This window comes from Streptomyces sp. NPDC087901 (assembly GCF_044742205.1).
Lineage (GTDB): Bacteria > Actinomycetota > Actinomycetes > Streptomycetales > Streptomycetaceae > Streptomyces.
Window position 1 is genome coordinate 55,933 of the sequence record NZ_JBIUUC010000017.1, and the last position, 52,689, is coordinate 108,621.

Annotated in this window: 61 protein-coding genes (2 of these 61 cut by a window edge); 38 read left to right on the plus strand and 23 right to left on the minus strand. The window is 71.3% G+C overall.

Going from position 1 to position 52,689, the window contains the following annotated elements:
- Together ACIOEW_RS35325 and ACIOEW_RS35330 are read left to right on the plus strand one after the other, a co-directional pair.
- On the plus strand, positions 1 to 306 hold the 3' end of the coding sequence (locus ACIOEW_RS35325; protein ID WP_401969079.1) for a bifunctional metallophosphatase/5'-nucleotidase. 1,554 nt of this gene lie to the left of the window's left edge; 306 of the gene's 1,860 nt are visible here — the last part of the coding sequence; its start codon lies off the left edge, out of view; the stop codon is at positions 304 to 306.
- A gap of 167 nt (positions 307 to 473) precedes the next feature.
- Positions 474 to 1,367: a phosphatidylinositol-specific phospholipase C domain-containing protein gene (locus tag ACIOEW_RS35330; protein ID WP_401969081.1), complete on the plus strand. Its 894-nt coding sequence runs from the start codon at positions 474 to 476 to the stop codon at positions 1,365 to 1,367.
- Positions 1,368 to 1,448: 81 nt separating this feature from the next.
- On the opposite strand, the gene ACIOEW_RS35335 is transcribed toward ACIOEW_RS35330, so the two are convergent.
- Positions 1,449 to 2,246, minus strand: coding sequence for an alpha/beta fold hydrolase (locus ACIOEW_RS35335; protein WP_401969084.1), 798 nt, complete (start codon positions 2,244 to 2,246; stop codon positions 1,449 to 1,451).
- Between the two features lie 88 nt (positions 2,247 to 2,334).
- On the opposite strand from ACIOEW_RS35335, the gene ACIOEW_RS35340 reads away from it, so the two are divergent.
- Positions 2,335 to 2,910: a TetR/AcrR family transcriptional regulator gene (locus ACIOEW_RS35340; RefSeq protein WP_401969086.1), complete on the plus strand. Its 576-nt coding sequence runs from the start codon at positions 2,335 to 2,337 to the stop codon at positions 2,908 to 2,910.
- Between the two features lie 11 nt (positions 2,911 to 2,921).
- Here ACIOEW_RS35340 and ACIOEW_RS35345 read toward each other — a convergent pair whose 3' ends face one another.
- The 6 genes from ACIOEW_RS35345 to ACIOEW_RS35370 form a co-directional block, all read right to left on the minus strand.
- Positions 2,922 to 4,328: a sensor histidine kinase gene (locus ACIOEW_RS35345; RefSeq protein WP_401969087.1), complete on the minus strand. Its 1,407-nt coding sequence runs from the start codon at positions 4,326 to 4,328 to the stop codon at positions 2,922 to 2,924.
- Positions 4,325 to 5,056 (minus strand): response regulator transcription factor, encoded by a 732-nt coding sequence (locus ACIOEW_RS35350; RefSeq protein WP_362552003.1) that lies wholly within the window; start codon positions 5,054 to 5,056, stop codon positions 4,325 to 4,327. Before ACIOEW_RS35350 ends, ACIOEW_RS35345 begins: the two co-directional genes overlap by 4 nt.
- 63 nt (positions 5,057 to 5,119) lie before the next feature.
- Entirely contained in the window at positions 5,120 to 5,314 is a 195-nt protein-coding gene (locus ACIOEW_RS35355; RefSeq protein ID WP_401969088.1) for a hypothetical protein, read from the minus strand.
- 27 nt (positions 5,315 to 5,341) lie between these two features.
- Positions 5,342 to 6,475, minus strand: coding sequence for a S1C family serine protease (locus tag ACIOEW_RS35360; protein WP_401969090.1), 1,134 nt, complete (start codon positions 6,473 to 6,475; stop codon positions 5,342 to 5,344).
- A 139-nt stretch (positions 6,476 to 6,614) separates the two neighbouring features.
- Positions 6,615 to 7,667: a LacI family DNA-binding transcriptional regulator gene (locus tag ACIOEW_RS35365; RefSeq protein ID WP_362552012.1), complete on the minus strand. Its 1,053-nt coding sequence runs from the start codon at positions 7,665 to 7,667 to the stop codon at positions 6,615 to 6,617.
- A 24-nt stretch (positions 7,668 to 7,691) separates the two neighbouring features.
- Complete coding sequence (locus ACIOEW_RS35370) at positions 7,692 to 8,495, minus strand: response regulator transcription factor (RefSeq protein ID WP_350998251.1); 804 nt, start codon at positions 8,493 to 8,495, stop codon at positions 7,692 to 7,694.
- A 302-nt stretch (positions 8,496 to 8,797) separates the two neighbouring features.
- Here ACIOEW_RS35370 and ACIOEW_RS35375 point away from each other — a divergent pair, with 302 nt between their 5' ends.
- From ACIOEW_RS35375 to ACIOEW_RS35410, 8 genes are all read left to right on the plus strand, one after another.
- The gene (locus ACIOEW_RS35375) at positions 8,798 to 9,673 is read left to right on the plus strand and encodes an alpha/beta hydrolase family protein (RefSeq protein WP_401969092.1); all 876 of its coding nucleotides are present in this window, start codon (positions 8,798 to 8,800) and stop codon (positions 9,671 to 9,673) included.
- Positions 9,674 to 9,726: 53 nt separating this feature from the next.
- A complete protein-coding gene (locus tag ACIOEW_RS35380; RefSeq protein WP_362552018.1) occupies positions 9,727 to 9,981 on the plus strand; it encodes a MoaD/ThiS family protein in 255 nt (84 codons plus the stop codon).
- Positions 9,982 to 9,991: 10 nt separating this feature from the next.
- On the plus strand, positions 9,992 to 11,464 hold the full coding sequence (locus tag ACIOEW_RS35385) for a hypothetical protein (RefSeq protein ID WP_401969093.1): 1,473 nt from the start codon (positions 9,992 to 9,994) through the stop codon (positions 11,462 to 11,464).
- Between the two features lie 149 nt (positions 11,465 to 11,613).
- Positions 11,614 to 12,309 (plus strand): DUF2993 domain-containing protein, encoded by a 696-nt coding sequence (locus ACIOEW_RS35390; protein WP_362552024.1) that lies wholly within the window; start codon positions 11,614 to 11,616, stop codon positions 12,307 to 12,309.
- 378 nt (positions 12,310 to 12,687) lie between these two features.
- Positions 12,688 to 12,795 carry a putative leader peptide gene (locus ACIOEW_RS35395; RefSeq protein ID WP_350998240.1) on the plus strand — a complete coding sequence of 36 codons (108 nt, stop codon included), beginning with the start codon at positions 12,688 to 12,690 and terminating at the stop codon, positions 12,793 to 12,795.
- A gap of 161 nt (positions 12,796 to 12,956) precedes the next feature.
- The gene (locus ACIOEW_RS35400; protein WP_350998237.1) at positions 12,957 to 13,802 is read left to right on the plus strand and encodes a sulfurtransferase; all 846 of its coding nucleotides are present in this window, start codon (positions 12,957 to 12,959) and stop codon (positions 13,800 to 13,802) included.
- Positions 13,803 to 13,852: 50 nt separating this feature from the next.
- Positions 13,853 to 14,140, plus strand: coding sequence for a DUF1416 domain-containing protein (locus ACIOEW_RS35405; RefSeq protein ID WP_018490348.1), 288 nt, complete (start codon positions 13,853 to 13,855; stop codon positions 14,138 to 14,140).
- Between the two features lie 146 nt (positions 14,141 to 14,286).
- Positions 14,287 to 14,637: a DUF3099 domain-containing protein gene (locus tag ACIOEW_RS35410; RefSeq protein WP_401969096.1), complete on the plus strand. Its 351-nt coding sequence runs from the start codon at positions 14,287 to 14,289 to the stop codon at positions 14,635 to 14,637.
- 67 nt (positions 14,638 to 14,704) lie between these two features.
- Here the strand turns inward: ACIOEW_RS35410 and ACIOEW_RS35415 are convergent, their stop codons facing one another.
- Positions 14,705 to 15,067, minus strand: a complete 363-nt coding sequence (locus tag ACIOEW_RS35415) for a DsrE family protein (RefSeq protein ID WP_326659397.1) — start codon at positions 15,065 to 15,067, stop codon at positions 14,705 to 14,707.
- Positions 15,068 to 15,214: 147 nt separating this feature from the next.
- Here ACIOEW_RS35415 and ACIOEW_RS35420 point away from each other — a divergent pair, with 147 nt between their 5' ends.
- The 4 genes from ACIOEW_RS35420 (at position 15,215) to ACIOEW_RS35435 (ending at position 17,851) form a co-directional block, all read left to right on the plus strand.
- On the plus strand, positions 15,215 to 15,436 hold the full coding sequence (locus ACIOEW_RS35420; protein WP_401969098.1) for a hypothetical protein: 222 nt from the start codon (positions 15,215 to 15,217) through the stop codon (positions 15,434 to 15,436).
- Between the two features lie 260 nt (positions 15,437 to 15,696).
- A complete protein-coding gene (locus tag ACIOEW_RS35425; RefSeq protein WP_362552038.1) occupies positions 15,697 to 16,269 on the plus strand; it encodes an FABP family protein in 573 nt (190 codons plus the stop codon).
- A 64-nt stretch (positions 16,270 to 16,333) separates the two neighbouring features.
- Complete coding sequence (locus tag ACIOEW_RS35430) at positions 16,334 to 16,807, plus strand: Fur family transcriptional regulator (protein WP_362552040.1); 474 nt, start codon at positions 16,334 to 16,336, stop codon at positions 16,805 to 16,807.
- A gap of 78 nt (positions 16,808 to 16,885) precedes the next feature.
- Positions 16,886 to 17,851, plus strand: coding sequence for a YgfZ/GcvT domain-containing protein (locus tag ACIOEW_RS35435; RefSeq protein ID WP_401969100.1), 966 nt, complete (start codon positions 16,886 to 16,888; stop codon positions 17,849 to 17,851).
- 125 nt (positions 17,852 to 17,976) lie between these two features.
- Here the strand turns inward: ACIOEW_RS35435 and dtd are convergent, their stop codons facing one another.
- On the minus strand, positions 17,977 to 18,426 hold the full coding sequence (dtd, locus tag ACIOEW_RS35440) for a D-aminoacyl-tRNA deacylase (RefSeq protein WP_401969101.1): 450 nt from the start codon (positions 18,424 to 18,426) through the stop codon (positions 17,977 to 17,979).
- A 116-nt stretch (positions 18,427 to 18,542) separates the two neighbouring features.
- On the opposite strand from dtd, the gene ACIOEW_RS35445 reads away from it, so the two are divergent.
- From ACIOEW_RS35445 to ACIOEW_RS35455, 3 genes are read left to right on the plus strand one after another with little or no spacing between them, the layout of a single operon-like run.
- Positions 18,543 to 19,169, plus strand: a complete 627-nt coding sequence (locus ACIOEW_RS35445) for an ABC transporter substrate-binding protein (RefSeq protein WP_362552049.1) — start codon at positions 18,543 to 18,545, stop codon at positions 19,167 to 19,169.
- 45 nt (positions 19,170 to 19,214) lie between these two features.
- Positions 19,215 to 20,207 (plus strand): asparaginase, encoded by a 993-nt coding sequence (locus ACIOEW_RS35450; protein ID WP_401969103.1) that lies wholly within the window; start codon positions 19,215 to 19,217, stop codon positions 20,205 to 20,207.
- 54 nt (positions 20,208 to 20,261) lie between these two features.
- Complete coding sequence (locus tag ACIOEW_RS35455) at positions 20,262 to 21,515, plus strand: GNAT family N-acetyltransferase (protein ID WP_401969105.1); 1,254 nt, start codon at positions 20,262 to 20,264, stop codon at positions 21,513 to 21,515.
- A 252-nt stretch (positions 21,516 to 21,767) separates the two neighbouring features.
- On the opposite strand, the gene ACIOEW_RS35460 is transcribed toward ACIOEW_RS35455, so the two are convergent.
- Positions 21,768 to 21,941 (minus strand): hypothetical protein, encoded by a 174-nt coding sequence (locus ACIOEW_RS35460; protein WP_362552058.1) that lies wholly within the window; start codon positions 21,939 to 21,941, stop codon positions 21,768 to 21,770.
- Between the two features lie 232 nt (positions 21,942 to 22,173).
- Between ACIOEW_RS35460 and ACIOEW_RS35465 the strand changes: the two genes are divergently transcribed.
- The 5 genes from ACIOEW_RS35465 (at position 22,174) to ACIOEW_RS35485 (ending at position 26,803) form a co-directional block, all read left to right on the plus strand.
- Positions 22,174 to 23,046: a FadR/GntR family transcriptional regulator gene (locus ACIOEW_RS35465; protein WP_401969107.1), complete on the plus strand. Its 873-nt coding sequence runs from the start codon at positions 22,174 to 22,176 to the stop codon at positions 23,044 to 23,046.
- Positions 23,047 to 23,180: 134 nt separating this feature from the next.
- Positions 23,181 to 23,909 carry an HAD family hydrolase gene (locus tag ACIOEW_RS35470; RefSeq protein WP_401969109.1) on the plus strand — a complete coding sequence of 243 codons (729 nt, stop codon included), beginning with the start codon at positions 23,181 to 23,183 and terminating at the stop codon, positions 23,907 to 23,909.
- A gap of 127 nt (positions 23,910 to 24,036) precedes the next feature.
- On the plus strand, positions 24,037 to 25,101 hold the full coding sequence (locus ACIOEW_RS35475) for a phosphotransferase (RefSeq protein WP_401969111.1): 1,065 nt from the start codon (positions 24,037 to 24,039) through the stop codon (positions 25,099 to 25,101).
- 169 nt (positions 25,102 to 25,270) lie between these two features.
- The gene (locus ACIOEW_RS35480; protein ID WP_401969113.1) at positions 25,271 to 26,083 is read left to right on the plus strand and encodes a TetR/AcrR family transcriptional regulator; all 813 of its coding nucleotides are present in this window, start codon (positions 25,271 to 25,273) and stop codon (positions 26,081 to 26,083) included.
- A gap of 42 nt (positions 26,084 to 26,125) precedes the next feature.
- Positions 26,126 to 26,803, plus strand: a complete 678-nt coding sequence (locus tag ACIOEW_RS35485) for a TetR family transcriptional regulator (protein ID WP_401969115.1) — start codon at positions 26,126 to 26,128, stop codon at positions 26,801 to 26,803.
- Positions 26,804 to 26,812: 9 nt separating this feature from the next.
- Here the strand turns inward: ACIOEW_RS35485 and ACIOEW_RS35490 are convergent, their stop codons facing one another.
- The 5 genes from ACIOEW_RS35490 to ACIOEW_RS35510 form a co-directional block, all read right to left on the minus strand.
- Positions 26,813 to 27,271: a DUF2199 domain-containing protein gene (locus ACIOEW_RS35490; RefSeq protein WP_362552174.1), complete on the minus strand. Its 459-nt coding sequence runs from the start codon at positions 27,269 to 27,271 to the stop codon at positions 26,813 to 26,815.
- Between the two features lie 124 nt (positions 27,272 to 27,395).
- Complete coding sequence (locus tag ACIOEW_RS35495) at positions 27,396 to 27,938, minus strand: pyridoxamine 5'-phosphate oxidase family protein (protein WP_401969117.1); 543 nt, start codon at positions 27,936 to 27,938, stop codon at positions 27,396 to 27,398.
- Positions 27,939 to 27,991: 53 nt separating this feature from the next.
- The gene (locus tag ACIOEW_RS35500; protein ID WP_401969119.1) at positions 27,992 to 29,461 is read right to left on the minus strand and encodes an MFS transporter; all 1,470 of its coding nucleotides are present in this window, start codon (positions 29,459 to 29,461) and stop codon (positions 27,992 to 27,994) included.
- A 171-nt stretch (positions 29,462 to 29,632) separates the two neighbouring features.
- Positions 29,633 to 30,121 (minus strand): MarR family winged helix-turn-helix transcriptional regulator, encoded by a 489-nt coding sequence (locus ACIOEW_RS35505; protein ID WP_362552079.1) that lies wholly within the window; start codon positions 30,119 to 30,121, stop codon positions 29,633 to 29,635.
- 155 nt (positions 30,122 to 30,276) lie between these two features.
- Positions 30,277 to 30,627, minus strand: a complete 351-nt coding sequence (locus ACIOEW_RS35510) for a hypothetical protein (RefSeq protein WP_362552082.1) — start codon at positions 30,625 to 30,627, stop codon at positions 30,277 to 30,279.
- Positions 30,628 to 30,829: 202 nt separating this feature from the next.
- Between ACIOEW_RS35510 and ACIOEW_RS35515 the strand changes: the two genes are divergently transcribed.
- Positions 30,830 to 32,260: an MFS transporter gene (locus ACIOEW_RS35515; protein ID WP_401969121.1), complete on the plus strand. Its 1,431-nt coding sequence runs from the start codon at positions 30,830 to 30,832 to the stop codon at positions 32,258 to 32,260.
- A 14-nt stretch (positions 32,261 to 32,274) separates the two neighbouring features.
- Here ACIOEW_RS35515 and ACIOEW_RS35520 read toward each other — a convergent pair whose 3' ends face one another.
- On the minus strand, positions 32,275 to 32,907 hold the full coding sequence (locus ACIOEW_RS35520) for a sigma-70 family RNA polymerase sigma factor (protein WP_401969123.1): 633 nt from the start codon (positions 32,905 to 32,907) through the stop codon (positions 32,275 to 32,277).
- A gap of 76 nt (positions 32,908 to 32,983) precedes the next feature.
- Between ACIOEW_RS35520 and ACIOEW_RS35525 the strand changes: the two genes are divergently transcribed.
- Positions 32,984 to 33,811, plus strand: a complete 828-nt coding sequence (locus ACIOEW_RS35525) for an alpha/beta fold hydrolase (protein WP_401969124.1) — start codon at positions 32,984 to 32,986, stop codon at positions 33,809 to 33,811.
- A 437-nt stretch (positions 33,812 to 34,248) separates the two neighbouring features.
- Here ACIOEW_RS35525 and ACIOEW_RS35530 read toward each other — a convergent pair whose 3' ends face one another.
- A complete protein-coding gene (locus tag ACIOEW_RS35530; protein WP_401969127.1) occupies positions 34,249 to 35,280 on the minus strand; it encodes a saccharopine dehydrogenase family protein in 1,032 nt (343 codons plus the stop codon).
- A gap of 96 nt (positions 35,281 to 35,376) precedes the next feature.
- Between ACIOEW_RS35530 and ACIOEW_RS35535 the strand changes: the two genes are divergently transcribed.
- A complete protein-coding gene (locus tag ACIOEW_RS35535) occupies positions 35,377 to 36,324 on the plus strand; it encodes a helix-turn-helix domain-containing protein (RefSeq protein WP_362552097.1) in 948 nt (315 codons plus the stop codon).
- A gap of 43 nt (positions 36,325 to 36,367) precedes the next feature.
- Here the strand turns inward: ACIOEW_RS35535 and ACIOEW_RS35540 are convergent, their stop codons facing one another.
- The gene (locus ACIOEW_RS35540; RefSeq protein ID WP_401969130.1) at positions 36,368 to 37,030 is read right to left on the minus strand and encodes a TetR/AcrR family transcriptional regulator; all 663 of its coding nucleotides are present in this window, start codon (positions 37,028 to 37,030) and stop codon (positions 36,368 to 36,370) included.
- A gap of 186 nt (positions 37,031 to 37,216) precedes the next feature.
- On the opposite strand from ACIOEW_RS35540, the gene ACIOEW_RS35545 reads away from it, so the two are divergent.
- The gene (locus tag ACIOEW_RS35545) at positions 37,217 to 38,335 is read left to right on the plus strand and encodes a serine hydrolase domain-containing protein (RefSeq protein ID WP_401969131.1); all 1,119 of its coding nucleotides are present in this window, start codon (positions 37,217 to 37,219) and stop codon (positions 38,333 to 38,335) included.
- Between the two features lie 4 nt (positions 38,336 to 38,339).
- Here the strand turns inward: ACIOEW_RS35545 and ACIOEW_RS35550 are convergent, their stop codons facing one another.
- Positions 38,340 to 38,693, minus strand: a complete 354-nt coding sequence (locus ACIOEW_RS35550) for a DUF4333 domain-containing protein (RefSeq protein WP_401969133.1) — start codon at positions 38,691 to 38,693, stop codon at positions 38,340 to 38,342.
- 162 nt (positions 38,694 to 38,855) lie between these two features.
- Here ACIOEW_RS35550 and ACIOEW_RS35555 point away from each other — a divergent pair, with 162 nt between their 5' ends.
- The 4 genes from ACIOEW_RS35555 (at position 38,856) to ACIOEW_RS35570 (ending at position 41,035) form a co-directional block, all read left to right on the plus strand.
- Positions 38,856 to 39,617: a hypothetical protein gene (locus tag ACIOEW_RS35555; RefSeq protein WP_362552109.1), complete on the plus strand. Its 762-nt coding sequence runs from the start codon at positions 38,856 to 38,858 to the stop codon at positions 39,615 to 39,617.
- Positions 39,618 to 39,663: 46 nt separating this feature from the next.
- A complete protein-coding gene (locus ACIOEW_RS35560) occupies positions 39,664 to 39,819 on the plus strand; it encodes a hypothetical protein (protein WP_401969135.1) in 156 nt (51 codons plus the stop codon).
- Between the two features lie 37 nt (positions 39,820 to 39,856).
- Positions 39,857 to 40,294, plus strand: a complete 438-nt coding sequence (locus tag ACIOEW_RS35565) for a cytidine deaminase (RefSeq protein WP_362552111.1) — start codon at positions 39,857 to 39,859, stop codon at positions 40,292 to 40,294.
- Positions 40,295 to 40,423: 129 nt separating this feature from the next.
- A complete protein-coding gene (locus ACIOEW_RS35570; protein ID WP_401969137.1) occupies positions 40,424 to 41,035 on the plus strand; it encodes a DUF6000 family protein in 612 nt (203 codons plus the stop codon).
- Positions 41,036 to 41,281: 246 nt separating this feature from the next.
- On the opposite strand, the gene ACIOEW_RS35575 is transcribed toward ACIOEW_RS35570, so the two are convergent.
- The gene (locus ACIOEW_RS35575; RefSeq protein WP_401969139.1) at positions 41,282 to 42,013 is read right to left on the minus strand and encodes an SDR family NAD(P)-dependent oxidoreductase; all 732 of its coding nucleotides are present in this window, start codon (positions 42,011 to 42,013) and stop codon (positions 41,282 to 41,284) included.
- Between the two features lie 95 nt (positions 42,014 to 42,108).
- Here ACIOEW_RS35575 and ACIOEW_RS35580 point away from each other — a divergent pair, with 95 nt between their 5' ends.
- From ACIOEW_RS35580 to ACIOEW_RS35595, 4 genes are all read left to right on the plus strand, one after another.
- Entirely contained in the window at positions 42,109 to 42,957 is an 849-nt protein-coding gene (locus tag ACIOEW_RS35580) for a LysR family transcriptional regulator (RefSeq protein WP_401969142.1), read from the plus strand.
- 237 nt (positions 42,958 to 43,194) lie between these two features.
- Positions 43,195 to 43,680 (plus strand): helix-turn-helix domain-containing protein, encoded by a 486-nt coding sequence (locus tag ACIOEW_RS35585; RefSeq protein ID WP_401969145.1) that lies wholly within the window; start codon positions 43,195 to 43,197, stop codon positions 43,678 to 43,680.
- Between the two features lie 27 nt (positions 43,681 to 43,707).
- Entirely contained in the window at positions 43,708 to 44,352 is a 645-nt protein-coding gene (locus tag ACIOEW_RS35590; RefSeq protein WP_362552141.1) for a hypothetical protein, read from the plus strand.
- A gap of 118 nt (positions 44,353 to 44,470) precedes the next feature.
- Positions 44,471 to 44,806, plus strand: coding sequence for a DUF2516 family protein (locus tag ACIOEW_RS35595; protein WP_401969148.1), 336 nt, complete (start codon positions 44,471 to 44,473; stop codon positions 44,804 to 44,806).
- Here ACIOEW_RS35595 and ACIOEW_RS35600 read toward each other — a convergent pair.
- From ACIOEW_RS35600 to ACIOEW_RS35610, 3 genes are all read right to left on the minus strand, one after another.
- Complete coding sequence (locus tag ACIOEW_RS35600; RefSeq protein ID WP_401969151.1) at positions 44,788 to 46,143, minus strand: PP2C family protein-serine/threonine phosphatase; 1,356 nt, start codon at positions 46,141 to 46,143, stop codon at positions 44,788 to 44,790. The genes ACIOEW_RS35595 and ACIOEW_RS35600 overlap by 19 nt on opposite strands.
- A 318-nt stretch (positions 46,144 to 46,461) precedes the next feature.
- A complete protein-coding gene (locus tag ACIOEW_RS35605) occupies positions 46,462 to 47,520 on the minus strand; it encodes an NlpC/P60 family protein (protein WP_401969153.1) in 1,059 nt (352 codons plus the stop codon).
- Positions 47,521 to 47,762: 242 nt separating this feature from the next.
- The gene (locus ACIOEW_RS35610; RefSeq protein ID WP_362552153.1) at positions 47,763 to 48,539 is read right to left on the minus strand and encodes a class I SAM-dependent methyltransferase; all 777 of its coding nucleotides are present in this window, start codon (positions 48,537 to 48,539) and stop codon (positions 47,763 to 47,765) included.
- Positions 48,540 to 48,799: 260 nt separating this feature from the next.
- Between ACIOEW_RS35610 and mshA the strand changes: the two genes are divergently transcribed.
- The 3 genes from mshA to ACIOEW_RS35625 all read left to right on the plus strand — a co-directional run.
- Positions 48,800 to 50,152, plus strand: a complete 1,353-nt coding sequence (mshA, locus tag ACIOEW_RS35615) for a D-inositol-3-phosphate glycosyltransferase (protein ID WP_362552156.1) — start codon at positions 48,800 to 48,802, stop codon at positions 50,150 to 50,152.
- A 240-nt stretch (positions 50,153 to 50,392) separates the two neighbouring features.
- A complete protein-coding gene (locus ACIOEW_RS35620; protein WP_401969156.1) occupies positions 50,393 to 50,920 on the plus strand; it encodes a YbjN domain-containing protein in 528 nt (175 codons plus the stop codon).
- 148 nt (positions 50,921 to 51,068) lie between these two features.
- Positions 51,069 to 52,689, plus strand: partial view of a glycosyl hydrolase family 28-related protein gene (locus ACIOEW_RS35625; RefSeq protein WP_401969158.1) — the 5' portion only. It continues 89 nt past the right edge of the window; only the first 1,621 of its 1,710 coding nucleotides appear in the window; the start codon lies at positions 51,069 to 51,071; its stop codon lies off the right edge, out of view.

Here is a 52,689-nt window from a genome sequence, read left to right on the forward strand (position 1 = left end):
AAGATCCTTCAGATCTCGAAGGGCCTCACCTACACCCTGGACATGACGAAGTCGGGCGCCGCGCGCGTGGTCACCGACACCATCAAGCTGAACGGTGAGGCGATCGATCCGGCCAAGTCCTACCGGGTCGCGATGAACGAGTTCCTCGCGGGCGGCGGCGACGGCTTCGCGGCCCTCGGCGCGGGCACCGACAAGCTGGTCGGCGCCTCCGACCTCGACCTGTTCAACGCCTACCTGGCCGCGCACTCCACGGCCGCTGCGCCGCTGGCCCCGCCGGCGACGGACCGGATCACGGTCGTCCAGTAGGGCGTACGGCACCGAAGGATGCGCGGGCGGGGGCGAAGGCCCCGGCTCGCGCATCCTTCGTTTTCCGCCGCCACCGGCCCGTTCCCCCGCCGCCCTGTTCCCTGTCTGATGTGTACGGGTCATAATCCGGGGGCTGACCCCACACGGCACCCCGGAGGCGTCCCCGCATGAGCCCGTACACCGCGAACCGCAGACACTTCCTGGCCGGCGCGCTGGCCGTCACCGCCACCGCCCTCGTCGGCGCGGGGCCCGCGCGTGCCGAGGCCCGGCAGGCCCTCACCGTGCAGGACTGGATGGGCGGTATCGCGGACGCCACCGCGCTCCAGCGCCTCACCCTCCCCGGATCGCACGACTCCGGCGCGCGCTACGGCGGCCCCTGGACCGAGTGCCAGAACACCACGATCGCGGAGCAGCTGAACAGCGGGCTGCGCTTCCTCGACGTTCGGTGCCGGATCACCGGGGACTCGTTCGCCATCCACCACGGGGCCTCGTACCAGAACCTGATGTTCGGCGATGTGCTCGGCGCCTGCTGGGACTTCCTGGCCCAGCGGCCCACGGAGACCGTGCTGATGCGGGTCAAGCAGGAGTACTCGGAGGAGAGCGACGCCGCGTTCCGCCGGATCTTCGACCTGTACCTCGACACCAAGGGCTGGCGTCCGTTGTTCCACATCGACTCCGCGCTGCCGACGCTGGGAGGGGCCCGCGGCAAGGTGGTGCTGCTCGCCGACAACGGCGGGCTGCCCGGGGTGCGGTACGCAGATCCGGGGCTCTTCGACATCCAGGACGACTACATGGCGGAGCCGTTCGCCAAGTACCCCAAGATCGAGGACCAGTTCCGCAGGGCGGCCGCGCAGCCGGGCAAGCTCTTCATGAACTACGTGAGCACCGCTGCCCTGCTGCCGCCCCGCTGGAACGCGGACCGGCTCAACCCGCAGGTCCACTCCTTCCTCGACTCCTCGGCGTCGGCCGGCTGGACCGGCCTCGGAATCGTCCCGCTGGACTTCCCGGCGACCCGTACGGGGCTGGTGGAATCGCTGATCCGGCACAACCCGGCCTCCTGAGGGCGGGCGTCCGCGGGGTGGTCCGCGGAGTCGTTCAAGGGCTGTTCGCGGGGCTGTTCGCAGGGTCGTTCACGGCGCCGTTCACAGGGCTGCGAGGAACTCCCGTACCGCGCGGGCGAATCCCTTCGGGTCCTGGAGCTGGACGAAGTGATCCGTCTCCAGTGTGACGAGTGAGGTGTGCGGACGCAGCGTCGCCATCGCGGCAGCCTGCTCGGCGGGCAGGGCCTGGCTGGTGCGGCCGTTGATCACCAGGGCCGGGCAGTCGCTCGCCAGCCACTGCGCCCAGTGGTCGCCGTGCACCTGTCGCTCGGAGTCGAGCGTGTCCTGCGGGTGGAACGGCAGCCGCCAGCCGTCGCCGCCCGGCAGAGGCCGCAGCAGTGGCCCCACCATCGGGCCCACCGGACCGCAGGCGGCGATCAGTTCCTCCCGGGTGGGTGCGGTGTAGGGGAATCCCGCGAGGAAGGCCATCGGGCCGGGGTCCTGGTGCGGCAGGTCGACCGGGGCGTCGGTGTTGACGAGCGCGGCGACCGCGGCCGGCCGGGTGGCCGCGAGGTGCAGGGCGTTGATGCCGCCCAGTGAGTGCCCGAGGGCGACGACCGGGCCCGGGTCCAGGTGGTCGAGCAGGGCGGTCAGGTCGGAGACGTAGCCCTCGCGGCTGTAGTCGTCCGCCCGGTCGGAGTCGCCGTGGCCGCGCTGGTCGGGGGCGATGACCCGCCACTCGGGGCCGAGCTCGACGGCCAGGTCGTCGAAGGAGGCGCCCTCGGAGAGATGGCCGTGCAGGGCGAGGAGCGGCCGGCCGGTGGCGGGGCCGTGGTCGAGGTAGGAGAGGCGGCGGCCGTCGATGGTCAGTTCACGTCGGGATGCGTTGTGCTGAGTCATGACTGTGACTGTACGCATGTGTAGATCAGTCGCGCAATACGTTTGTATAGATCGCTTGCCCAAGTGGCGGAGCCGTACGATCCCGGGCATGGGAAACCGTGAGGATCTACTGGCCGGAGCGAGGCGTTGCCTGGAGGAGAAGGGCTACCTCCGCACCACCGTGCGCGACATCGCCACCGCTTCCCGGGTCTCGATGGCGGCGATCGGCTACCACTTCGGCTCCCGCGAGGCCCTGCTCAACCAGGCCCTGTTCGCGGCGATCGACGAGTGGGGCCAGGCGTTCGGCGCGGATGTGAAGGAGGGGAGCGGTTCGGCCGCGGAGCGGTACGCGGACATGTGGACGCGGGAGATCGCCTCGTACCGCACCGACCGCTGGCTCTGGATCGCCTCGGTGGAGGCCTTCGTGCACGCCCAGAGCTCCCCGGAGCTGCTGGCCCTCCTGGCCGCCGGTCAGCGCGAGGGCCGCCGGGGGGTCGCGGCGCAGCTGACCGGGGTGCCGGAGGCGGAGGTCGCCGAGGCGGATGTGCGGGCGCTCGGCTCGGTGCAGCTCGCGCTGATGAGCGGCGTGATGATCCAGTGGCTGACCGACCCGGATCAGGCGCCGGACGCCGCCGGGATCGCGGCGGGACTGCGGGCGCTGGCGGGGCGGCTCGACGGGGCGTAGGGCTGCCGCCCCTACTCCTGCGGCGAGTCCGGCGGTGGCTGGGGTGCTCCCGGGAGGCGGATCGCCGCTTCCGTGCCGCCGCCCGGTGCGGGGCGCAGGTCGATCTCGCCGCCGGCCTGCTGGACCGTACGCGCCACGATCGACAGGCCCAGGCCCGAGCCGGGGAGCTGGCGGGCGGACGGGGAGCGCCAGAAGCGTTCGAATACGTGCGGGAGTTCGTCGGCGGGGATGCCGGGGCCGTGGTCCCGTACCTTCAGCTCGCCGCGGTGCAGGCTCACCTCGATCGTGCCGCCGGGCGGGCTGAACTTCACCGCGTTGTCGAGGACGTTGACGACCGCCCGCTCCAGGGCCGCCGGTTCGGAGCGTACGTACCAGGGGGCCAGTTCCGCCGTGATGGTCAGCTCCGGGCCGCGCAGACGGGCGCGGTCCAGGGCGGTGCGGGCGATGTCGTGGAGCGCGACCACCTGGAGCGGTCCGGGGTCCGTGGCGTCCGGGCGGGCCAGTTCCTGGAGGTCGCCGATGAGGGAGGCCAGCTCCGTCATCTGCGCCTTCACCGACGCCATCAGCGCCTTGCGGTCGTCCGGCGGGATGGCCCGGCCGGTCTCGTCGCTGCGGGCGAGGAGTTCGACGTTGGTGCGGAGCGAGGTCAGCGGGGTGCGGAGCTCGTGGCCGGCGTCCGCGATGAGCTGGGCCTGGCGGTCGCGGGAGGTGGCGAGCGACGCGGTCATCGAGTTGAACGAGCGGGAGAGGCGGGCGATCTCGTCCTCGCCCTCGACCGGGATGCGGACCGTCAGGTCTTCGGTGCGGGCCACGTGCTCGACGGCCTCGGTGAGCTCGTCGACGGGACGCAGGCCGGAGCGGGCCACCCAGAGTCCGGCGGCGCCGGCGCCGATGACGCCGATGCCGGAGACGATGAGGAGGACCCAGGCGAGGGTGGTGAGGGGTTTGTCGATCTCGCTCATCGGGCTGGCGATGGAGACGGCGAGGCCGGTCGGCCCCTTCACCGGGGCGGTGTATACGCGCATCTTCGCGCCGTCCGCGTCGGTCGCCGAGTGCAGCGTATTGCGCAACTCACCCTTGGCCACGGCGAGGTCGGCCGCGGTCACCGGGAGTTCGGACGAGGCGGGGGCGAGACAGACCGTGCCCTGGGCGTCGATGAGCTGGACGGTGAGGCCGGAGTAGGGGGTCGGCAGGGCCTGGGTGCTGCCCCGGCAGTAGTTGTAGAGGTTGGTCAGGTAGCGGTCGTCGACATTGGAGCTGCGCAGCGTCGCGTCCAGCTGGTGCTCCAGCTGCGCCTTCGTCACGAACCAGCACGCCGCGGCCACAGCCGCCACCGCCACCGCCACCGCGGTCGCGACCAGCAGCGCCAGCCGGGAGCGGAGCGGCAGGGCGCGGATGCGGCGCAGGGGCCCCGTCATCCGTCCCCACCCCCCGAACGCAGCGCGTAGCCCACACCCCGCACCGTGTGGACCAGACGCGGTTCGCCGCCCGCCTCGGTCTTGCGGCGCAGGTACATCACGTACACGTCCAGCGAGTTGGAGCTCGGTTCGAAGTCGAAGCCCCACACCGCCTTGAGGATCTGCTCACGGGTCAGTACCTGGCGCGGGTGCGCCAGGAACATCTCCAGCAGGGTGAACTCGGTGCGGGTCAGTTCCACGTGGCGGGTGCCGCGCATGACCTCGCGGGTCGCGAGGTCCATGCGCAGGTCGGCGAAGGCCAGCACGTTGTCGTCGGGGAGGGGGCCGCCCGCCGTGGCCGCGTACGAACTGCGGCGCAGCAGGGCCCGGATGCGGGCGAAGAGTTCGTCCAGCTCGAAGGGCTTGACCAGGTAGTCGTCGGCGCCCGCGTCGAGCCCGGTGACGCGGTCGCCGACGGTGTCACGGGCGGTGAGCATCAGGATGGGGGTGGTGGTGCCCGTGGCACGGATGCGGCGGGCGGCGGTCAGCCCGTCCATCCGCGGCATCTGGATGTCGAGGACGATGAGGTCGGGGTCGTACGACTCCGCCTTCGTGAGGGCGTCGAGACCGTCGACGGCGACCTCGGTGCCGTATCCCTCGAACGCGAGGCTGCGCTGCAGGGCCTCGCGCACGGCGGGCTCGTCGTCGACGATCAGGATGCGCTGCGGATCGTCTTCGGCGGGGCTCATCGCTGCTTCGTCCTCTTCTCGTTCCGTACGGGGCCAGTGCCCTTTCGGCGCACCGCTGGTTTCTCAGCCTCGCACGGCCATGGCGCGGCGTCGCGCGGCACGGCGGCCGCGGCTGCCGGTGGTGGTGCGGAGCTCTGCGGCGCGGGGCTGTTCGTCACCGGTTCCGCCGACGGGTGCCCGTTCGGCGAGGAACGCCACGAGCGCGAGCGGCAGGGCCAGGTCTGCGGGGCCTGCGAGGGTGTCGGTCGGGTGGTGCACGGCTGTCTCCTCTGTTCTTCCGTCTGCTCAGGAGCTGTTGCCGGCCCGCAGTGTGTCGAGGTCCGCCTTGAGGGTGTTCACCGGGATGGCGAAGCCGAGGCCGACGCTGCCCGCACTGGAGCCGCTGGAACTGCTGGACGAACTTGCCGAGTACATCGCGGAGTTGATGCCGATGATCTCGCCGTTCATGTTGATCAGGGCGCCACCGGAGTTCCCCGGGTTGAGCGAGGCGTCGGTCTGGATGGCCTTGTACGTGGTGGTGGATTCGCCGGTGTCGCCGTTGAACTGCTGTCCGCCGAACTCGAACGGCCACTGCTGTCCGCCGCCCTGGCCACCCTGCTCCTGGCCGCTGCCGCTGTCGCTGTCCTTGGCGACCGTGACATCGCGGTCGAGCGCGGACACGATGCCGCTGGTGACCGTGCCGGTGAGGCCCTCCGGCGAGCCGATCGCGACGACCTGGTCGCCGACGGCGACCTTGGAGGAGTCGCCGAGCGTGGCCGTCTTCAGGCCGCTCGCGCCCTGGAGCTTGATCAGCGCGAGGTCCTTGTCCGCATCGGTGCCGACGACCTCGGCGGTGTACGTCTTGCCGGTGCTCAGGGTGACCTTGATGGACGTGGCGCCGGCGACGACGTGGTTGTTGGTGACGATCTCGCCGTCCGACGTGATGACCACGCCGGATCCGGTGGACTGGCCCGAGGTGGAGGTCGCGCCGATCTCGACGATCGTCGGTGAGAGGGCCGCGGCCACACCGGAGACGGTGCCCTTGCTGCTCTGCGAGACGGTGGTGCCGGGGATGACGCTGCCGGCCGTGCTGTCGGTGCCGTTGTCGGTGAGCTGTCCGATCACGGTGGCGGTGCCGCCGCCGACGATCGCGGCCGCGATGGCCACCGCCGCGAGGAGCGCGACCGGCCGCCGGACCCGGCGGCGGGGAGCGGACGGTCCGGGCGCCGGCTGCGGCAGCCCGTGGAGACCGTCACCGCCGTTGCCGGCCCCGCCAGTGTACGCGTCGGCCGTACCGGGGGCGGGCCACACGGTGGTTCCGGGGCCCATGGCGACCGGCGGTGCGGGCTGATATGACGGCGGCGGCGGGTAGGCCGCGTCGCCGTTGCCGTACGAGGGGTACATCGGGTACTCGCCGCTCGGGCGCTGGCTCTCTGTCATGTCTACGAGAGTGTCCAGCGAACATGAGAGCACCCTGAGTACGCCCTGAGAAGCCCGGCAGAACCTCGTATGCCCGATATAAGGACGCGTACCAGGGTCTGGACAGGACGGGCCGTACGGCCCGCACGGCCCCGTCCCTCTAGCTGAGCGCCTGTGCGGCCGTCGGCGGTTCCCCGCAGCCGCACGAGCGCCGGACCACCAGCGCCGAGGGGAACTGCTTCAGCCGCTCCCGCCGCGAGCCCGACACCCGCAGCGAGTCGTCGAGCACCAGGTCGACCGCGGCCCGCGCCATCGCCGGGCGGTCCGAGAAGACCGTCGTCAGCGGCGGATCGGTCAGACCGGCTTCCTTCACGTCGTCGAAGCCGGCCACCGCGAGCTCACCGGGCACGTCGATCCGCAGCTCGCGCGCGGCCCGCAGCACCCCGATGGCCTGGTCGTCCGTCGTGCAGAAGATCGCCGGCGGGCGGTCGGGGCCCGCGAGGAGCCCCAGCGCCACCTGGTAGGCGTCGTAGCGGTTGTACGGGGCCTGGAAGAGCCGGCCCTCCGTCGAGCGGCCCGACTCGTGCATCGCCCGGCGCCAGCCCTCGACATGGTCGGCGACCGGGTCGCCGACCGCCGGGGTCGACTCCATGCCGCCGAGGCACGCCACGTACTCGTTGCCGTGCTCCAGCAGATGGCGGGTGGCGAGCTGGGCGCCGCCGACGTCGTCCGTGACGACCGCGACGTCGTCGATCGCCTCGGGCCGCTCGTGCAGCAGCACGACCCGGGCGTCCCACGCCTCTATCTCCGCCGCCGCACGCTCGCTGGGGCCCTGGCTGACCAGGATCAGGCCGGAGACCCGCATGCCGAGGAAGGCCCGCAGATAGTGGACCTCGCGCTCGTCGCGGTAGTCGGAGTTGCCGACGAGCACCATTTTTCCGCGCTCGGCGGCGGCCTGTTCGACCGCGTGCGCCATCTCCGCGAAGAACGGCTGCCGCGCGTCCGGCACGATCATTCCTATGAGATCGGTCCGCCGCGAGGCCATCGCCTGAGCGACCCGGTCGGGGCGGTAGCCCAGCTCCTTGATCGCGGCGAGCACCCGCTCGCGCGTGGCCGGGGCGACCGGCCGGGGTCCGTTGTTGATGACGTAACTGACCACTGCGGTCGACGTCCCCGCCAGTCTCGCCACATCGTCCCGCGTCACCTTGGCCACGCGCGGCAGTCTACGCGGATGGAACTACTTCCCGGCAGGCCGGACCGGGGCTTCTTCCGTGACCTCCGCTACCTCCGGCTGCTCCGAACGGGTGAGGGTTTCGGCGGTCGCCTTCGCGGCTGCCGCCTTGGCCTCCTCGGCGGCGGCCCGCTCCACCTTCTCCGGCGCGACGAAGCGGTAGCCCACGTTGCGGACGGTGCCGATGAGCGACTCGTGCTCGGGGCCGAGCTTGGCGCGCAGCCGCCGCACGTGGACGTCGACCGTCCGCGTACCGCCGAAGTAGTCGTAGCCCCAGACCTCCTGGAGCAGCTGGGCGCGGGTGAAGACCCGGCCCGGGTGCTGCGCCAGATACTTGAGCAGTTCGAATTCCTTGAAGGTCAGGTCCAGGACCCGGCCCTTGAGCTTCGCGCTGTACGTCGCCTCGTCCACCGAGAGGTCACCGTTGCGGATCTCCATCGGGGAGTCGTCGGCGGTGATCTGCTGCCGGCCGGTGGCCAGCCGCAGGCGTGCCTCGACCTCGGCGGGGCCCGCCGTGTCCAGCAGTACGTCGTCGATGCCCCAGTCCGCGGTGACGGCCGCGAGGCCGCCCTCCGTGACGACGAGGATCAGCGGACAGCCGGGTCCGGTGGACCGCAGCAGCTGACAGAGGGAGCGGACCTGCGGCAGGTCGCGCCGTCCGTCGACGAGGATGACGTCGGCACCGGGGGTGTCGACGAGGGCGGGGCCTTCGGCAGGGGCCACCCGCACGCTGTGCAGCAGGAGGCCGAGGGCGGGAAGCACCTCCGTCGACGGTTGGAGGGCATTCGTCAGGAGCAGCAGTGAACTCATCGCCGCCCACCTGCCTGGGTCGTCGGTCGATGTTCGTGCACGGTTGGCTCGCCCATTACGTCGGTCCTCCTCGTTCCCTGCGAGAGGGGCACTCCCGGGTCGGACCCGGGGGAGTATTCGGCACTGCTTCGTACGCTTATTCGTGCGTGGTTCGTACGACGTTTCGTCATACGGGTCTTACAAGTGCGACCCGCACCCAGGACCGCTGAGCTTGTCGAAACGTCGTCGTAACAACGCGCGGAAAGCACAAAAGGACCCGGGGGCTGCTTTGCCCGGATCCTCTTCCCAGCAGAATAGCCCACATGACTTCTGTCTCCGAGGGGCGATTTCGGAGTTCCTCTGTTCCCTTGATCACGCGCGGCCCGTTGCGGACCACATTGCCGACCGATGACGGGGTCCGTATCGAGGCGGTGTACGAGCCGTGTACGGCCGGTGCCGGTACCGGCGCGGAGGCCGGCGGTGCCGGTACCGCCATCGTCGTCGCGCACGGATTCACCGGTTCGGCGGACCGCCCGGCGGTGCGGCGGGCCGCGGAGGTGTTCTCGCAGCGTGCGGCGGTGGTCACGTTCTCGTTCCGGGGGCACGGGCGATCCGGCGGACGGTCCACGGTGGGCGACCGCGAGGTGCTGGATCTGGCCGCCGCGGTGGCCTGGGCGCGGTCGCTCGGGCACACGCGGGTCGTTACGGCCGGGTTCTCGATGGGCGGTTCCGTGGTGCTCCGGCACGGGGCGCTGTATACGGCCCCCGGCACGGAGGGGGAGGGCGAGGGGCGCACGGAAGCGCATGGGGAGGCGCACGCGGATGCGGTGGTGTCCGTGAGTGCTCCGGCGCGCTGGTACTACCGGGGGACCGCCCCGATGCGGCGGCTGCACTGGATGGTCACCCGCCCCACCGGCAGGCTGGTCGGGCGGTACGGCTTCCGCACCCGGATCGACCGCAAGGACTGGGACCCGGTCCCGCTCTCCCCGGTCGAGGCCGCCCGGCTGATCGCCCCGGCCCCGCTGCTGATCGTGCACGGCGACCAGGACCCGTACTTCCCGCTCGACCACCCGCGGATGCTCGCCGACGCGGCGGGCGGCGGCGCCGACCTTTGGCTGGAGCACGGCATGGGCCACGCGGAGAACGCGGCGGACGAGACCTTGCTCACCCGCATCGCCGACTGGGCGATGACGCGGTGAACCATGATGGACAGCCGATGCGTGAGCTGACGCGAGACGAGAGGAGCGCCGCCATGCCTGCGGGAACGATCCGCTACTGGGCTGCCGCCAAGGCCGCGGCCGGAACCGCGGAGGAGCCGTACACCGCTGCGACGCTCAAAGAGGCGCTCGACGCGGTGCGCGAGAGGCACCCCGGTGAGCTGAGCCGCGTACTGCAAAGGTGTTCGTTCCTCATCGACGGTGACCCCGTCGGGACCCGCAGCCATGAGACCGTACGCCTTGCCGAGGGCGGCACGGTCGAGGTGCTCCCGCCGTTCGCAGGAGGGTGAACCGCAGAACATGAGCAGCAGCGATCAGCAGCAGCCGTACCCGCAGCCGCAGCAGCCGCAGCATCCGCAGTATCCGTACGGCCAGGAGCCGCAGCAGCAGTCGTACGGACAGCAGCCGCAGCAGCAGCAGTCGTACGGGGACCCGTCATACGGCGGTCAGGCGTACCCCGAGCAGGGCTACGCGGACCAGGGCTATGCGGACCAGGGTCACGCGGGCCAAGGCTATGCGGACCAGGGTTACGCGAGCCAGGGCTATGCGGACCCCTCCTACGGGCAGCAGGCGCCCTACGGGGGGGATGCGGCTGCGGCACCGTACGGGGCGCAGCAGGGCGCGTACGACCCGCACCCGCCCCAGCAGGCCGCCCCGTACGCGCAGCAGGGCCCGCCCGCCCCGCAGGCTCCCCAGCCGGAGCCAGGGGCCGGCTGGCCGGCCGGTGACCAGGGGGTCGCCCAGACCTGGGAGGGCCAGACCTGGGACACCCAGTACCAGCCGACGATCCAGCCGGTGCAGCCCGACCAGCTCGCGCAGCCCGTCCAGCCGACGCCCCCGGTGCAGGCCGTGCAGCCCGCCGCCGACACCACGTACCTGCCGCCGCTGGGCGCATCCGGCTCGTACCCGCTGCCCCCCGAGGCCCGGCCCGCGCCCGCCGTGCCCGCCCCGGCCCCCGCTGACGCCCCGCAGGGCGAGGACGGCTACAGCGCGCCGACCACCCTGGGCAACAGCCGCATCACCGACGCCCAGCGCGCCCGCGCCGAGGGCCGTTCGCCGGTCATCGCGCCCGGTATGCAGCCGGCTGCGATCACCGCGGGACTCGGACTGCTGCTCGCGCTCGGCGCTGCCGTCGGGCCGTACGCCCTGGCCGTCCCGCTGGTGCTGCTCCAGGCCGTGACCGCGGCGGGATGGTTCCGGCTCAACGGCATGTGGCCGGCCCGGCAGGGCATCGCGCTCGCCTTCGCCGGCGGTCTCGTCGCCGATGTGGCGCTGCTCGCGGCCGGCCGGGAGAACGGTCCGGCCGCGATCCTGGGCACCCTCGGAATCTGGGTGCTCCTCACCGTCGTGCTCCAGCTGCGCAGCCGGGCCGGTGCCGACGAGCGGATGCAGGGGCTGATGGCCACGGTCGCCTCGGCCGCGCTCGCGGTCCTCGCAGCCGGGCACCTCGCGGCCGTCCCGGACGCCGTGACGGCCGGCGGCGTGGCCGTCGCCGCCGCCGTGCTCGTCCGGGCGCTGCCGCTGCCCGGACCGGCCTCGGTCGTGGCGGCCCTGGCCGTCGCCGCGGGTGCCGGTGCGGTGGCGGGTGCCGTCACCGACCTGGGGGCCAAGGGGGCACTGCTCGGCCTCGCGGCGGGCGGCTGTGCGCTGATCGGGCTGCGGGTGGCGAGCTATGACTACCCGTCACGCTTCGTGCACATGACCGCGGGGGTGGCGCTGCCGCTCACCGCGGCCGCCCCGGCCGTCTATCTGATCGGGCGCGTGCTCGCGTAGTCCGTAGCGCCTCACCCGGCATGCCGAAGCCCTCCGCGGGGAACCGTTGGAGGGCTTCCGCTCGTCGATCACCCGGGGCGTGTCGTGTGGCCGCAGTAGGCTCACGGACGCCAGAGGTCCGAATGGGCATGGCGCGGGGGAGGACAGGCATGCGTGCACTGCGAATACTGCTGATCGTCGTGGTGGTTCTGGCCGGTGTGTTCATCGCCGTGGACCGCGCGGCGGTGTATTTCGCCGAGTCGGAGACCGAGGACCGGGTGGTGGTCTCCGGGGCGCAGACCGGGTCCACGGACGTCTCCATCAAGGGCTTCCCGTTCCTGACGCAGGTCGCCGGATCGGAACTCGACGAGGTCGACGTGAAGATCACCGGAATCGAGGCGACCGCAGGCGGCCGCGCACTGCGGATCAGCACGATGGACGCGGAACTGCGCCAGGTGCGGCTGACCGACGGCTTCTCCGGCGCCACGGCCGCCCGTGCCTCCGGGACGGCCGTCATCTCGTACGAGGACCTGACGAAGGCCGCCTCCGACGGCGTCGCCGTCGAGTACGGCGGCAACGGCAAGGTGAAGGTGACCGGCGCGGTCGAAATCCCCGGCATCGGCCGGACGATCTCGCGCAGCGTCCTGTCCACCGTCACCCTGGTCGACGGTCACACCGTGCGGGTGCACGCGGACAAGGTGCCGGGCGAGGGCATCCCCGGCCTCGAGGGGCTCGTACGCGAGAAGACCGACTTCGAGCGCGAGGTCGGCAAGCTGCCGAACGGCCTGAAACTGGAGAAGATCCAGCCGACCGCCGCCGGACTGGAGATCTCCGTGACGGGCACCGACGTACGCCTCGCCGGATAACACCCACCGCAGCAGGGTAGGCAGCGCTATGTCCTCCCGCACGGACCGTTCGGGCCGCATGGATCTCATGGCCCGCAGGGGTTGTCCCGCCCGCACGGACCGTTCGGGCCGCATGGATCTCATGGCCCGCAGGGGTTGTCCCGCCCGCACGGACCGTCCGGGCCGCATGGATCTCACGGGCCACACGGGCCGTCCGGACCGCTTCTCCACATACTGAGACGCCGGAGTCCGTTCCGCAGATGCCCGACCGGCTCCGAGCTCTCGTCGGCGGACCCGCAGCGCCCGCATTCCTGCTGCCGTCTCATACTTCGGACGATCGTGTCTCAATATGCGACACAACGGTGACATGTCCGCCCGTACGTCCCTACGATCGGTCCCATGCAGTGCTCTATTAGCGGTCTCCGACAGTGGGGACAGGCGGATCTCACGAAGCGGCGGGCAGTGGACCTGTGCCGCGTCGCCGCCATGCTCTGTCGCACTGTCTGAGCGGGATCCGTCGATTTCCCGCATTCCCGGCCCCTCGACCGCTCGTCGGGGCCATCCCGCCTGACGCCCGTGCACCGGCCCGCGCCGCGTACATCCGCATCACGCACCGTCCCGCACCACCTCGCAGCATCCCGCCGCAGACTGCCCCGGAGGAGAACACAATGAGCCGCAGTGACGTCCTGGTAGACGCCGACTGGGTCGAGGCCCACATCGACGACCCGAAGGTTGCCATCGTCGAGGTCGACGAGGACACCTCCGCGTACGAGAAGAACCACATCAAGAACGCGATCCGGATCGACTGGACCAAGGACCTCCAGGACCCGGTCCGCCGTGACTTCATCGACCAGGCCGGCTTCGAGGAGCTGCTGTCGAACAAGGGCATCGGCAACGACACCACGGTCGTCCTCTACGGCGGCAACAACAACTGGTTCGCGTCCTACGCGTTCTGGTACTTCAAGCTCTACGGTCACCAGGACGTCCGTCTGCTCGACGGCGGCCGCAAGAAGTGGGAGCTCGACTCCCGCGACCTGGTCGACGGCGACCAGATCCCGTCCCGCCCGGCCGCGCAGTACAAGGCCCAGCCGCAGGACGAGACGATCCGCGCCTACCGCGACGACGTCGTGAAGGCCATCGGCACCCAGAACCTGGTCGACGTGCGGTCGCCCGACGAGTTCAGCGGCAAGCTGCTCGCCCCGGCCCACCTCCCGCAGGAGCAGTCGCAGCGCCCCGGCCACGTGCCGAGCGCCCGCAACATCCCGTGGTCGAAGAACGCCAACGACGACGGCACCTTCAAGTCGGACGACGAGCTCAAGGCCCTCTACGAGGACGAGCAGGTCGACCTGGCGAAGGACACCATCGCCTACTGCCGCATCGGTGAGCGCTCCGCGCTCACCTGGTTCGTGCTGCACCAGCTGCTCGGCCAGGAGAACGTCAAGAACTACGACGGCTCGTGGACCGAGTACGGCTCCCTCGTGGGCGTGCCGATCGAGCTCGGCGCCAACAAGTAATTCCGCACGACCCGGACCGGCACGACCCCCGACCAGAAGGACAGAACGCCATGTGTGGAGCAAAGGCCGGCGGCCCCGACGCTTCGACGATCAAGCCCGGTGAGACCACCATCCAGGGCAGCGTGACCCGCGACGGCGAGCCCGTCACCGGCTACGTCCGCCTGCTGGACTCGACGGGCGAGTTCACCGCCGAGGTCCCGACCTCGGCGACCGGACAGTTCCGTTTCTACGCGGCCGAGGGCACCTGGACGCTGCGCGCCCTGGTCCCGGGCGGCAGCGCCGACCGCACGGTCGTTGCGCAGACGGGCGGCCTCTCCGAGGTGGCCATCGCCGTCTAGGAACCGTCCAGGGAGCCCTCGCGGCTCCGCGGATGACCGGCCGGAGGGCCGTACCCCAGGGGGTTGGACGCTTCCTGAAACCGGGGTACGGCCCTTCGTGCCGTCCAGGACCGGCCGGGCGGGCGAATCGGGCCTACCCTGGATTCATGTACCGCCGTCGCCGGCGCGCCTACTTCCTGATGATGGGCGGATGCCTCGTCCTCTTCGTCTCGGCCTGGGCCTTCGTGAGGCTCTGGTCGATGCCCGCCGCCATCGCGATGTGCGTGGTCGCGATGGTCATCCCGCCCGTCGCGGCGATGGTCGCCAATCGGAAGGGCCCCGAGGACCGCTGGTGGGACGAGCCCGCCCCGGGGTCCCGGCCCCAGCCTCCGTCCCGGCCGAGGCCTCGATCCGGCAAGAACGGCCCCACCGGACCCACTGGCCCCACAGGACCCACCGGCGATCCGGAGTCCGACGAGTGGTGGGACGAGCTCGACGGCCGGAAGCGCCGCGGGTGAAGGACCGGCAGGCGCGGCGGCTCCAGCCGCTTCAGCTGCCTCAGCTGTCTCAGCCGCTTCAGCTGCCTCAGTAGACGAGGGCCTGGACGCCGTCTGCCATGATCTCGCTGACGAAGACCTGCGCACCGGCGATCCGTACGCCCTCCAGGACGTCCTGTTCCGTGATGTCGCGGCGGGCCGCGCACTGGGTGCAGAGCGTGATCTGCCCGCCCGCCTGAATCGACTCGATCAGGTCCGGCAGCGGCGCCGCGTGCGGGAGTTCGAACTCGGCGGCGCGCCCCGGCAGTGCGAACCAGGCGGACTCCCCGGTCAGCCAGAGCGAGACCTCCACGCCACTGGCGACGGCGACCGCCGCCACGGTGAACGCCTGCGAACAGCGCTCGGCGGAGTCGGCACCTGCGGTCACCTTGATCACGAGCTTCTTCGGCATATGCAGACTGTAATCCTCGGCCGCACGACCTCGTTGGGGCCCGACGGGTCAGTGGTGTGCGCAGGTAACGGAATCTGCGCCTCAGGTCTCGTGGGGGGAGGGACCATCGGGTCCCCTGCCGGGGCCTCGCCGGCCGGTGCGGCCGAGATGGCGCTCGACGAGTCGTGGGCGGGCGGAGGGAAGGTGGTGAACACGTCGTCGTACGTGTACAGCGAGCAGAAGCCCTTCGGCGCCGCCCAGACCCGGCAGGGCTATCCGGTCTCGGGTGACACCATTGCCCTGGTCCTCCAGTCCCGCAAGGGCGGTGGGGGAACACCACGCGTCCCCTTCCACCAGACCCTGATCCTGCAGAACCAGCTGCTGGGCTGAGCCGCCCCGCGGCAAGCCCCGAAACGGCGGGCCGGGGCCCCACCCATTAGGCTGGGGCCCGGCCCTGTACTGCCGCCATACCGCTCGTTCAAGGAGCCCCCGTGCTTGAGGCATTCTTCTCCGCCCTGCTGGTCCTGGTCTGTGTCGGCGTTCTCGCCTTCGCCGGCGTGACCGTGAAGAAGCTGTACCAGGGTCAGCGCTAACCCCTTTCCCGTTCCCGGCGTCCCCGCCTCCCGCCTCACAGATCGTCTGAGCCGCTCATGATCGAGATCCCGTCCGACCTTCACCCGGACCTCGTCCCGCTGGCCTTCCTCCTGGGCAACTGGGCGGGTGCGGGCGTGTCCGACTTCCCCGGTGCCGAGAAGTGCAACTTCGGCCAGGAGGTCTCCTTCAGCCACGACGGCCGGGACTTCCTGGAGTACACCTCACACTCCTGGGTGCTCGACGCCGAGGGGAACAAGGTCCGGCCGCTCGAGTCCGAGTCCGGCTACTGGCGGATCGACAAGGACCGCAAGGTCGAGGTCGTCATGGTCCGCGACCAGGGCGTCATCGAGATCTGGTACGGCGAGCTGGGCCGCCAGAAGCCGCAGATCGACCTGGTCACCGACGCGGTGGCCCGGACCGCGGCCTCCGGCCCGTACAACGGGGGCAAGCGGCTCTACGGCTATGTGAAGAGCGACCTCATGTGGGTGGGCGAGAAGTCCACGCCCGAGGTCGAGCTGCGGCCGTACATGTCGGCGCACCTGAAGAAGGTCGTCACCCCGGAAGAGGTCGCGGCGATGGCGAAGAGCCTCGGTGACCTGCCGGACGACGGCATCGCGTTCTTCAAGTAGCCCACGGGGCTCGTTCCGGCGGACAGCCGTGGCCATGCCTTCACCCGGACCTACACTGGAGCCTGTGGTGAGCACCGACTGGAAGACCGATCTTCGGCAGCGTGGGTACCGGCTGACGCCGCAGCGGCAGCTTGTCCTGGAAGCCGTGGACAAGCTGGAACACGCGACGCCCGACGAGATCCTGTCCGAGGTGCGCCGTACCGCGTCCGGCGTGAACATCTCCACCGTGTACCGGACCCTGGAGCTCCTCGAGGAGCTGGATCTGGTCAGCCACGCCCATCTGGGCCACGGCGCCCCGACGTACCACCTGGCCGACCGCCACCACCACATCCATCTGGTCTGCCGGGACTGCACGAACGTCATCGAGGCCGATGTCGACGTCGTCGCCGACTTCACCGAGAAGCTTCGCGGCACGTTCGGCTTCGAGACGGACATGAAGCACTTCGCGATCTTCGGCCGCTGCGCGGACTGCACGACGAAGGCGGCCGGGGCGGCCGGAGTGGCCGACGCGTCCCAGGAGCCGGTGCCCGGTCCGTAGTGGGCCCGGCTGGTCCCCGCGGCGTCGCAGGGGTCAGCCGGACACTCCCGGCACCGGACCGGGTCGTACGCTGGTCGCATGAAGAGCCCCCTGCTGTCCCTGCCCGGCGCCGTCCCCGCCGAGGGTCGCGACGAAGGCGTCGCCGCGCACTACGGCGACCTGTTCCGCGAGCAGCGCGCCCTCGCCGACGGTTCCGGTCTCGTCGACCTCTCGCACCGCGGGGTCGTGACCGTCACCGGGAGCGACCGGCTGGCGTGGCTGCACCTCCTGCTCACCCAGCACGTCAGCGATCTCGCCCCGGGCCGGGCCACCGAGGCCCTGGTCCTCACGGCGAACGGGCACATCGAGCACGCCCTGTATCTCGTCGACGACGGTGAGACCGTGTGGATGCACGTCGAGCCGGGCACCCAGGGCGAGCTGATCGCCTATCTGGAGTCGATGAAGTTCTTCTACCGGGTGGAGGTCGCCGACCGCACCGAGGAGTACGCGGTCGTGTACCTGCCGGCCGGTTCCATCGCCGAGGTCCCGGAGGGTGCCGCCGTACGGGAGATGTCGTACGGCCGCGATCTGTTCCTGCCCCGCGAGGGCCTGGAGGCATTCGCTGCGGCGCACGGCCCGGCCGCCGGGGTGCTGGCCTACGAGGCGCTGCGCGTCGAGGGCCACCGTCCGCGGCTCGGGTTCGAGACCGATCACCGCACCATCCCGCACGAGCTGGGCTGGATCGGCACCGCCGTCCACCTCCAGAAGGGCTGCTACCGGGGCCAGGAAACCGTGGCGCGGGTGCAGAACCTCGGCAAGCCCCCGCGGCGCCTCGTCTTCCTGCACCTGGACGGCAGCGAGGTGCTGCTGCCCGGCCACGGCACGCCGGTGCGGCTCGCCGCGGACGGGGCCGATGGCCGTCAGCTGGGCTTCATCACCACCTCCGCCCGCCACCACGAGCTGGGGCCGATCGCCCTGGCTCTGGTGAAGCGGAACGTGGCGGTGGACGCGGAGCTGCTGGCCGGAGACACGGCGGCAGCCCAGGAGACGGTCGTCGAGCCGTAGGGCCGTTTCCGCCCTGCCGACCGGGCTGCTTCTGCCGTACCGTGCCGGCCGGGCCGGCTCCGCCGCACCGCGCGGCCGGGCTGTTTCCGCCGTGCCGGCCGGACTGCTTCTGCCTGCCGGCCGGCTCAGACCTCGACGATGACGGTGAACGGGCCGTGGTTCGTGAGCGAGACCCGCATGTCCGCCCCGAACCGGCCCGTCTCCACGTGCGCACCCAGCGCCCGCAGTTGCGCCACGACCTCGTCCACCAGCGGCTCGGCGATCTCGCCGGGCGCCGCCGCGTTCCACGTGGGGCGGCGGCCCTTCCGGGCGTCCCCGTAGAGAGTGAACTGCGAAATCACCAGAAGCGGCGCATTCACATCGGAGCAGGACTTCTCGCCCTCCAGGATGCGGACCGACCAGAGCTTGCGGGCGAGCTGGGCCGCCTTCTCCGCGGTGTCGCCGTGGGTGACTCCCACCAGCACACACAGCCCCTCGCCCACGATTTCGCCGACGATCGCCGAACCGCCGCCGTCGCCCCCGGCGTCGGCCACCGAGACGCTCGCACCGTCCACCCTCTGTATCACTGCACGCATACAGACCAACCTATCTTGGGCTGAACGGGTACAGAGCAACTCCACAGGGCCCCTTGGAGTGGCACCATGCACGGAGGCGGTGTGCCGACGCACCGGTCGAGGGGATGGACACAAGCATGAGCATGCATGGAACCGGGCAGTCCCCGGGCGCAGTGCCGGTCACGCGCCCCGGCGTCAACAGCAAGGCCAGTACGGGTACGAGCACCATGCGCCCACCCGTACAGCGGACCGGACACGGCTCCGAGGACGGCACCGCGGGATCGCCCCCGCTCGATCTGGGCGCTCTGCGGCTTCCCGAGCTGCGCGGGCTGCGGCGGGACTCGCAGCGTGACGAGGCCGATCTCAGCTACGTGCGGCGGCTCGTCCAGGGACGGATCGACATCCTGCGGGCCGAGCTGGCACGGCGGCGGGACCCCGAGTCCCCGGTGGTGGACCGGCTCTCGGAGATCCTCACGGACACCCCGTCGCTGCACCGCTCCTCCGCACGGCACGTCACGCTCAGCACGCCGCGCACCGACGAGTACCGGAAGCTGGCGGCGGAGACGCTCGCCGAGGTCGAACTCTCCGACCTCGACGCCCGGACGGACGAAGAGCTGCACACCGCCATGGGACGCCTGGTCCGCTACGAACAGCAGGTTTCCCGGCGCCGGTACCGGCTCCAGCGCACTGCGGACGATTGCAGTGCGGAGATCGCCCGCAGGTACCGTGACGGGGAAGCACAAGTAGACGACCTGCTCACCTGAAGCGATCCTTCCGGGAGCGGGTCCCGCCCGTCCCGGAAGGCCACCATGACCTCCAGCGCAGCCCCGTCGTCCCCGTCCGGCATAGCCGGCCCGGCTCCCGGCCTCCCCGTGCTGGCCGAGGTCGTCCGGTCCGGGTTCGTCGAGGGGCACCACCGGGGGTCCCTGGTCGTCCTGGCCGCGGACGGCAGCGTGGAGCTGTCCCTGGGTGAGCCGGCGGCGCCGGTCTTCCCGCGCTCCTCCAACAAGCCGATGCAGGCCGCAGCGGTGCTGCGGGCCGGTCTTGAGTTGTCCGGGGAGCGGCTGGCACTGGCCGCGGCGAGCCATTCGGGCGAGGGCTTCCACCTCGATCTCGTACGCAAGATGCTCACCGAGCACGGGCTGTCGCCCGACGATCTGCAGACCCCGCCCGATCTGCCGCTGGACCCGGTGGAGGCGGAGACGTATCTCGCCGCGGGCCACGTCCGGGAGCGGATCACGATGAACTGCTCCGGCAAGCACGCGGCGATGCTCGCGGTGTGCGTGCGCAACGGCTGGGACACGGCCACGTACCTCGACCCGGCGCACCCGCTCCAGCAGCTGGTCCACCGGGTCGTCGAGGACGCGGCGGGCGAGCCGGTCGCCGCGGTCGGTACGGACGGCTGCGGGGCACCGCTGATGGCGATCACGCTGGTGGGCCTCGCGCGGGCGTTCCGTACGTTCGTCACGGCGGAGGAGGGCACGGCCGAGCGGCGGGTGGCGGACGCGATGCGCGCCCATCCCGAGTACGTGGCCGGCACCCGGCGGCCCGACACCTGGCTGATGCGGGAGGTGCCGGGCACGCTGTCCAAGATGGGCGCGGAGGCCGTCCAGGCGGTGGCGCTGGCGGACGGCCGGGCGCTTGCCTTCAAGATCGACGACGGTTCGACCCGGGCGCTCGGCCCGGTGCTGGCCCGCGCGCTGGGCCTGCTCGGTGTCGATGCCCCGGTGGTGTCGCGGATCGGCCGGGCGCCGCTGCTGGGCGGAAGCGCGGAGGTCGGGGAGATCCGGGCGACCTTCTGACGGCCGCCCGAAAAGCCGGTGACATCCATGGTCCTCCCGCCTAGCGTGAGGCGGATGAGCACCCTCGACGCCCGCCCCATCGCCGAACCCGAGCTCCATGACTGGCTGCGCGCCGTGAACACCGGCTTCCTGCGCGCGCCGACTCCGTCGGACGAGGAGGTGACGGGGCGGTTGCCGTACCTGGACCTGGCGCGCACCCAGGGGGTGTTCGACGCCGGACGGTGCGTGGCGACGTTCCGGTCGTTCGCGCAGGAGCTGACGGTCGTCGGTGGCGCCACGGTGCCGACGGACGCGGTCACCAACGTCACGGTGTCGCCGACGCACCGGCGCCGCGGGCTGCTCTCCCGGATGATGGCCACGGACCTGGCAGCGGCGAAGGAGCGCGGCGACGTGGCCGCCACGCTGATCGCCGCCGAGTACCCGATCTACGGACGGTACGGCTTCGGCCCGGCGGCCTGGACCACCGAGTGGGAGATCGACGTCCCCCGAACGGGCCTCGACCCGCACCGCCGGGTCCCGTCGGCCGAGGACGGCGGCCGGATCGACCTGGTGGACGGCGCGGAAGTACGCAAGCTGGGCCCGGCCCTGCACGACCGGTTGCGGGCGAGCCGGCACGGCGCGGTGAGCCGCGGCGAACGCTGGTGGGACCTCAACACCGGTGAGGTGGTCTTCCCGCACGACCACTGGACCGAGCCCTTCTACGCCGTCTACCGCGGCGCCGACGGCACGGTCGACGGGCTGCTGATCTACCGCGCCGACGCCAACTGGGGCGATGCCAAGCAGCCGCTGAACCGGGCGACGGTGCGCAGCATGATCGCGGTGACGCCGGCGGCGGAGCGGGCGCTGTGGCACTTCCTCTGCTCGATCGACTGGATCGCCACGATCCGCACCGGCCACCGCGCCCCCGACGACCTCCTCCCGCTCCTCCTCCCGGACCCGCGCGCGGCCCGCGTGGTGACGCACGCGGACTACCTGTGGGTGCGCGTCCTGGACGTCGCCCGCGCCCTGGAGGCCCGCACCTACGCGGTGCCCGGCTCACTCGTCCTGGACATCCACGACACGACGGGCCTCACCGCCGGCCGCTTCCACCTGGAGGCGACACCGGACGGCGCCACCTGCGTCCCGACGACGCGTTCGGCCGATCTGGCCATGGACGTACGGGAGTTGGGAACGCTGTACCTGGGTGACGAGAGCGTGTCGCGCCTGGCGGCCCTGGGCCGCGTCGAGGAACTGACCCCGGGCGCGGCGGCCCGGGCGGACGGGGTGCTGCGGGCGGGGCGGCGGGCTTGGTGCCCGGATGTGTTCTAGGACCTGTCCGGCGGATCTTCGCGGGCCCGCGACGCCTGGCACGCACTCTCGCCGTACGCCCGAATCACCCGAGTACGTCCAGTACGAGGGTGATCCGGGCGCACGCCGACAGCACGCACCAGACGCCGCGGGCTGCTCCACGAAGATCCGCCGGACAGGCCCTAGGGCCCTTCGTTCGGATCGGGCCGGATCAGGGAGCGGGGTCCGGTGCCGTGTGTCGCAAGGCTGAGCGACCGGTGCGTCGCGCAGGAGTCACTGCCCGTCGGGTATGGGGCAGATCAGCAGCGCGAGGGTCACGCTCCCCACGGTCAGGCACTTGTCGTTACCGAACTTGATCCCGACTGCCGTGAGAGTGAAGCCCACGCTTCCCAGGACTCCGAGTTTCCACTGCAGGAATTGTTCCAGGGCAAGGGTGATCCAGGGCATGGCGGTCCCTCCTCAGGAGGTGGGGAGCGGAGAGGCTCGGGGAATCTGCCGATGCGCGAGCAACACCCGTACGACGGTGGACGGGCGAGCGGAAGGTGCTGGGTTCTCAGATGGCGGGCCGTAGGTGCCGCAACGTTACGGCCAACTACCTAAGTTGTTCCCAGTTGGTGCCATCTCATAAACAACTCTCTAACAACTCCCGCTTGATGGTGAGAAGTTGTAGCGTTCTGTTGTGACTCCTGAGCGCACAGCGATGAACGGCAGCCGAAAGCCCTCGCCCGAGGACGTGGCGAAGGTGCTACGGGCGCGCATGCACGCCGGGGAACTGAAGCCGGGCGACTCCCTGCCCACCCAGGCCGTGCTGGCGGGCGAGTTCGGCGTCGACCGGGGTGTCGTCCGGCTGGCCCTGCAGCGCCTTCAGGGGGACGGGCTGCTGACCGATGTCACCCGGGGGGCTCCACCGAAGGTGGCGAACCGGCCCGGCATCCGGGTGCCGCAGCAGACGGCGGCGGTGCTCGGACCCAGGGTGCTGAGTGCCTTCGAGAACGACGAAGTACGCATCGACGCGCTCTGTCTGACGGCGGAGTCGCTCGTGCTGGCGATGGCCGAGTCGCTGACGCGGATCAGGACGGGGGGCCTCAAGCCGAGCTCGGTGAAGCTGCGAGTGCTGTTCCCCGCCCGCGACATCGCCCTGGCCTTTCCGCGTCGTGCGGAGCCCGTGGAGGGCGACGAAGCGGTGCACGCGCGCTGGCTGCGGAATCGCAACCTCCAGGGACGGGCGCTGAGGCAGAACCTCGAATCGCTGCGTAGTACCAGTGAACTGGGCATCGACGTGGCCATGCGTGCGCTGCCGTTCACGCCGCCGGTGAAGCTGTATGTGCTGAACGGGGTGGAGGCGTTGTTCGCGTACTACACGGTGGAGGAGCGCGAGGAAATGATCGAGGGCGCTCCCACCCGGATCTTCGACACTCTGGGAACTCTCTCGACGCTGTTTCCCTTCGAAAGTTCTGCCGGGGTGCGGGATCAGCAGTTCGTGGCCCAGTCCGCGGCATGGTTCGAGAGCCTGTGGTCCACCATCGCGACCCCGGTGGTTCTGGATGCCTGACACGGAGTGCCCTGAATTGTCTTCTTAACCCCGGTGATGGGTGTGGCGGAGTCCGCTGTCGTGACCGGCGTCTGAGGGCAGTATGGAAGGTGGAAGCCTTCGGCGACCTTCTGCCTCCCGACGGACGGAGCGATGTGACCGACCCGCAACCAGCGGAGTTGCAGGCCCTCTTCGCCTCCGCCAAGTGCGTGTTCTTCGACTTCGACGGACCGGTGTGCAAGCTCTTTCACGGGCACAGGGCCGACACGATCGCCGCCTCGCTGACCCGAGAGCTGATTGCGGGTGGGGGTGACCCCACTCTGGTGAGCGCGGACGGAGTCAAGGACGATCCGTTGGCCATACTGGTAGCCGTGGCGGACGCCGGCCTGGGTGACGAGCTGATCGAGCGACTGGAACGCCGACTCGGTGAGGAGGAGATCGCAGCGGCGGCGAGCGCCGAACCGACCGCAGGCGCCGGCCTTCTGATAAGGCGCCTGGACCGAGCGGGGTACCGACTGGCGGTGACGACCAACAACTCCGCAGGCGCGGTGAGGCACTATCTGCGCAAGGAAGGTCTGGCACGTCACTTCGGCACACACATACACGGCCGGGCGCCTGCCGCCCCACGGTTGCTGAAGCCGCATCCGGACTGTCTTGTCCGGGCGTTGGAATCGACCGGGTGGGCTGCGGCCGACGCTCTGATGATCGGGGACTCGCCGGCCGACCTCCGGGCCGCCTCGGCGCTGGGGATGCCCTTCATCGGGTATGCGAGCGACGACGGGAAATTGGAGGCACTCGGTGCCGGGGCGGGGGCGGAGGTGATCGTGCGGCGACTGGCGACGCTCACAGACGCCCTGAATGTCGCCTCCGCCGATCAGCGCTGAGCGATTCAGGGAGGGAACTTCGCCGGGCCGGCTCGCGGCCGGGTGATTTCGGAGCGACACGGCCCGTATCGAATGGCGGCGCCAGTAGTCTCCCGGCAGGACTCCGTACCACCGAAGGCATCGATACATGGAAGCCGGGCTGTCCGCCGCCGATCAGTCGATCGAGGGCCCGCTCAAGGGCCACCACCACGAGACCTATGTGATCTCGCTGCCCGGACGCGCCGGACGCTACAAACTCCGCGAGCCCCGCAGAGGTCTGCTCTGGTTCGACCGGCGGTGTTTCGCGTCGGAGGAGGAACTGCTGCGGACGCTGGCCGGGCGGGTGTCGCACATTCCCGAGATCGTCGAGGTCGAGCGCGGGATCCTGCTCCAGGGTTTCATCGAGGGCCGCACGCTGGGGCAGGGCGTATTGCCCAGCAAGGCTCTGTCCGAGCGGCATCGTCGGCAGCTCGGCGACCTCTTCGGAGAGCTGGTCGCGTTCGACGTGCGCGACATCGCGGCGCAGCGGGTGTGCGACGGTGCCGATCTGCCGCTGGACGGGGACTCCTGCGGATTCCTCACACGGCTGCTCCGTTTCACCGAACACCGGGTGTACCGGGAGCACGGTGCCCCGTACCGCGCCCTGTTCGAGGACCTCGGGGTGCGGGACGGTGCGCTGGGCGGGCTGGCACGACAGGCCGAATCCTTGACGGAACGTGCCTTCGCGCTCGTCCACGGGGATCTGCACCGCCGCAACTTCATCGTCGACGCGACGGGCGACCTGTGGGCCATCGACTGGGAACTCGCCATGATCGGCGATCCTCTCTACGACCTCGCCACGCACCTTCACCTGATGCGCTATTCGGCGAAGGAGGCCGAGCGGGTCGGCAGGGACTGGCGGCGGGTGGTCGAGGAGCGGCGTTCCGAGTGCGTCAAGGGCTGGGAATCGGATCTTGCGGTGCTGCTGGCATACAAGCGGGCGCAATCGGTGTACACGGACGTGATCCGGGCCGCGCTGGCGCTGCGTGGGTCCGACGGCCGGCCGGACTGGCAGCGGTTGCCCCGGCTGGCCTGGCGGATCAAGGGGGCGCTAGAGGCCGCGCGCGGGCCCCTGGAGCTGACGGTGGAGCCGAGCGTGCGCGAGGTGATCGCGGCGTACGTGCGGTGGTTCCGGGACCATCCGCCCACCGTCACCGCGCCGCCTGCCCCCTGAATCCTCGGCCACGGCAGGTGGCGGCACGGAGGGGGCGGCGTGACGGCACGACGGCGTTACGGCGCGACATGGGGCGGACGGCATGGAACGCCCTTCGGTGTGCGTGATACGCCTTACTCCGTAGGGCGTACGCATAACTAGGACGGCCGTCAAGGGAAGGTGGGTTCAGGTGACGCAAGGGAACGGTTCGCCGGGCGGTACGGGCCTGCCGGCCAGCATCGAGGCGGCCTGGGGGCTGCGGGCGCGCCCGGTGAAGGGGCCCAAGCCCGGGCTGAGCCTGGACCGGATCGTGGGCGCCGCGGTGGCGGTGGCGGCGTCCGAGGGGCTCGGCGCGGTGTCCATGGGCCGGGTCGCCAAGGACCTCGGCGCCTCGACCATGTCGCTCTACCGGTACGTGGCCGCCAAGGACGAGCTCTACGTACTCATGCAGGAGGCGGCCATGGGCCCGCCGCCCCCGCTGCCCGCCCTGGAGGAGGAGGCCGGCTGGCGCGAGGCGCTCTCGCAGTGGGCCTGGGCGATGCGCCGGGTCTACCACGCCAATCTGTGGATGCTCCGCATCCCCATCGCGGGACCGCCCGCGAGCCCGAACTCCGTCGCCTGGTGGGAGCAGGGGCTCCAGGCGCTCGACGGCGCCGGTCTGGGGGCGGGCGAGGGGATCTCCGTCATCCTTCTGGTCAGTGGTTTCGTACGGAACGAGGCGCTGCTGATGGGCGATCTCGACGCGGCCGTCGAGACCCGCGGCGTATCGGAGACGGAGGTCATGGAGGGCTACGCCCGTACGTTGGACCGGCTGGTCGACCCGGCGCGCCACCCTTCGCTCTCCCGGCTGATGGCGACCGAGGGCATGTGGACGCCGGACGAGCCCGACCACGAGTTCACGTTCGGTCTCGAACGGGTGCTGGACGGGGTCGACGTGCTGATCCGCTCCCGCGCGCAGGGGGGCGGAACAGAGTCTTCCGGTACGGGCCCGGGCGCCGTCTGACGCCAATTTCGCTTGAGGGCGAAAGCGTTACGCTTCATGGTCATGAGCGCAGAGAAGCCCGGCCCACGGACGGCAGCGGACGAGGCGGACGCGAGCGCGCCGGCCTCCCCCCGTACGCCCATGAGTCTGCGGGAGCGGAAGAAGCAGCTGACGTATCAGGCGGTCTCCGACGCCGCGATCTCGTTGTTCCTGGAGCGCGGCTTCGACAAGGTCTCGGTGGCGGAGATCGCGGCCGCCGCGGACATCTCCAAGCCGACGCTGTTCCGCTACTTCCCCGCCAAGGAGGACCTGGCCCTCCACCGGTTCGCCGATCACGAGGACGAGTCCGCGCGCGTGGTCGCCGGCCGTGCGGACGACGAGTCCCCGCTGGACGCACTGCGGCGCCACTACCTGGACGGTCTGGCCCGGCGCGACCCGGTCACGGGCCTCTGCGACGTGCCGCAGGTGCTGGCGTTCCACCGGCTGCTGTACGGGACGCCGTCCCTGGTGGCCCGGCTCTACGCGTACCAGAGCCGCGCCGAGGCCGCTCTCGCCCGGGCCCTGGGCGACAGGGTGACGGACCGGCTGGCCGCGGGCCAGATCATCGCGGTCCTGCGCATCCTGTCCCTGGAGAACTGGCAGCGGATCAGCGAGGGCCGGAGCGCGGACCAGGTGTACGGGGACGCGGTCGAGGCTGCCGAGCAGGGCTTCGTACAACTGCGGTCGGGGCTGGAGGGCTGATTCCCGGCCCTATCGGCTGTCCTCGGCGTGCTGCACCGCTTCGGCGATCTCCCGGACCCGGTCGAGCGTGATGCCGGTGCGCTGCTCCACGGCCAGCGGGTGGTCGGTGGGCTCCAGCTCGATGAGCGGGCGCCGGCCGATCGGGCGGGTGTGCGCGTTGGTCTTGAGGTTGGTCGTACGGGGGGAGTAGAGCCCCAACTCGGTGGTGAGCCACCCGAAGTACGGCTTCTCGGACTCCCGGCCCGGGGTCTCCCACACATCGAGGGCGCGGCCGAAGTTCTCCCGGCTCAAGGACACCCAGACGCCCCAGGAGAACGGCTCCCGGCTGCCGATCACGGGTATCTCGATCAGGCCCTTGATGAAGTAGTGCTCGTGTCTGACGATGCACTGGTCCGTCGAGAGCATGCTGTCGGGGTCGCCCTCCAGGCTCGCGTCCCAGACGTCGGGCGCCATGGTCGAGTACCCCATGGGGAGTTCCGTGTGGTGTTCGCCGCAGCGGGAGCAGGTGTAGCCGGGGTCGGTAGCCATGGGCCGGATCCTAGAGCCTCCGCCTGTCGCGCACATGGCCCCGGTGGGGCCCCGCCGCCTGCGCTCAGTCCGCGGCGGGGATGTCCAGCGCTGTTCCGTACAGCCGGGAGACCCGGATCCGGATCACCACGCGCCGGTCCGCGACCACCTGGGCCAGGAAGGCGGCCTCCGCCACCGGGTCGTCGAAACCGGGTGTCAGGGACAGGAGTTCACGGCTGACCGCGTCACCGGGCACGGCGGCCGGATCGGACACCTCCGCCTCGCCCTCGGCGACCGCGAACGAGAACACGTCCGGGCCGTTGACGTGCAGCGCGGCGCGCGGATCGGTACGCAGCTGACGCGGCTTGAGGCGGTCGGCGGTGCTGGACACGCGTACCACGCGCTCCTTCGCGTCCCAGGAGTAGAGCACCGTCGTCAGGTGGGGGTGTCCGGTGCGCCGCACGCTCGCGAGGACTCCGAACTGCTGCTCGCCGAGGAGTCGGGACAGTTCCTCTTCGGTGAGCACGCGCGGTGCGGGGCCGGTGCCGGGGCCGGTCTCGGTGTCGGTGTCGGCACCGGTTTCGGGCTGCGGTTCGTTCTCGGCGGGGGTGGCGGGATGCGTGGTCATGGGTCCGTCCTCCGGTTGTTGTTGCTGTTGTTGCTGGGTGGGATGGGGTGCGGTCAGGCGGAGTGGGTGGCGGCACTTGCGTGGTCCGGTCGCCTGAGCACCGTGAGTGCGACGAGGAAGGCGGTGGCGAGCAGTCCGGCACCGACGGCGAAGGCCAGGTGGTAGCCGCCGGTCAGCGCCTCGGCCCGGCTGCTGCCGTCGGCGAGCAGGGTGTCCGTACGGGAGGCCGCCAGCGTGGACAGGACGGCGACACCCATGGCCATGCCGATCTGCTGCGTGGTGTTGAACAGCCCGGAGGCGAGCCCGGCGTCCTTCTCGCCCGCCCCCGACATACCGAGTGCGGTCAGCGTCGGGAGGGCGAGGCCGAATCCGGCGGCGAGGAACATCACCGGGAGCAGATCGGTGGCGTAGTGCGCGTGGACGGGGAGCCGGGTGAGGAGGCCGAGCACCCCCATCAGCAGGACCAGCCCCAGGAGCAGGACGTTGCGGTCGCCGAACCGTGCGCTCAGCCGGGCCGAGACCCCGAGCGACACCGCGCCGATGACCGCGGCCGCCGGCAGCATGGCGAGCCCGGTGGCGGTGGCGCCGTAACCGAGGACCTGCTGCAGATACAGCGCGACCAGGATCTGGAACGAGAACAGCGCGGCCACCATGAGGATCTGGACCAGGTTGGCGCCCGCGACACTGCGCGACCGGAGGATTCGCAGGGGAAGGAGCGGGGCCGTGGCCGTGGCCTGCCGGACGACGAACAGGGCGAGCAGGACCAGTGCGAGAGCGCCCAGACCGATCGTGTGCGCCGACAGCCATCCGTACGACTCGACCTCCACGACGGAGTAGATGCCCAGCATCACCCCGGCGGTGACCAGGAACGCGCCGGCGGCGTCGGCCCCGGCCGCGAGACCGGGCCCGCGGTCGGCGGGCAGGACGCGCACCGCGACGAGGAGCACCGCGACGCCGATCGGCAGGTTGATGAAGAAGATCCAGTGCCAGCCGAGGGCGTCGGTGAGGACCCCGCCGAGCACCTGGCCGATCGAGGCCCCTGCCGCGCCGGTGAAGCTGAACACGGCGATGGCCCGGGCCCGTTCGCGGCTCTCGGTGAAGAGGGTGACGAGGATGCCCAGGCCGACCGCGGAGGCCATGGCGCTGCCGGCGCCCTGCAGGAAGCGGGCGGCGATCAGCAGGGCGGGGGAGCCGGCCGCCCCCGCGAGCAGGGAGGCGGCGGTGAAGACAGCGGTGCCCGCCAGGAACATCCGTCTGCGTCCGAGGAGGTCGCCGAGCCGGCCGCAGAGCAGGAGCAGGCCGCCGAAGGCGATCAGGTAGGCGTTGACGACCCAGCTGAGGCCGGCGGGCGTGAACCCGAGGTCGTTCTGGATGGTGGGCATCGCCACCGTCACGATCGAGCCGTCGAGCACGGTCATCAGCAGGCTGGTGGCGATCACGCCGAGGGCGATGCGGCGCGAGCGGGACCCGGCGGGGGCGGGGGCCGGGGTGTGGGCGGGGACGGTGGGCGCGGTGGCAGACATCGGGCTCTCCTGTCGGTCGGTTCGACAAGAGAGAACGTAGCAGATGGTTTTGTTGCGGACTATTTCTTTCGGTTCTATTTTTCGGGGATCTCGCGGCCCGGTGGGCTCGAGGATCTCTCGGTCCGGTGGCTCAGGGAATTTCGCGGCCCGGTGGCGGGTGCCGGCGGGCGTCTACTTCTGGCTCTGGCGGGCCCGGCGCACCGGGCGCGGGTTCTCGGCCGGGGTGGCCAGGTGCTCGCCGACGAGCTGGTTCAGGGCGCGCAGGAGGGTGTCCCGGTCTCCGCGGGGAAGGCTGCTCAGGGCCTCCGCGTGCACCCGGTCCACGATCTTCTGGCTCTGTGCGGCGAGTGCGGCGCCCTGCTCGGTGACGGCGATGATGCGCGCCCGCCGGTCGCGGCTGGACGGCCGGCGCTCGGCGAGGCCCGCGCTCTCCAGCGCGTCCACCGTCACCACCATCGTGGTCTTGTCCATGTCGCCGATCTCGGCGAGCTGGATCTGGGTGCGCTCCTCCTCCAGGGCGTGGACCAGCACGCAGTGCATACGTGCGGTGAGTCCGATCTCGGCGAGTGCTGCCGACATCTGGGTCCGCAGGACGTGACTGGTGTGGTCCAGGAGGTATGAGAGGTCCGGTGCGGTGCGGGTGGGTGCCATGGCGGTCATGCCTGCCAGCGTAACAATTCGGTCTGTGGCGGATCGTCCGTAAGTAGACTTGTCTCGCCGTTGCCGCCGTTGCCGCCGTTGCCGCCGTTGCCGCCGTTGCCGCCTTGGCTCCGGGCCGCGCGCAGGCCGTCCGCAGGCCGCCCGCGGGTCGCGCTTCAGCGCCCGCGAGCCCACCACCGGCGTAGGCCGTGCAGAGGGCGCACCCGTGGTCCACGCGTCCGCGTCCGCGTGCTCCCCGTCCCCGGCCTGCCGGCTGCCCGATCGCGTGCCGGTCGCCACGGATCGTCGGGGGAGGCCATCGGTGCCTGCCGTTCCACCTGCGCCTGGATCTCGTAGTACGAGTCATGGGCCGTCACCCGGAACGCCTCGTCGTACGAAGCCATCGCGGCACGCATCACCGAACCGGCGACGCCGCGCCTGCGGACCCGCGCGGCCAGCCAGGCGAAGGAGCCCATGACCGCTGCGAGGGCGCCGGCGCATATCAGGAGCGGCAGCAGCTCATCCATGCGGCCGAGGGTACGGCCACGGAGGCGGGGCGGCACGAAATCCGGTGGCGGGCCGTTGTGCGGCCCGCCTAGTTTGAACGCCCGTGACCCATGATCCGAAAGCGTTCGTCCACGGGTGCGCACATGCCTGCCACGGCACCGCGTATGCCTCATGTGCCCGCTGCGGCAACGGAGATGACGGGACAGCGCCGGGCGGGTCGCGATGACCGGCCAGGCGCCGGCGCGGCCGGCGGCCGCCGAGGAGCGGCTGTTCTCGCGGAAGTACGCAGCCGCCACGATCGGCTTCGCCGCGGTGATGTTCCTGACCGGGTTCGCCGCCCTCGCCGTCGTCCCCATGCTGCCGGTGGCCGCCCGCGACCTGGACGGCGTGCCGCTCTACCCGCTGGTGGCGGGTTGTTTCGTCGCTGCGAGCCTGTTCGGCGGGGTGCTGGGCGGTGACTGGGCGGACCGCGCCGGGGCGGGGCGCCCACTGGCGGCGGGCGTGGTGCTGGCGGTGGTCACCCTGGTGGTGTCGGCCACCAGCACCACCATCTGGCAACTGGCGGCCGGGCGCTTCCTGGACGGGGTGGCGGCCGGGATGATCGCGGTGGCCATCAATACCGCCATCGCCCATGCCTACCCGGACCGACTGCGGGCGCGGGCCCTGGCGTTGATGAGTACCTGCTGGATCATCCCGTCGCTGACCGGCCCGCCGCTGGCGGGTCTCGTGGCCGCCTGGTGGTCCTGGCGCGTCGTGTTCTTCGGCCTGGCCGCCCTGACCGTGATCCCGTCGCTGGTGGTGGTCGTCATGTTGCGCAGCCCCTCCTGGCAGGCGTCCTCGAAGGAGCCGGAGCCCGGTCTGCCTGCACCCGGTCCGGCGGCGTCGGATTCCTCCGGGGACCGGACACCGCGTCCCGCGTTGATGGTCGCGGCGGCGGTGAGCGTGGGGGCGGCGCTGGGGCAGTACGCCGTCTCGGGCTGGGACGTACGCCATCTGCTGTGCGGGGCGGCGGGGCTCGCCCTGCTGGTGGTGTTCGTGCCGAGGCTGCTGCCGCCGGGCACCTGGCGTGCCGCGCGCGGACTGCCCGCCGCAGTACTGCTGCGCGGCCTGACGTCGGGGGCGTACTTCACCCTGGAGGCCTTCGTGCCCCTGCTGCTGACCACCGCCCGGCGGGTGCCGCCCGTGCAGACCGGTCTCGCCTTCACCGGGGCCGCCATCGCCTGGGCGGGCTCCTCCTGGCTGCAGGGCCGCCTCCAGGGGCGCGTCTCCCGCCACGGGCTGGTGACGGCCGGCGCCCTGGTGATGGGCGCGGCGGTGGCGGTCGCCGCGGTGGGGACGTTGCCCACGCTGCCCGCACTGACCGTCGCCGGGGCCATGGTCCTCGCGGCCGTCGGCATGGGCATGGTCGCCCCTTCGCTCACCCTGCTCTCGCTCACGCACAGCCCGCCGGGCCGGCAGGGATACGCCAGCAGCGCGATGCAGACCAGTCAGAACCTGGGGCAGATGGCGGTGATGGGTGTGGCCTCCGCCGTGTTCAACCTCTTCCTGGGCTTCGGCTCCGCCGACCTGCCGGGGTACGCCGCCGCCTTCGGCCTGCTGCTCGTGCCCAGCGTCCTGGCAGCGGCCCTCGCGGCCCGCGCCCGCAGCACCTGAGGCGGGGCGAGGGTTCAGGCTCCGCCCCTCAGCCGGTCGCGCTGGATCCGGTGGGCGAGGGTGCGGCGTACGGAGGCCGGGCCGGCCGGGGCGGCGGCCGTGCCGGACCGTACGTCGAGGCTGCGGCTGATCTCGTCGTACGCCCTCCGATGGCCGTCGGGCAGTTCGGCGGCATGCAGCCGCAGGTCTTCCTCGACCAGCCGGCGCAGTTCATCGACGTTCTCGGGAGTGAAGCGCTTCTTCCCCCGGGCGAGCGCGCCGACGCAGCGGGTGCAGCGGGCGGTTTCGGCGTACGTCTCCGAGAGGTCCTCGGCGAGGCCCCACAGGCGCCCTTCGAGCCATGGTGCGTCGTGCTGGCCGAGGGAGAGGTCCATCGGGGGTGCGGGATCGGCGTCCCGGTACTTCGTCACCTGCTTGGACACGGCCGGCTGACTCATCTCGGTGAGCCGGGCGATGCGGTCCTGGGTCCAGCCGAAGCCGATGAAAACCTTGATCATCTCGGCGCGGAGCCTGCGCATCTCCTCGCCGGCGCGGATGACGTCGTTCATCCCCGCGAGCATCCGCCCGGCCTGCTCCTCGGTCAGCGCTGCGGGGGGCGGTGTCCCCGCGTCGTGCTGGGTGTTCTCAGTGCTCTTTCCGGCTGCCACACCTCAGTTATATACCGGGACCGACGCTTCCATAACCAGGTTGTACAACCTGGTTATGATTGAGAGGATCGCCCGTATGGCCACCTTCAGCGCATCCGACGGAACCCGGCTCGCCTATCGCACGCACGGAGAGGGTGACCCCGTCGTCTGTATCCCCGGCGGCCCCGCGGACTCCCGCTACCTGGGCGACCTCGGAGGCCTGTCCGCCCACCGCCGGCTGATCGTTCCGGATCTGCGTGGCACCGGCCGGTCGGCGGTCCCCGAGGACGCCTCCACCTACCGCTGCGACCACCTCGTCGACGACGTCGAGGCGCTCCGACGCCACCTCGGCCTTGCCTGTACGGACCTGCTCGGTCATTCGGCGGGTGCGAACATCGCGGTGCAGTACGCCGCCCGCCACCCCTCGCGCGTCGGGCGGCTCGCCCTGATCGCGCCCGGCGCCCGGGCCGTCGGCATCGACACCACGGGCGAGGAGCGCCGCGAGCTCGCACGGCTGCGGAGCGACGAGCCGTGGTTCCCGACCGCGTTCGACGCGCTGGAGGCGATCACCCGGGGGACGGGTACGGACTGGGCGGCCGTCGCCCCGTTCTTCTACGGCCGGTGGGACGCGGCGGCACGCGCCCACCACGCGTCGAGCCGTCCGGCCAACCCGGAAGCCGTCGCCCGCTTCGGGGCCGAGGGCGCCTTCGATCCGGTGGCCACCCGCGCGGCGCTGGCCGCCTTCGCGGCGCCCGTCCTGCTGCTGGCCGGGGAGTTCGACCTGAACAGCCCGCCCCGCTCGACGGCAGCCTTCGCCGGGCTGTTCCCCGACGCGGTGCTCGTCGTCCAGGAGGGGGCCGGGCACCATCCGTGGATCGACGACGCGCACCGGTTCGCGGAGGCTGTGGCGGCGTTCCTGGCGTAATCCATCGGACCGGGCCTCCCCGGCCCGTCCCACCTCGGGACGCACCCGGGGGCGGGCCCGCGGCGCCCGGGCCCGGATCCGGCCGGCCAGGTACTTCCGGCGCCCCCGGCCTGGCGGGATCCGTCAAGTAGGTGTGCGGGCACCGGTGTCGGTCCGAGGGGGAGACCGCGTGCTCCCGGAAGCGACAGCCATCCGTACCCGGTAGGCACACGCCGTACGGCACACGGCATGCGGCACACGGCGCACGGCATGCGGCACACGGCATGCGGCACACGGCACACGCCCTACGACGTTCGTCAGCCGGTTGCCGGTTGCGGGTCGCCGGATGGGAGACCAGATCGATTTCCGGCTGCCCGCGCCCCTCCGGCGGGGGTGCGGTCCGGCCCCGCGGCTGCGCACCCGTTCCGCTTCGCATGCGTACGGAGGTGCGGGTCCGGTCAGGCCGGAAGGTCGACCGACAGGTACGGGGCCAGGGAGCGGAGGAAGTCCGCCGCGTCGAACATCGCCCCGGCCGAGGCCACACCCGTGGCCCTCGTGCGGCCGGTCAGGATGCGCTCGACGGCCTCCACCGCCAGGGGTGCGGTGACCGCGTAGATGTCCTGACCGCGTGCCGTGGCGCGGCGCTCGGCGCCGCCCGCGCGGACCAGGACGTCGACGACGAACGTCTGGTCCGAGCGGCCCAGCGCGTCGACCGCCTCCGGCGCCGGAGTGTCCTCCCCGGCCAGGTCGCCCGCCGCCTCGACGGACATGTGGGTGCGGACCTCGGGCACCTTCACGTGGCTGGGGACGGTGACGACATCGGCCATGGTGAACTCCGCGATCACCGTGCGCCGCCCCAGCGGTTCGGGGAAGAGCCACTCCTCCTGCGACACCTTGTCGTCGTGGTAGCGCAGCGCGCCGTCCGCGAAACGCACCCGGCGGCCCGCGCGGCGGTCGTGGGACACCTGCCCCGCCTCCCGGGTGCCGGCCGTCGGACGCCAACTGCTCAGTCCGTACGCCACATCCACCGAGTCCGCGGCCGTCCACTCGCCCATCGCCGCGGTGACCAACAGGTCGCCGAGACCGCCGTAGAAGGCCATCGCCGGCACCACCGGGATGCCCGACTTCCGGGCCGCCTCCGTGTGGTCGGCGAACATCGCGACGTTCGCCTCGATCTCCGCCGCGACGTCGACGTACGGGATGCCCGCCCGCAGGGCGGCCTCGACGACGGGGCCGCCGGTCACCGCGAAGGGTCCGGCGCAGTTGATGACGGCGGCCGCGCCGGCGAGGGCCCGGTCCAGCGCGCCCGCGTCGTCCACGCCGGCCGGCCGCACCTCCACGTCTCCCCACTCGGCCGCCAGTGCCTCCAGCCGGGCCGCGTTCCGGCCGGAGACGACCGGGGTGAAACCGCGCCGGCGCAGCTCGGCGACGATGAAGCGACCGGTGTGTCCCGTCGCCCCGTAGACCACTACCGCAGCTGCTGTACTCATGGTTCCCCGCTCTCGATGTGGTGAGGACCCCAGTCTCGGCGTGGGTGGTGCTCGGCCGTGATGGTCCGGACCGACATCATGCGTACACTTTCGGACATGCCAACTGTCGCTCTGCTGACCGCCGGTGACCTGTTGCACTTCGAACTGGCGGTGGCGTACGAGATCTTCGGCAACCCGCCGCGCGAGGCGACGGAGGGCTGGTACGACGTACTGCTCTGTGGGCCGGGTCCGGTGCAGGTCGGCCCGTTCAGGGTCGAGCCGGACCAGGGGCTGGACCGGGTGGCGACCGCAGACACCGTGATCGTGCCGGCGTGCGCCGACGTCGACGTACCGCCGCCGGCGGAGCTGGTCGAAGCGGTGCGCGCGGCGCACGAGGCGGGCGCGCGGGTCGCCTCGCTGTGCACCGGGGCGTTCGTGCTCGGTGCCGCGGGTCTGCTGGACGGCCGGCGGGCCACCACGCACTGGGCCCACGCGGCCGATCTGAGCGCCCGCCATCCGCTGGCCGAGGTCGACCCGGACGTCCTGTACACCGACAACGGCAGCGTTTTCACGTCCGCGGGCAAGGCCGCCGCGGTGGATCTCTGCCTGCACCTGATCCACCTCGACCACGGCGCGGCCGTCGCCAACTCGGTGGCTCGCCGCCTCGTCATGCAACCCCACCGGCCGGGCGGCCAGGCTCAGTTCGCGTCCACGCCGGTGCAGGCCTCGGGCGACCACGCGCTCGCCCAGTTGCTCGCCTGGGTCCAGCAGCGGCTGGACCAGCCGCTGTCCGTGACCGACATGGCGCGGAAGGCGAACACGAGCCCGCGTCACCTCGGGCGGCAGTTCCGGTCGGTGCTCGGGCAGACGCCGATCCAGTGGCTTCTGATCCAGCGCGTACGCCGTGCCCAGGAGCTGCTGGAGGCCACCGACGAGAGCATCGAGGCGGTTGCCCAGGCCACCGGCATGGGGACCGCCACGACGCTTCGGCGTCAGTTCAAGAAGACTGTGGGCGTCCCGCCCGACAGCTACCGGCGCGCGTTCCGCAGCGCGCGTCCCGCCTGACGGCCCACGTCGTGGCGGACCGGCGCCACCACCTGCCGAAGCCCTACTGACGTGCGCGGACCACGCCCTCGATCTGGTGGAGTTGGGCTTCGAGGAGCTCCTCGAACGCGGCGCGGCGGTCCGCGCCGAGGGGGCGGACGTCACGCGCGAAGTGGGCCAGGGCCGGGAAGCGCTCGGGATCGGCGCCCAGGACGGCCACGCGGAACAGCTCCATGCCCTGTTCATGCTCTTCCGGGCCGACCGTGCTGCCCCCGGCCTCGGAGGCGATCAGCGCGGCGATGAGGACCGCGATCCGGTGGTAGCGCACAGGGATCTCCTCGTCGGGCAGTCCCGACGCGCGCAACGCCTGCAGCACCTCCTCCATGACCATGCGGGAACCGGTGCCGCTCGACGCGTAACGTCCCCAGACCGCGGCAAGCTGCGGCTGTCGGCCGAAGGCCTCCCGCAGGCGCAGGGCCAGGGCCGTGAGGCGCTGCTTCCAGTCCCCCTCGGCGCGGTAGCCGTCCATGGCGGCCAGGAGGATCCGGTCGGCGACCGCGCGCAGCAGTTCGGTCTTGCTGCGGAAGTGCCGGTACAGGCTGGAGGAATCCGTCCCGAGGGCCGCGGCCAGTTTGCGCACGCTGAACGAGTCCGCGTCGCTCGTGCGCAGCAGCTCCGCCGCCGCATCCAGGATCTCTTCGGTCGACCAACGCCTTCGGCCTGCCATCTTGCTCCTCTCGCCGGATCTCAGCCTAACTTATGCACTTGGTGTTGCACGCACCGCGTGCATAATGAGGACATGGGTGTGCCGGACGGCCTGTGAAGGCGGGCCGGTATGCCGCTCGTGCCCTGTTGTCCCGGGTCGTGCGCCCGATGCGGCGCTCACCCCGGGGAATACGGAAGGACGCATGACGTGAAGAACCCACTGGATTCCGCAGCGCTGAACGCGGCCATCGAGAACGTCCACCGCGCCGGGATGCCGGGGCTGTTCGCCGAGGTGCGGGACGGCGACCAGGTCTGGCGCGGCGCCGCCGGCGTCGCCGATGTCTCCACCGGACGCCCGGTCACCGCCGCCATGCGGCACCGCGTCGGCAGCATCACCAAGACCTTCACCGCCGCCGCGGTCCTGCAGCAGGTCGAGAGCGGCCGGATCGCTCTGGACACACCGATCGGCTCCTGCCTCCCGGAGCTGGTGCCCGGAGAGCGCGGTGCCGCGATCACGGTCCGGATGCTGCTCAACCACACCAGCGGCCTCGCCGAGTACCTCCCGTACGCCTACCCGTCCCTCAAGGCGTTTCCCGTCCTCGCGGAGACGGGACCGGAGAGCCTGGACGACCACCGGTTCACGCGGTTCGACCCCGTCGAACTGATCGAGATGGGGGTGGCCGCCCCTGCCGTCGGCACCCCGGGCGGCGCGCCCGGGCTGTACTCCAACACCAACTACCTGCTCCTCGTCCAACTCCTGGAGCAGGCGGCCGGCACCACGGCCGAGCGGTACATCACCCGCAACGTCATCGAGCGCGCCGGGCTCCGGGACACCGAACTCCCCACCGGGCCGCACGTCGACGGGCCGCACTCGCGGCTCTACGAGTCGTGGTTCGGCATGATCGACCCTCCGCGCGACTACAGCGTCTACGACATGTCGTGGGTGGGGCCGTCGGCCTCGCTGATATCGACCGTCGCGGACCTCAACCGGTTCTACGGCGCGCTGCTGGCCGGGAAGATCGTCGGCCCGTCGTCGCTGGAGGAGATGCGCCGCACCGTCCCCGTGGTCTCCCAGGAGGGAAGGGTGATCGAGTACGGCCTCGGTCTGCACCCGATGGAAGGTCCGGGCCAGGGCACCTTCTGGGGACATGGCGGCACGGTCTGGGGTGGCGGCGCGCTGGCGATGACCCGTGCCGACGGCCGGCGGCAGATGGCGGTCGCGGTGAACATGCAGCGGTGGAACAGGCTCGGCTCCGACGGCAGACCGCAGCCGCACCCCGTCGACGGTGCGCTGGCGGCCTTCTACCAGGCGGCGATGTACGGCTGACCGGTCATTGCGCAGCCGGGGTCACCGTGTCGTCGGCCTTGATGTCGAAGTTGATCTGCTTGTCGACGACAGACGTAACGGTCACCGACACACCCAGGGTGCTGCCATCACCTGCTGTGAGCTTGCAACGGGTGGTGGTGCCGACCTTCCCGACGAGGTCCTCGGGGCACGTGACGTCCGGCGTCGGCTGGCCCGTCGTGGCGGCGAGCTTCTTGGCGACCGTGGTGCCCAGCTTCTCCTTGGACAGCTTCGGCTCGGAGTCGCCCACGCTGACGGAGCCCGAACAGCCGGCGAGCAGCACGCCCGCTGCGATGACGGCGAGGCTCCAGGTTGCTGCGGACGAGCGGGCTATTGCCATGGTGTGCTCCATTGCGGACGAGCGATACGGGAAGTGGCCGGAAGCCTACTGCCCGCGCATCATGCACATGCGCATGTGCACAGTCGGACCGGGCAGCGGGCGTTCAGGCCGACCGGCAGGGCGTGGGGCTGTCCGTTTCGATGAACCTGGTTTGATGCCCGCATGACGGATTGGTCGCAGCTCAGTCACGCGTACGGCTCCGCCGAGGACATACCGGCTCTGCTGGACCGGATCGCGTCCGATCCGGCTTCCGAGCACTGGAGCGACCTCTGGTCGGCGTTGTGCCACCAGGGCAGCGTGTACTCGGCCAGCTTCGCGGCGCTGCCCTGGCTGGCCGCCATGGCCGGCGCGGACGACCGGGATCAGGCGGTGAGCGCGCTGACGCTGGCGGGCGCGATCATGGCGGGTGCCGACCAGTCGCACGGGGCGGGCAACGTCCGCGTGAAGCACGCCTCCGAGGTGGCGGCCTTGCTGTCCCTCGCGAACGAGCACCTTCGAACGGCTGCCGATCGCAGCGAGTACATCTACCTCTTGGAAGCCGTACTGAGTTTCGAGGGCGTCTTCGGCTGGAGCGAAGGCCTGGCATGGGGGCTCACGAACGAGGAGTACGAGGTGTCCTGCCCCGGCTTCGGCTGTGCGGCGGTGATGTTCATCGTCGTGGGCGAGCACGGGTTCTTCTCGGCCGTCGGTGATTACGCGACGTCGGACGATGAGGTGAGGAAGAGGCCTCTGCGTCCCACTGAGCCCACCGGCCTGACGGGCATCGGCCGACGTCTCCACGCTGTCGCGATCGCCGACGGCCGGCAAGAGGTCGCCAGGATGCTGACCTACGTCTTCGGCGATGCGACCTGCCCGGACTGTGAGGAGGACTTCTCCGTGGCTGCTCGGATCAGTGCCAACTGGACGGCCACGGCGGGCGGCTGACGGTGCCCGGCCACGGCTCACCGGCTCGGCACCGGGTGCCGCGGAAGTGACCGCCCCGGACATCGCTCGTTCTTCGGTATCTGCCGACCACGCCGACCACGAAGAGCAGGGCGGCATGATCAGCCGCTGCGTCATCCGGCGGAACAGGCGCACAGCCGATATTCGCTTGCGCGCCGTCGTCACGCGGGTCAACGTCGCCTGACACCTCCGTCGCCCGACACCTCACGAAGGCAGAGACGATGACCACGCATGCTCCCCACGTCGACCACGAACTCATCCAGGCCGCGGCCCACGTGGCGCGCACTCGCTGCCGGGGCGACAACCACACCATGGCGGCCGCAGCCCGTGCCCAGGACGGCCGGATCGTCACCGCGGTGAACGCGTACCACTTCACCGGCGGCCCCTGCGCAGAGCTGGTTCTCCTCGGCACGGCGGCCGCCCAGGGCGCCTACGAGCTGGACACGATCGTCGCCGTGGGCGACCGAGAACGAGGGGTCGTCCCCCCGTGCGGACGGTGTCGTCAGGTCCTTCTCGACTACTTCCCGGCCCTGAAGGTCATCGTCGGGGCCGGCGACCGGCTCCGGACGGTCTCCATCACCGATCTGCTTCCCGAAAGCTACATCTGGGCCGACCACCAGCTCGACACCGAGGAAACCGAACCACTCGGCGCGAGCTGACGGTGCCGGACATCAACACTCCCGCCCCCTGAACGGGCGAGGTCTGCCCCTGATCAGTGGCGGGGTTGAGCGGCATGACTTCAAAAAATCTGGCTCGATTGCGGATCGGTCAGCCAGGATCATCCTGTGATGCACCACGCCCATGAGGATGCCGAACTACTGGCCCTGGTCCGCCGCTATGTCACGCCGGAGCGCCGCTATCTGAAGCTCGGCGGCGGTGTGCTGCGCATGCCCGGTCCCGAGCGCGACCGATTCGTGCGAGCTCTTGGCGAAGACGCGCGACTCGTCACCCCGGACGAGATCGCCACCCTTCTCAAGGGCGGGTGGCGTGAGCGGAGGACCGCCACGTGGCTCATCGCCGTCGGCCGCCGGACCGAATTCCGTGAGCGGATCGGTGAGCTGCTGCTGGCCAGCGAGGTCTGCTGTGTGGGGTCGGCGTACTGCGTGGCCCTGGCCGGTTTCGGCACTCCGCGCGACGCCGGTCTGCTGGGCGCCTATCTCGATCGCTACCTTCGCCGCCCCGACCTCGCCTACGACCAGGTCGTGGTCATGGGCGCCCTCATCTCCACCGACCTGAACCTCGGAGACGATCAAGCCGCACGCTTCCTGGGCCCCGGCGGCATGTGGGAACAGTGGCTCCACGACGCACCCCACATGCAACCCACCGTCGACCCCGCCACCTGCCTCAGTCCGATCCGCCGGCTCTGCGCCTTCGTCGACGAGTGCGCGGAGACGGAATGACCTCGGCCCCTCCCGGCTGTACCGCGTGACGGCGTGACCATGTGCGGAACCGTTTGATCACGCAGTGGAGAAGCGGGGGTGGCCGGTGCGGGAGGAGAACGGACGGTTCATGCCCGCACCGGGGGCCGTCGGCCGGGGCGCTTCTCCGTCCGGCGTGGGGCATCGCCGGCCGACTGACGCGACAGCCTGATCGTGGCTGCCAGGGCGAAGCCGCCTCACCTCGGCGGGTGATGACTGCCGTGGGCATCACCAGGGCACTGCACCGGCGTCGTCGAAGAACTGGCCGGTCGGGCCGTCGTCGGGCAGGGTCGCGAGTTTGATGGCGATCGCCGCCCCCTGTTCGGGGGTGCGCACGCCGCGGAAGCCGTTGAGGTCCGTCGCGACGTAGCCGGGGCAGCCGGCGTTGATCAGGATGTTCGTGCCGTTCAGCTCCCGGGCGTACTGGAGGGTGACAGCGTTCAGGAACGTTTTCGACGGCGCGTAGGCCACGGCCACCGGACCCGTCGTCTGCTCGGCAGCGGTTCCCGACTGCCGGGTGAGGGAGCCGACACTGCTGGACATGTTCACGATCCGTGGTGAGGCAGAGCGGCGCAGCAGCGGCATCATCGCGTTGGTGACACGGATGACGCCGATCACGTTGGTCTCCACGACCGTTCGGATGGTGGCGGGATCGACCTGGGTGGGTTCCTGCGGCATGCCGCCGGTGATGGCGGCGTTGTTGACGAGCACGTCGAGGTGCCCGGCCTGTGCCTCGATCAGCTGTGCGGCGGCGGTCGCGCTCGCGTCGTCGGTCACGTCCAGTGGTACGCCGAACGCGTCGACGCCGGCGGCGCGCAGTTTCTCCACCGCGGCCTCACGGCGCTGATCGTCGCGGGCGCCGACGCCGACGCTCCAGCCGAGGGCGCCCAGGCCCGCGGCGATCTCGTAGCCGATTCCCTTGTTCGCGCCGGTGACCAGCGCAATCGTTCGTTCGCTCATGAGGACCATGCTGCTCTCGGAGCCCGGTGGGGGTCCAAGACCGATAGGGTGGGCAACGATACCGTCAGGGTATTGATCCGGGGTACCGTGGCGATATGGAGACCCGGGAACTGCGCTATTTCGTCGCTGTCGCTGAAGAGCTGCACTTCGGGCGCGCCGCGCAGCGGCTCGGGATCGCGCAGCCGCCTCTGTCGCGGGCGATCCAGCAGCTCGAACGCCGGCTCGGGGCAGCGCTACTGGATCGGACCAGCCGCACCGTTACGCTCACCGAGGCGGGCGGGGTGCTGTTGGTCGAGGGCCGGGCGGCCCTCGACGCGGTCGACGCCGCCGAGCGCCGGACCCGCCGCGCCGCCCCTTCTGCGACCGGCCGTCCCGGCCTGGTCCTGGTCACGAAGGCCAGCGCGTCCAGAGAACTGCTGGCGAAACTGCTCGACGCATACGCCGCCGAACCCGGCGCGGTCCCCGTCGACGTCATCCTGTGCGGTCCGGCCGAGCAGGGACGACTCCTGCGCGAGGGCCGGGCCGACGTGGCGCTGTTGCACCGGCCGTTCGACTCGACAGCCGGGTTCGACACAGAAGAGCTCGGCACGGAGGGCCAGGTTGTGGTCCTGCCGTCCGGACATCCGCTCACCGCCCGGGCGAACGTACACATGGCCGATATCGCCGGACTGCCGGGCCTGCCCCTGCCGCGCTGGCCCAACCCCGACGGCACCTACCCGCCCGGCCCCGGCCCGCAGGTCCGCGACCACGCGCAGCTGTTGCAGCTCGTCGCCCTCGGCCGTGCCTGCGCGGTCTCACCGGAGTCGTGCCGAGCCCAACTGCACGGTGACCTCGCCGCCGTGCCCGTGCTGGACGCGCCGACAGTCACCACCGTGATCGCCTGGCCACCGCACAGCCGGTCCAGAGCCGTCGCCGACCTCATCCGGACTGCGACACGTCTCTAGCGCTCCGACCGGGAGGTTCGACGGGTTGGAAGGCCCGGCGGTTGGATGTGTGGTGACGTCCGTCCGACTGTTGCGAGCGCGTTGCCCCGGCACCGGCCGGTACGGCCGACCGACAGGAGGCCCGAGGGCCGGCAACGGACTCCGGTCACCCGGCCATCATGACCCGTCCGAGTGGCGCCGAACACTTTTGCAAGCGCCTGCTTGCAAAAGTTAGCAGCGGGGGTCCACTATCGGGATATGGCCTCACTCAACGTCGGCAATCTCGGCGAGTACCTGCGCGAGCAGCGCCGTACCGCGCAGCTGTCGCTGCGGCAGCTCGCCGATGCCGCCGGGGTGTCCAATCCCTACCTCAGCCAGATCGAGCGCGGGCTGCGCAAGCCCAGTGCCGAGGTCCTCCAGCAGGTCGCCAAGGCGCTGCGGATCTCTGCCGAGACCCTGTACGTACGGGCCGGGATCCTGGACGAGCGGGAGCGGGACGAGCTGGAGACGCGGGCGGTGATTCTGGCCGATCCGTCGATCAACGAGCGGCAGAAGAGCGTGCTGCTGCAGATCTATGCCTCCTTCCGCAAGGAGAACGGGTTCGAGGACGGACCCGTGAACGACTCCGCGGACTCCGCGGACTCCGCGGACGGCGAGGGGCGCGCGTCCGGTGCGGATGCGCCCTTCAGTGCCGACGGCAGTGCTGCCGATACAGGTTCAAAGCCTTCAAAACCCTCACAATGAGTCTGATGATCCGGGAGGACCACAGTCATGGCCATCACCGATGACCTGCGTAAGACCCTCACCGACCCGACCCCCCTCTACTTCGCCGCCGGTACGGCCGACCTCGCCGTGCAGCAGGCCCGGAAGGTTCCGGCCCTGATCGAGCAGCTGCGGGCCGAGGCGCCCGAGCGCATCGAGGCGGTGCGCAACACCGACCCCAAGGCCGTGCAGGAGAAGGTGGCCGGGCAGGCCAAGGAGGCGCAGGCCACCCTTCAGGCCAAGGTCACCGAGGTGATCGGGGCGTTCGACACCGATCTGAAGAAGCTGGGCGAGAGCGCGCAGGACCTGGCGCTGCGCAGCGTCGGCGTGGCCGCGGAGTACGCGGTCAGGGCCCGGGAGACGTACGAGAAGGTCGCCGAGCGCGGCGAGCAGACCGTGCGGACGTGGCGTGGTGAGACCGCCGAGGAGATCGTCGAGATCGCCGTCGTCGTCGAGCCGCGCAAGGAGTCGAAGCCGGCGACGGTGAAGGCGGAGCCCAAGGCCGAGCCGAAGCCCGCCGCCAAGCCGGCATCTGCCGCCAAGCCCGCGCCCAAGACCGTCAAGGCCGAGGCCAAGCCGGCCCCCGCGCCCGCCAAGAAGGCGCCCGCGCGCAAGCCGGTCGCCAAGAAGACCACGCCGCCCACCGCCAAGTAGCGGCGCGATGCCCGGCAGGTGTGCCGGGAGGACGGGTGGGCACCTTTCGGGGTGGCCCGGTCGTTGTCCCGGTACCTTGGCCGCGAGGCGCTCATCCACTGACTAGGCGGTGCACATCATGTTGCTCGAAGGCTTCAGCACATTCCTCGGGCTGATCTACACGGCCATGCTCGTCCTCGCCGTGGTCGCGCTGGTCATGGCGGCGATGGCCCGCGAGGACGCCTACCGCGCCGCGGACAAGCAGAAGAAGTCCTTCTGGGTGATCATTCTCGGCATCGCGGTGGTGGTGAACCTCTGGGTGCCCATGCTGTTCGTGCAGCTCGCCGGGCTGATCGCGTCCATCGTGTTCTTCGTGGACGTGCGGCCCGCGCTCAAGGCCGTATCGGGCGGCGGCGGCCGCCGCGGCGGCTCCAGCAGCGACGGTCCGTACGGGCCCTACAACGGCGGTCGTTGAGCACCTGCGGGTGACACCTGTCCGGGGCGGGGGCGCGGGATGCTCCGGCCCCGGTCGCCGTTCTTTGCCCGGCGGCGGGCGGTGTCGCGGGCGGTGTCCTGGTCGCGGTCGAGCAGCAGGACCGCGACGTCGTCGGTCAGTTCGCCGCCGTTCAGCTCCCGGACGTGGGTGACCGCCGCCTCCAGGAGGTCCTCACCGGTCAGGCCCTCGGACAGCTGGCGGTTGATCATCGCGACCATGCCGTCCTGGCCGAGTCGCTGCGTGCCGTTGCCGACGCGGCCCTCGATCAGCCCGTCCGTGTACATCATCAGGCTCCAGGAGCCGCCCAGTTCGACCTGCCGGCGCGGCCAGCGGGCGCGCGGGAGCAGGCCGAGTGCCGGGCCGCCGTCCTCGTACGGGAGCAGGTGCGCGGCCCGCCCCTGGCGGGCGATCAGCGGTGCGGGATGGCCCGCCAGGCACAGGCCCGCGCGGCGGCCGTCGGGGGCGATGTCGACGGTGCAGAGCGTCGCGAAGATCTCCTCGCTCTCCCGTTCGTGCTCCAGCACCTGCTGGAGCGTGGAGAGCAGCTCGTCGCCACAGAGTCCGGCCAGCGTCAACGCCCGCCACGCGATGCGCAGTTCGACGCCGAGGGCCGCCTCGTCCGGGCCGTGGCCGCAGACGTCACCGATCATCACGTGGACCGTGCCGTCGGGCGTGCGGACCGTGTCGTAGAAGTCGCCGCCGAGCAGCGCGCGGCTGCGGCCGGGGCGGTAGCGGGCCGCGAAGCGCAGATCGGAGCCGTCGAGCAGCGGGGTGGGCAGCAGGCCGCGCTCCAGGCGGGCGTTCTCCTGGGCACGCAGCCGGGACTCGGTGAGCTGGTGCTGGGCGACGTCGGCGCGTTTGCGTTCGACGGCGTAACGGATGGCGCGGCTGAGCAGCCGGCCGTCCAGCTCGCCGCGGAAGAGGTAGTCCTGTGCCCCCACCCGTACCGCCTCGGCCGCCAGCTCGGCGTCGTCCTCTGCCGTGATGGCGAGCACGGCGTGCCGGGGTGCGATGCGCAGCACGTGCTTGAGGGTGGCGAGCCCGTCGGGCTCCGCCCCCCGGTCGCCGCGCGTCTCGGCGCCTGACGGCAGCGCCAGGTCCAGCAGGATGCAGTCCACGTCGTCGGTGAGGAGCCGGCCCGCCTCGGTCAGATTGCGGGCAGCGCGGATACGGACCCGGGCACCGGCCGCGGCGGAGAGCTCCGGGACGCTGAAGGTGCCCGCGGGGTCGTCCTCGATCACCAGGAGGGTGAGGTCGGTGCCACTGCTGGCCTCCGCAGCGGGAACGGCACGTTGCTGCGGTACGGGTACGGGCATCGGTTCGGGTTTCCTTCCCTCCCCCCGAGGGCGCGGCGGGACGACGATCGACGACCCGCCAGACGGGGACGATAGCGGTACGGGATGCGGGAACGGAATGGCGCACGGCACTCGGCCTCCGGCATATGCACCGCCATAAGCCGCGTCAGGTCACGGATCAGGCGTGATGTGACCGTCCCGGGGTGCCCGGGGCGGCATGACAAAGGTCACGCCCGCCGTCCTGGGCACAGTGGCGCCGCTCACGCCGGTGTTCGCGGGGGAGTGTCCGGGGTGCGTCGCGGGGTCGCACGGCGGGGAGCGGCCGCCCCGCGGGGCGTCCTACTTGTCCGGGCGGACCACTCCGAGGATCTCCATCGAGCCCGCCCCGGCGAGTGTGACGTCGCGGCCGGGGCGCGGGGCGTGCACGATCGCGCCGTCGCCGATGTACATCCCGACGTGGCTGGCGTCGCTGTGGTAGATGATCAGGTCGCCGGGGCGCAGGTCCTTGATGGCGATGTGCGGCAGCTGCCGCCACTGCTCCTGCGAGGTGCGCGGGATCGGCCGTCCGGCCGCCGCCCAGGCCTGGGAGGTCAGTCCGGAGCAGTCGTACGACCTGGGGCCCTCGGCTCCCCACACGTACGGCAGGCCGATCTTGGAGGTCGCGAAGGCCACCGCCTTCTTGCCGCTCGCCGTCGCCGCGCGGTTGATCTCCTTCAGCGCGCCGGAGCCCAGCCAGGCGGTCTGCGACTTGTACTCCGCCTCCTGCTCCAGCTGGAGAAGCCGGGCGCGCTCCTTCTTCTCCAGCTGGGACTCCAGCTTCTTCGCCGCCTCGATCTGCGCGTTGATCTTCTTCTTGGCCTTTGCCTGCTTGACGCGACTGGCTTCGAGCTTCGTCCAGTTGGTGCTCGCGTCCTGCGTGTACGTCTCCAAGTCCTCCTGGGTCCTGTTCAGTTCCCCCAGGAGCCCCTTGGCGGCCTTCTGGCCCTGGCGGGCCCGGCTGACACCGTCCAGGAAGAGCTGCGGGTCGCCGCTGAGCATGAGCCGGGCGCCCGGCGGCAGTCCGGCGTTGCGGTACTCGTCGCGGGCCTGGGCGCCCGCCCTGTTCTTGAGCTCGGCGATCTTCGCCTGGCCCTCGACTATGGCCTGGGCCAGCTTGACGATCTCGCCCGACTGCTTCTTGGCCTTCTCCTCGGCGAGCTTGTACGCGTCCGCGGCCGACCCGGCGGCCCGGTAGAGGCCGTCGATCTCCTGGCGCACCTCTTCGAGGCTCTTCCTGCCCGAGGGGGCAGGGGCCGGCGAGGGGGGCGCGGGTGCCGCGAAGGCCTGGACGGGCGAGGCCAGTACGGCCATCGCGCAGACCAGAGTGATCGCGGCAGCGGCACAGTGGCGTCGGTACACGAAGCTCCCCCTCCGAGCGGATCCCCACGGATCTGATTTACCGTCAGTAACTTATGGTGCCGACGAGATCGTGCCATGCCCTACCGAAAAGCAACAGAGGCAGACACATCTGTGCAGGCTCGCGGGATCCCCGTGTCGCCCCGGCCCGGCTTCCCCGGCCCGGCCCCCCTGTTCTGGGACGAACGATGCTGCGCCGTCGTTCCCGGCGCCGGGGGATTTCACCTTGTTTTCCGCGTGTTGGGCTACCGCTCGGGTTGCAGCGCCGACCATTTCACCGTCACTTCGCCCTGGCGCCACCGCCGTACGCCGTCCGTCAGCGGCCACTCGCCCGACAGCGCGCGCGCGGCCGTGATCCAGCGCTGCCGGGCGCCCAGCGAGGCGTACGGTGCGGCCGCAGCCCAGGCCCGGTCGAAGTCGCGCAGGAACGCGTGGACGGGCTCGCCCGGCACATTGCGGTGGATCAGCGCCTTGGGCAGCCGCTCCGCGAGGTCGGACGGCCGGCCCAGGGAGCCGAGCCGGGTCGCGAAGGTCACGGTGCGCGGCCCCTCGGGACCCAGTGCCACCCACACGTGGCGGCGCCCGATCTCGTCGCAGGTGCCCTCCACCAGCAGGCCGCCCGGTGAGAGCCGGTCGCACAGCCGCTGCCAGACGGCGGCCACCTCGCCCTCGTCGTACTGGCGCAGCACGTTCGCCGCCCGGATCAGCGTGGGCCGCCCGGGCAGCGGGATCTCGAAGCCGCCGTGCCGGAAGGTGAGGCCCTCGCGCTCGTACGGCCGCGCCGCCTCGACGCGCTCAGGGGAGATCTCGACGCCGACCACGCGGGTGCGCGGTTCGGCGGTGCGCAGGCGCTCCAGCAGTTCGACGGCGGTCCAGGGGGCGGCACCGTACCCGAGGTCGACCGCCACGGGGGCGTCGGCGCGGCGCAGGGCGGGGCCGTGCGTGGCGGCGATCCAGCGGTCCATGCGGCGCAGCCGGTTCGGGTTGGTGGTCCCGCGGGTCGCGGTGCCGATCGGGCGCATGACACAGAGCGTAACGACCGCACCCGCGGGTGCGCGGTCCAGGCGGTCGTCCCGAACGCGGGTGCGCGGTCCCGGCGGCCGTCCCGGCGACGCGCCGGAGCCGTACCGTAATGATTTGGCAAAACGGAAATGAAAGGCGGGGTTCCGCTGTTCCAGACCTTCGAAGGGACCTTGCGCCCCTTCGGTGCCATGCCCGTGAGCGAGTCCCATGCCCGTGAGTGAGTCGGTACCAGTGCCCTGAGTGAGGAGGACCGGACGACGTGAGCCAGTACGTCTCCCGGCTCGGCAACAGCCGCGTCGCACCGCGCCTCAGGTTCCCCACAGGCTTTCCCGGCGGCCACCGCAAACCGCGCCGGATCGCGATGCTCTCCGTGCACACCTCCCCGCTGCACCAGCCGGGGACGGGTGATGCGGGCGGCATGAACGTGTACATCGTGGAGCTCGCCAAGCGCCTGGCCGCGATCAACATAGAGGTCGAGATCTTCACCCGCTCCACCGCCGGCGCCCTGCCGCCGACCGTCGAGCTGTCGCCCGGCGTCCTGGTCCGGCACGTCGACGCGGGGCCGTACGAGGGTCTGGCCAAGGAGGAGCTGCCCGCCCAGCTCTGCGCCTTCACGCACGGCGTGATGCAGGCGTGGGCCGGCCAGCGCCCCGGCTACTACGACCTGGTCCACTCCCACTACTGGCTCTCCGGGCACGTCGGCTGGCTCGCCGCGCAGCGCTGGGGCGTCCCGCTCGTCCACGCCATGCACACCATGGCCAAGGTCAAGAACGCGGCGCTCGCCGAGGGCGACACCCCCGAACCCGCCGCGCGTGTCATCGGGGAGACCCAGATCGTCAGCGCGGCCGACCGGCTGATCGCGAACACCGCCGAGGAGGCGGCCGAGCTCGTCCGCTTCTACGAGGCCGATCCGGCCGCCGTCGCCGTCGTCCACCCCGGCGTCAACCTGGACCGCTTCCGCCCCGCCGACGGACGTGCCGCGGCCCGCGCGCGCCTCGGCCTGCCGCAGGACGCACTGATCCCGCTCTTCGCGGGCCGCATCCAGCCGCTGAAGGCCCCGGACGTGCTGCTGCGCGCCGTCGCCGCCCTGCTGGACCGGGACCCCGCGCTGCGCTCCCGGATGGTCGTGCCGGTCGTCGGCGGACCCAGTGGCAGCGGGCTCGCCAAGCCGGAGGGGCTGCAGAAGCTGGCCGCCCGTCTGGGCATCGCGGACGTCGTGCGGTTCCACCCGCCGGTCGGGCAGGACCAGCTCGCCGACTGGTTCCGGGCCGCGTCCGTGCTGGTCATGCCCTCGTACAGCGAGTCCTTCGGCCTGGTCGCCATAGAGGCCCAGGCGGCCGGAACCCCGGTCGTCGCGGCGGCCGTGGGCGGCCTGCCGGTGGCGGTACGGGACGAGGTCAGCGGCTTCCTGATCCCTGGGCACGACCCGGAGGCGTACGCCCACGCGCTCCACCGCTTCGCGCTCGCGCCGGAGCTCGTCGAGCGGATGGGCGGCGCGGCCGCCGCGCACGCGCGGCGCTTCGGCTGGGACACGGCGGCGGCAGCGACCGCGGACGTGTACACGGAGGCGATGCAGGCACACCGGCGCCGGGTGCGCTCGCACCACGGGTGAGCTGCGGCGGGTGCGCTCGCACCATGGCTGAGATGCACCGGGTTGCGCTCGCACCACGGGGCACCACGGGTGAGACGCGCCTGAGCGCTCGACACCACGGGTGAGGCGCGCCTGAAGACGCGACGCCACGGGTGAGACGCGCCTGGAGGCGCGACACCACGGGTCGCCACGCGAGGGATCCGGCGGGTTCCCGGGAGTTCCCGCCGGACGGGCGCCCGGCGCCTGACGTACGCTCGCTCCATGGCTGACGTACCCGAGAAAGCGGCGACACCGCAGGTCACGCAGGTCGCTCAGGTCATCGAGGCGACGCTGAAGGATGCCGGACTCGACTGGGAGAGCCCCGCGCCCGGCAGTTACGTCGTCCAGCTGCCCGGCACCCGCAAGCTCGCCACCACCTGCTCGCTCATCGTCGGCGCGCACGCGCTGTCCCTCAACGCCTTCGTCATCCGGCACCCCGACGAGAACGACGCGGCGGTGCACCGCTGGCTGCTGGAGCGCAACCTCCGGCTCTTCGGCGTGAGTTACGCCATCGACTCGCTCGGGGACGTCTACCTCGTCGGCAAGCTGCCGCTCTCCGTGGTGACGCCGGAGGAGCTGGACCGGCTGCTCGGCGCGGTCCTGGAGGCCTCGGACGGCGCCTTCAACCCCCTGCTCGAACTCGGTTTCGCGAGCGCGATCCGCAAGGAGTACGCGTGGCGGGTGTCGCGCGGTGAGTCCACGCGGAATCTGGAAGCGTTCACGCATCTGACCCAGCGCCCCGCCAACTGACGCCTGCTGTCTGACGGTTCCCTGACTGCCCCGCGTATTCCCCGGTGCACGAGTCTTTCGCCGTGCCCGGGGCTCGTGGCATGCTCACGACCGACGCAGATATGAACATCGTTCACATCCGTGAATTTACGAGAGGCGGATCGGGCTCATGGCGATCAACGGGAACATCAGCAGGCGTGGACTGCTGGGCAGCGCGGTGGCGGTCGCCGCGGCCGCGGCGACCGGAGCGCTCGGCGGCGGGACAGCCCTCGCCGCGACCGGCGCAACGGCCGGCAGCCGGCCGCAGCCCACCCCGCTCTGGCGGGAGTTCGCCGCAGCGCCCTTCACGCACCCGCAGATCCCGTTCATCGGCAGGGCCGGCTACCGCGGCGGCTCCGACCTGCCGCGCCCCCGTACCGGCCACGGCTTCACCGCCAACGTCCTGGACTACGGCGCCGAGCCGGACGGCTCCGCTGACGCCGCCCCCGCGATCAACCGCGCCATCGCCGATGCCGGAGAGCGCGGCGGTGGCACGGTGATCGTCCCCGAAGGCACGTACCGCATCGACGACATCATCCGCATCGGCCACAGCGATGTCGTGGTCCGCGGCGCGGGCAGCGGCCGCACCACGCTGTACGCCACGAGGAACCTCACCGAGATCATCGGCGCTTACGGCAGCCGCTACGGCGGCGACAAGTCCAGCTGGTCCTGGGCGGGCGGCCTCATCTGGCTCTGCCCCGAAGCCCGTTGGACCTCGCTCACCGAAGCCGTCAAGGCGAAGGCCTGGCCCTTCGAGGGATGGACGGGCAACAGGCGCGACGAGTGGCAGACCCTGGCCACCGTCGCCCCCGCCCGCCTCGGCGACCGTACGATCACCGTCGACGACACCCGGAAGCTGAAGCGTGGCGCACTCGTCCTGCTCCGCCTCGCCGACGACTCGGCCCACACCCTCCTGGAGCACATGGCGGGCGGCGGCGCGGGCCCGGAGGCGTACTACTGGGACGACAAGACGAAGCTGACCTCGTACGTCCCCTACGAGTGGCCGGTCCGCATCACCGCCGTGCACGGCCGCCGGGTCACCCTGGAGCGGCCCCTCCCGCTCGACGTCCGCCCCGAGTGGGACCCGCGGCTGACCACCCTCGCCGCCCCGCTCACGGGCTCGGGCGTCGAGGGCCTCACCCTCGAAGCGGTCGAGACCCCGCAGTCGCCGCACCTGCTCGACAAGGGGTACAACGGCGTCGCGTTCCAGTGCGCGTACGACTGCTGGGCCGACGACATCACCGTCCGCCACGTCGACAACGGCTTCGGCCTCATCGGCGCCTCCGCCTGCACCCTGCGCCGCACGAAGGTCACGGGCCGCGGCTCGCACCACCCGTACTACTGCCGCGAGGGCAGCCACGACAACCTGATCGAGGACTTCACCATCGAGCAGCGCACCGTCCCGGCGCCCTCCGGGACCCAGCTGCACGGCATCAACGTCGAGGGCCTGTCCAGTTACAACGTCTGGTCGCGCGGCGTGATGGAGATGGGCACCTTCGACTCGCACCGCGGGATGCCGTTCGCCAACGTCCGTACCGACATCACGGTGAACAACAACGGGCGCCACGGCGGCGACGCGAGCGCCGGACCGCTGTTCGGCGCCCGCTTCACACACTGGAACATCCGCGTCACCAACGGCCGGGCCGGCCTGATGCGGATCGACGGCCTCGCCCCGTACAGCGCGACCGTCGGGGTCAGCGAGGTGACGGAGTTCGACCAGACCGACGTCCCCGACTTCACCGGCGACCTGC

What these genes read in the sequence shown, in the direction of transcription:
- ACIOEW_RS35410 (WP_401969096.1), top strand. Translation starts at nt 14,287, where the DNA reads ATGTACCGCCGTCGCCGGCGCGCCTACTTCCTGATGATGGGCGGATGC.
- ACIOEW_RS35620 (WP_401969156.1), top strand. Translation starts at nt 50,393, where the DNA reads ATGGCTGACGTACCCGAGAAAGCGGCGACACCGCAGGTCACGCAGGTC.
- ACIOEW_RS35460 (WP_362552058.1), bottom strand. Translation starts at nt 21,941, where the DNA reads ATGCCCTGGATCACCCTTGCCCTGGAACAATTCCTGCAGTGGAAACTC.
- ACIOEW_RS35375 (WP_401969092.1), top strand. Translation starts at nt 8,798, where the DNA reads ATGACTTCTGTCTCCGAGGGGCGATTTCGGAGTTCCTCTGTTCCCTTG.
- ACIOEW_RS35455 (WP_401969105.1), top strand. Translation starts at nt 20,262, where the DNA reads ATGAGCACCCTCGACGCCCGCCCCATCGCCGAACCCGAGCTCCATGAC.
- ACIOEW_RS35405 (WP_018490348.1), top strand. Translation starts at nt 13,853, where the DNA reads ATGTGTGGAGCAAAGGCCGGCGGCCCCGACGCTTCGACGATCAAGCCC.
- ACIOEW_RS35490 (WP_362552174.1), bottom strand. Translation starts at nt 27,271, where the DNA reads ATGGGGTACTCGACCATGGCGCCCGACGTCTGGGACGCGAGCCTGGAG.
- ACIOEW_RS35565 (WP_362552111.1), top strand. Translation starts at nt 39,857, where the DNA reads ATGACCACGCATGCTCCCCACGTCGACCACGAACTCATCCAGGCCGCG.
- ACIOEW_RS35585 (WP_401969145.1), top strand. Translation starts at nt 43,195, where the DNA reads ATGGCCTCACTCAACGTCGGCAATCTCGGCGAGTACCTGCGCGAGCAG.
- ACIOEW_RS35580 (WP_401969142.1), top strand. Translation starts at nt 42,109, where the DNA reads ATGGAGACCCGGGAACTGCGCTATTTCGTCGCTGTCGCTGAAGAGCTG.
- ACIOEW_RS35360 (WP_401969090.1), bottom strand. Translation starts at nt 6,475, where the DNA reads ATGACAGAGAGCCAGCGCCCGAGCGGCGAGTACCCGATGTACCCCTCG.
- ACIOEW_RS35570 (WP_401969137.1), top strand. Translation starts at nt 40,424, where the DNA reads ATGCACCACGCCCATGAGGATGCCGAACTACTGGCCCTGGTCCGCCGC.
- ACIOEW_RS35595 (WP_401969148.1), top strand. Translation starts at nt 44,471, where the DNA reads ATGTTGCTCGAAGGCTTCAGCACATTCCTCGGGCTGATCTACACGGCC.
- ACIOEW_RS35400 (WP_350998237.1), top strand. Translation starts at nt 12,957, where the DNA reads ATGAGCCGCAGTGACGTCCTGGTAGACGCCGACTGGGTCGAGGCCCAC.
- ACIOEW_RS35540 (WP_401969130.1), bottom strand. Translation starts at nt 37,030, where the DNA reads ATGGCAGGCCGAAGGCGTTGGTCGACCGAAGAGATCCTGGATGCGGCG.
- ACIOEW_RS35510 (WP_362552082.1), bottom strand. Translation starts at nt 30,627, where the DNA reads ATGGATGAGCTGCTGCCGCTCCTGATATGCGCCGGCGCCCTCGCAGCG.
- ACIOEW_RS35495 (WP_401969117.1), bottom strand. Translation starts at nt 27,938, where the DNA reads ATGACCACGCATCCCGCCACCCCCGCCGAGAACGAACCGCAGCCCGAA.
- ACIOEW_RS35380 (WP_362552018.1), top strand. Translation starts at nt 9,727, where the DNA reads ATGCCTGCGGGAACGATCCGCTACTGGGCTGCCGCCAAGGCCGCGGCC.
- ACIOEW_RS35515 (WP_401969121.1), top strand. Translation starts at nt 30,830, where the DNA reads ATGACCGGCCAGGCGCCGGCGCGGCCGGCGGCCGCCGAGGAGCGGCTG.
- ACIOEW_RS35590 (WP_362552141.1), top strand. Translation starts at nt 43,708, where the DNA reads ATGGCCATCACCGATGACCTGCGTAAGACCCTCACCGACCCGACCCCC.
- ACIOEW_RS35550 (WP_401969133.1), bottom strand. Translation starts at nt 38,693, where the DNA reads ATGGCAATAGCCCGCTCGTCCGCAGCAACCTGGAGCCTCGCCGTCATC.
- ACIOEW_RS35500 (WP_401969119.1), bottom strand. Translation starts at nt 29,461, where the DNA reads ATGTCTGCCACCGCGCCCACCGTCCCCGCCCACACCCCGGCCCCCGCC.
- ACIOEW_RS35505 (WP_362552079.1), bottom strand. Translation starts at nt 30,121, where the DNA reads ATGACCGCCATGGCACCCACCCGCACCGCACCGGACCTCTCATACCTC.
- ACIOEW_RS35610 (WP_362552153.1), bottom strand. Translation starts at nt 48,539, where the DNA reads ATGCGCCCGATCGGCACCGCGACCCGCGGGACCACCAACCCGAACCGG.
- ACIOEW_RS35350 (WP_362552003.1), bottom strand. Translation starts at nt 5,056, where the DNA reads ATGAGCCCCGCCGAAGACGATCCGCAGCGCATCCTGATCGTCGACGAC.
- ACIOEW_RS35345 (WP_401969087.1), bottom strand. Translation starts at nt 4,328, where the DNA reads ATGACGGGGCCCCTGCGCCGCATCCGCGCCCTGCCGCTCCGCTCCCGG.
- ACIOEW_RS35555 (WP_362552109.1), top strand. Translation starts at nt 38,856, where the DNA reads ATGACGGATTGGTCGCAGCTCAGTCACGCGTACGGCTCCGCCGAGGAC.
- ACIOEW_RS35485 (WP_401969115.1), top strand. Translation starts at nt 26,126, where the DNA reads ATGAGCGCAGAGAAGCCCGGCCCACGGACGGCAGCGGACGAGGCGGAC.
- ACIOEW_RS35530 (WP_401969127.1), bottom strand. Translation starts at nt 35,280, where the DNA reads ATGAGTACAGCAGCTGCGGTAGTGGTCTACGGGGCGACGGGACACACC.
- ACIOEW_RS35525 (WP_401969124.1), top strand. Translation starts at nt 32,984, where the DNA reads ATGGCCACCTTCAGCGCATCCGACGGAACCCGGCTCGCCTATCGCACG.
- ACIOEW_RS35390 (WP_362552024.1), top strand. Translation starts at nt 11,614, where the DNA reads ATGCGTGCACTGCGAATACTGCTGATCGTCGTGGTGGTTCTGGCCGGT.
- ACIOEW_RS35385 (WP_401969093.1), top strand. Translation starts at nt 9,992, where the DNA reads ATGAGCAGCAGCGATCAGCAGCAGCCGTACCCGCAGCCGCAGCAGCCG.
- ACIOEW_RS35435 (WP_401969100.1), top strand. Translation starts at nt 16,886, where the DNA reads ATGAAGAGCCCCCTGCTGTCCCTGCCCGGCGCCGTCCCCGCCGAGGGT.
- ACIOEW_RS35340 (WP_401969086.1), top strand. Translation starts at nt 2,335, where the DNA reads ATGGGAAACCGTGAGGATCTACTGGCCGGAGCGAGGCGTTGCCTGGAG.
- ACIOEW_RS35450 (WP_401969103.1), top strand. Translation starts at nt 19,215, where the DNA reads ATGACCTCCAGCGCAGCCCCGTCGTCCCCGTCCGGCATAGCCGGCCCG.
- ACIOEW_RS35370 (WP_350998251.1), bottom strand. Translation starts at nt 8,495, where the DNA reads ATGAGTTCACTGCTGCTCCTGACGAATGCCCTCCAACCGTCGACGGAG.
- ACIOEW_RS35395 (WP_350998240.1), top strand. Translation starts at nt 12,688, where the DNA reads ATGCAGTGCTCTATTAGCGGTCTCCGACAGTGGGGACAGGCGGATCTC.
- dtd (WP_401969101.1), bottom strand. Translation starts at nt 18,426, where the DNA reads ATGCGTGCAGTGATACAGAGGGTGGACGGTGCGAGCGTCTCGGTGGCC.
- ACIOEW_RS35535 (WP_362552097.1), top strand. Translation starts at nt 35,377, where the DNA reads ATGCCAACTGTCGCTCTGCTGACCGCCGGTGACCTGTTGCACTTCGAA.
- ACIOEW_RS35420 (WP_401969098.1), top strand. Translation starts at nt 15,215, where the DNA reads ATGGCGCTCGACGAGTCGTGGGCGGGCGGAGGGAAGGTGGTGAACACG.
- ACIOEW_RS35425 (WP_362552038.1), top strand. Translation starts at nt 15,697, where the DNA reads ATGATCGAGATCCCGTCCGACCTTCACCCGGACCTCGTCCCGCTGGCC.
- ACIOEW_RS35330 (WP_401969081.1), top strand. Translation starts at nt 474, where the DNA reads ATGAGCCCGTACACCGCGAACCGCAGACACTTCCTGGCCGGCGCGCTG.
- ACIOEW_RS35575 (WP_401969139.1), bottom strand. Translation starts at nt 42,013, where the DNA reads ATGAGCGAACGAACGATTGCGCTGGTCACCGGCGCGAACAAGGGAATC.
- ACIOEW_RS35335 (WP_401969084.1), bottom strand. Translation starts at nt 2,246, where the DNA reads ATGACTCAGCACAACGCATCCCGACGTGAACTGACCATCGACGGCCGC.
- ACIOEW_RS35445 (WP_362552049.1), top strand. Translation starts at nt 18,543, where the DNA reads ATGAGCATGCATGGAACCGGGCAGTCCCCGGGCGCAGTGCCGGTCACG.
- ACIOEW_RS35475 (WP_401969111.1), top strand. Translation starts at nt 24,037, where the DNA reads ATGGAAGCCGGGCTGTCCGCCGCCGATCAGTCGATCGAGGGCCCGCTC.
- ACIOEW_RS35415 (WP_326659397.1), bottom strand. Translation starts at nt 15,067, where the DNA reads ATGCCGAAGAAGCTCGTGATCAAGGTGACCGCAGGTGCCGACTCCGCC.
- ACIOEW_RS35600 (WP_401969151.1), bottom strand. Translation starts at nt 46,143, where the DNA reads ATGCCCGTACCCGTACCGCAGCAACGTGCCGTTCCCGCTGCGGAGGCC.